Origin of the sequence: Mesorhizobium norvegicum (genome assembly GCF_004919685.1) — a bacterium.
Classification (GTDB): domain Bacteria; phylum Pseudomonadota; class Alphaproteobacteria; order Rhizobiales; family Rhizobiaceae; genus Mesorhizobium; species Mesorhizobium norvegicum.
The window spans coordinates 1-54,770 of sequence record NZ_SMYZ01000088.1 but is presented as its reverse complement, the minus strand read 5'-3'; the positions used below and the strand labels follow the sequence as shown (position 1 = coordinate 54,770).

The following is a 54,770-nucleotide window of genomic DNA, read 5'->3' as shown; positions in this document are numbered from 1 at the left end:
CAAGGAGGGCAAGATCGCGAAGGTCGTCGAAGCGGTCGAGCATGTATCCTTTTCGGGCAAGCGTGGCGTAGCGCAGGGCCAGGACGTCACCTACGTCACAGAGCGCTGCGTTATGAAACTTTCGCCCGAGGGTCTCGTCGTCACCGAAGTCGCGCCGGGGATCCACATTCGAGACGACATCCTTGCGCGGGCAGAGTTTCCCCTGACGATTGCTCCCGACGTCAAATCGATGGCGGAAGCGCTTTTCAGGCCGGAGAAGTTCGGGTTGAAGCTGGAGCAGGCCTAGTCGTTCGGCCTGCTGCCTATGCCCGCAACATCATGAGTTCGTTGGTGCCGGACTGAACCGTTTCGCCGTTTTGGTTCGTCACTTCGAATTGCAACCTCGCAATTCCGCGCCCAGGTTTGGCGGTCGGCCGCTTGTCGAGCACTGCAATGACAGCATGGATCGTGTCGCCGGCGAAGACAGGCTTGTCGAATGACCAAGTCCAGCCGAGCGAAGCAACGGCCTCAAGTCGTGACCCAGACTGGTTCTTCAGCCCGTCTGCTAACGAAAGAACCAGGAGGCCGTGCGCAACGCGCCGCGGAAAGCCTAGTTTTTGCGCCGCCGCGTCAGACATGTGGAGACCGAAGAAATCACCCGAGAGTTCAGCAAAGCGGTCGATGTGGCTTACTCCGACGACAAGTTCGGGCGTGGCGAACCAATCGCCCGGCACCAGATCGTCATAGGAATAGGAGCGGTTTTCCAATCTGCGTTTGCGTTCCATAGCACCGACTCCTGGTGTCATGCCGGGGTTGGCGCATCCTCGCGCAGCAGGCCTCTTTTCTTCAGGTCGGCCCAAAACTCCACAGGGATGGGGTGGGTGAACCAATCGAGGTTCTTGCGGAGCTGCTCCACCGTACGCGTTCCGGCAATAAAGGACGGGATTGCCGGATGCGCTACCACGAACTGCATGGCTGCAGCCGGCAGAGGCACATTATGGTCCCTGCAGACGGCCTCTATGCCGGCGACGCGCTTCATGATCTCGGCGGGCGCCGGAGAGTAATTGTACTTCGCGCCCTCGATTGCACCTGTCGCCAGAATGCCAGAGTTGAACCCGCCGCCGACAACGACGGCTGCGTTGCGCTCCTGGCAAAGCGGCAGGAAGACATCGAGCGCTTCTTGTTCGAGCAGCGTGTAGCGGCCAGCCAGGAGGAAACAGTCAAAGTCGCGCTGCTTCAGAGCTTCATGGCAGACCTGCCATTCATTGACGCCGACGCCGATCGCCTTGACCACGCCTTCGTCGCGCAGTTTTGCAAGCGCCTTCCAGCAGCCATCCATCGCCGTCTTGAAGACTTCAGGCTGATCCGCGCCGCGCGTGAAGACATCGATGTCGTGGATGAAGCAGATGTCCATGCGCTCGAGCGCCAGCCTTTGCAGGCTATCCTCGAAAGCTCTCATCGTGCCGTCGTAGCTGTAGTCGAAAGTCACTTCGTTCGCAGCGGCATTTACCCATGGTGCAAAATTGATCTCGGAGCGCTTCTTCGGTTTCAGGACGCGCCCGACCTTGGAAGACAGCACGAACTGGTCACGGTCTTTCCATCGAAGCGAATGACCCGTCCGCAACTCGGAAAGTCCATTGCCATAGTACGGCGCGGTGTCGAAATAGCGCACGCCGGCGTTCCAGGCGTGCTGGATCATGCCGTCCGACGTCATTTCATCGATTTCGCTGAAGATGTTGCCGATCGGCGCTGTGCCGAACGCAAATGCGGTCACGTCGATATCGATGCGCCCGAATTTTCTTGTCTCGCCCGCTTGCATCCATTCCTCCAGTTGGTAACGATCTGGTTAGTTATTTTATCGAAGGCGGTCCAAATGGCAATAGCGATAGGCCAGGGGCAGGGTCTCCGATAGCCGTTGACGATAGCTTGACGAGGGACGTACCTGGTGTTAGTTAGTAACTAAATAGTTACATAAACGCTGGATAGGTGATGCGATGTATCTGAGCGCAACGCACGAGCAGGTGCGAGACATGGCGAGGCAGTTCGCCGAGGATGTGATCCGCCCGCAAGCTGAGGCGCTCGATCGGGAGGAACGATTTCCCGCCGAACTGTACCTGCAGATGGGAGAGCTTGGACTTTTCGGAATCGGCGTGCCGGAAGAGGAGGGCGGACCCGGTTTCGATACGCTTGCCTACGCCCTTGTCATGGAGGAGCTTTCCAAGGGTTATGCATCGGTGGCCGATCAGTGCGGCTTGGTCGAACTGGTGAGCTCGCTCCTTGTGCGCCATGGCACCGCGTCGCAGAAGGCACAATGGCTAAAGCCGCTTCTGAGTGCAGAGAAAAAAGGCGCCTATTGCATCACCGAGCCTGAAGCCGGAACAGACGTGTCCGGGATCCGAACCACTGCGGATCGCGATGGCTCGGGCTGGCGACTGAATGGCGGCAAGATCTGGATTCACAACGCGCCGGTGGCAGATGTCGGATTCGTGCTTGCTCGCACCAACAAGGCCGCTGGCCACAAGGGCATGAGCATTTTCATTGTTGATCTGACGTCCAAGGGGGTGGAGCGTGGCCCCAAGGAACACAAGATGGGGCAGCGAGCCAGTCAGGTCGGTGCGCTCAATTTCACCGATGTGGCGCTGCCATCCGAGGCTCTTCTTGGCGAGGAGGGGCGGGGCTTCCACATGATGATGAGTGTTCTGGACAAAGGGCGCGTCGGAATAGCCGCGCTTGCAGTCGGACTTGGCCAGGCCGGTCTGGAAGCTGCGCTTGAGTACGCCCAGCAACGCAAGCAGTTCGGTTCGAAGATCAGCGAATTCCAGGGTGTACAATGGCTTCTGGCAGATATGGCTAAGGACATCGAAGCGGCCCGCCTCCTGGTCCACAGCGCCGCCGTCAAGATGGATCGCGGAGAGAATGCAACCAAAGCATGTTCCATGGCCAAGTGCTTCGCCAGCGATATGGCGGTAGCGCGCACCGCCGACGCGGTACAGGTTTTCGGGGGCAGCGGCTATATACGCGGCTTCGAGGTTGAACGCCTTTATCGTGACGCCAAGATTACGCAGATATACGAAGGCACAAACCAGATTCAGCGCATGATCATCGCGCGGGAACTGGTCAAGCACGGCGCGCGCGCATGAGCTCCGTTCGCCAAGCTGCTTTTATCACGGGCTCCAGTCGCGGCATCGGTCTGGCGACGGCGGTGGAACTCGCGCGCAATGGCTTCGACATCGCTCTGAATGGACCGATCGAGGATGCTGAGCTTGCAGCAGCAGAAAAAGCAGTGGCCGCCGAAGGCGCCAAAACCGTCAGAGTGCCGGGCGACGTCAGTGTGACCGCTTCTCACGCAGCGATGCTGCAGCAAGCCGAAGCCGCTATCGGACCGCTGTCGACACTGGTCAACAATGCCGGCGTGTCAGTGCTGAACCGCGGTGACCTCCTGGATGTGTCGGAAGACAGCTACGACCGCTGCATGGCGGTCAATGCGAAGGCGCAGTTCTTCATGTCGCAGGCTTTTGCGCGATTGCTTGTAAGTCGAACCCGGGATGACGGCCGCTTTTACAGTCTCATTAACGTATCTTCCTCCAACGCCGTTGCTGTAGCCGTGCAGCGCGGTGAATATTGCGCGTCGAAGGCCGCTGCGGCGATGATCGCCAAGGTGTTCGCAGTGCGTCTCGGCGGCGAGGGGATCGCTGTCTACGATATCCAGCCCGGCGTGATCGAGACCGACATGACCCGGGTAGTGCGGGATATGTATCAAAAACGGATCTCCGAACAAGGCCTAACGCTTTTTCCGCGGCTCGGCGACCCGTCCGAAATCGGTTGCATTATCGCAACGCTTGCAACAGGTGGTCTGCCCTATACGACCGGGCATGTGATCTCCGCTGATGCCGGCATGCTGGTGTCGCGTTTCTGAGGTCAAAATGAATATCCAGCTTCCCGACGATCGAGGCGTCCTTGCCCAGTACTCACTGATTGGAAGACCCATTGAAGCAACGCCGCTTGGCAAGGATTCTTGTCGCGTGGTGCTTTCAGCTGCGCACGTTGTGGCCAATTGTTTCACGGACCAGGATCCCTCCGGTCCGGCGGTTGTTGACTGGGAGGCCACCATGGCCTTCCGCCGTCATCTCGCAAGTCTCGGCCTTGGGATTGCGGAAGCCATGGATACTGCGCAACGCGGCATGGGCCTCGACTGGCCAGTCGCACTCGAATTGATACGCCGGACAAAGTCCGAACTTCCCGATGCGCTTGTATTTAACGGTGCAGGAACCGACCATCTCGAAGCCGACGGAGCGCGTTCGCTTGAAGATGTTCGTCGTGCCTACTTCGAGCAGGTCGAGGCGATCCAGACGATCGGCGGCCGGATTATTCTGATGGCGAGCCGGGCGCTTGCGAAGGTCGCAGCAAGGCCGACAGATTATGAAGCGGTTTATCGCGATGTGCTGGCGCAGTGCGAGGGCAAGGTCATCCTACATTGGTTGGGCGACATGTTTGATCCCGCGCTTGCCGGCTATTGGGGCGCGGACAAATTCGACGACGCACTGGAGACCTGCCTTGCCGTAATCGGCGAAAACCGGGACAAAGTCGACGGTATCAAGATCTCGCTGCTCGACAAGGACAAGGAGATCGCGATGCGGCGGCGGCTGCCGGCCGGCGTCAAAATGTATACGGGCGACGACTTCAATTATCCCGAACTCATTGAAGGTGACGATAGCGGCCACTCCCATGCACTGCTCGGCATATTCGATCCGTTGGCGCCCGCCGCCGCTTACGCCATATCGAGGCTTGGGGCCGGCGACGTAGCCGCCTTCCGACGGACCCTCGATCCAACAGTTCCGCTCGCCCGTCTGATCTTCCGCGCTCCGACCCGCTTCTACAAGACGGGTGTGGTATTCTTGGCCTGGTTGAACGGTTTCCAGGACCATTTCGTAATGCTGAATGGTGCGCAGGCGATGCGGCCACTTCCCTATTTCGTCGATATTTTCAAGCTCGCCGACGCAAATGGCCTCTTGCGCAATCCTGATCTGGCGGTAGCGCGTATGCGCAAACTGCTTGCGGTGTATGGCGTCTGAGGGGGCACGACATGCGTGATTTCGCAAAGGATCACTCGGCCCTTGCCCTGAATACCGCGACACTCGGCCATAACGTCGAAAGTCAAGGAGCGGGCTGGTCTCCGGAACGGGTAATCGATGCCTGTGCGGAACGCGGCTTTGGAGCTATCACCTTTTGGCGCCGCGAGATCGGGGGGAGAGCGGTCGAGATCGGGGAGCGCACGAGAGCCGCCGGGCTCTCCGTCAGTGGTCTGTGCCGCTCACCATTTCTGGTTGGTCCGCTCGCGCCACCGACCCGGCAAGCAGTTCTCGATGATTTCCACTCGTCGATTGACATGGCGGCCGGCCTGAAAGCAGCCAGTCTCACGATTTGCGTGGGCGGCGTTGTCGCAGGCACGCACAGTATGGCGGAGAGCCTGAAGCGGGTTGCGGAAATCATTGCGGAAGTCGCGCCTTACGCCGCGCAATCGAATGTGACGCTGGCTCTCGAGCCGCTGAACCCCGTCTATGGCGGAAACCGCTCCTGCCTGGTCACCGTGCGTGACGCGGTCCATCTCTGTGAAACGATCGGCCATTCGGCGATCGCCATCGCTGTCGATGTCTATCATGTCTGGTGGGATCTCTCGCTTGGCGTGGAGCTCAAGCGCGCCGGCGCGGTCCGGATCGCCGGATATCACCTTTGCGACTGGCTCGCCGACACGCGCGACGTGCTTCTGGATCGCGGCATGATGGGCGATGGTGTGGCAGACCTGAAGGCTTTGCGTCGGGCTGTCGAGGAAGCCGGCTACACCGGTCCTTGCGAGGTGGAAATTTTCTCCGTGAATAATTGGTGGAAGCGAGATCCCAACGATGTTTTGGACATCTGCGTCGAACGGTTCAAGGCAGTTTGTTGAGCAATCGAAAATGCGTCGGCCTTGAAAAAGAGCCCGATCGTAAGAGGGGCGAGCTGAATAGCGATGGCGTCGAATCTGACACACAGCACCAGGTCCGCGATGCAGCGATCGGTGTGCCGCCAGACGTCACCAGAGAAGAGTCGCCAAACACCTCCCCAGCTCACATTTTGGGTGAAAGTCCGAGGCGTGACCAGAGCGATGGTGTTTGAGGCCTCTTTGGTTCTTAATTCGGAATGGCTGGCCGAAGATGACCTGTTCTTGACTCGCTTGTCAGGACCATGCTGACGGCGCACGGTTCCGATGAACTAGCGACAGAGGTTTTTATGTATCAATCCTTCAACGGCTCGGCTCACCCGCTGGCACCCAAAGAAATCGCTATCGCTGCCGTCCCCGACGACGAGCGTGTCTGGGTGCCCCAGGCAGAGGGCGTGTGGTTCCGGCCGCTTATGCTCAACACATTGCAGGGGCAGTGGTGCAATCTGCTTCGCGTGCGTCGCGCCGGGATCCTGAGCCGCCACCTGCATCCGGCACCCGTGCACGGCTATGTGATCAAGGGCCGCTGGCACTATCTCGAGCACGACTGGGTGGCAGAGACGGGATCCTACGTGTTCGAGCCGCCCGGTGAAATACACACCCTCACAGTCCCCGACGACGTGCCCGAGATGATCACCTTCATCAACATCTCCGGCTGCATGGTTTACCTGGACAAGGACAACAAGCAGGTTGGATTCGAAGACGTTTTTACAAAGATCGACATGTGCAGAAAGCACTATGCAAACGTGGGTCTAGGTGAGGATTTCGTCGATCAATTCGTGCGATAGATTCCGGCCCAATTCCTCTTCTGCTGCGGTGCGCTCGCGCTGAGCCATCGAGAGGAGAGCCCGAGGAGAGTATTAAGTGACTGAGTCCACATGGTCCACGCGCTTTTTCGCGGGCAAGAATGTCGTCATAACCGGCGGCACCACGGGAATCGGAAATGGTATTGCTTCGGCGTTTGCCGAGGCTGGGGCAACTGTCCATGCGACGGGTGCTACGGCTGCCGAGGTGGAGACCGCTCGCGGATACGGGTCCGCCATCGCATACTCCGTCCTCGACGTGCGGGACACGGCGGCGGTCAATGACTATGCTGCTCGGTTCACATCCGTTGCAGCTCTCGTGAATTGCGCCGGGGTTAACCTACGCGCCGCCGAGTTCACTGCCCAAGGCTTCGAAACGGTTATCGACATCAATCTGATAGGGTCCATGCGCAGCGCTAGCGCATTCCGATCGGCCCTCTCCAACGGTGGTGCCATCCTCAACATCGCCTCGATGTTCGCGTTTTTCGGGGCGCCGCACGCGCCGGCCTACGCCGCATCCAAGGGTGCGATCGTGCAACTCACCAAATCGCTCGCCATCGCCTACGCCGAGGCGGGCATCCGCGTGAATGCGTTGGCGCCTGGCTGGATCGAGACCGCCATGACCGCGGTGCCCCGGGCTGATCCCACTCGCAACGCCGAACTGATGAAACGCACCCCGATGGGTCGGTGGGGGACGCCAGGCGACCTGACAGGCCCCGCGCTCTTCCTATGTTCGCCGCTCGCTGGCTTCGTCACCGGGGCGATTTTGCCTGTTGACGGCGGTTATCTCATTGCCTGATTTCCAACCGTACAAGTCGGGCGAAAACGGAACTGCCAGAATTGGCGTCGATCTGCGGAGACCGGGCGTTGCGGTCATGAAACACCACGCTGGACAATCGTAATTGTTTGTGTGGAACGTGATGCAGTGTGATCTCGACCGGAGCCAAGCGTGCGCAAGAGAACCAACATCAAGGATATCGCCAAAGCCGTACTTCAAGCGCGCAGAAAGGTGGAGCATGACATGACCAAGCCGCTGAACATCCTTGCTATCACGACCGCCGTCAAAGGCGCGGAGGAGCGCCTGCGTGCCGCGCAGGAAATTCTTGTTGCCGAAACTGTCACTGAGCCCGGTTGCCTGCGCTACGAGCTGAACCGGTCGCTCGACGACGGGCGTATCCTTGTCTTCGTGGAAAGCTGGGCCAGCGAGGACGCGTGGCGCGCCCATATGCAGGGTGCGGCGATCAGGCGTTTCCAGATGAGCGGAGCGCCCAACCTGATCGCGGATTTCCAGCTCCACAGGCTTGCGCCTGTTACAGACGGGCGAGCCGAACAGGCAGCCTGAAACCGCGCTGACTTCAGACCGACTTCATAGGAGACGAACGCCGTGGACCTGAACCTGATTAACCAGACAGCCCTTGTGACCGGTTCGACCGGCGGGATCGGCTTTGAGATTGCGCGCAGGCTTGCCGCCGAAGGCGCCGATGTGATCGTATCGGGGCGTGGCAAGGAAAAAGTCGATGCCGCAGTTGCCAGGATCAAGGATTCGGACGGCAGCTCAGTTCGCGGCGTCGTCGCCGACGTGACAACTGCAGATGGCGCGGCCGCTCTGCTGGACGCTGCCAGGCGGGTTGACATCCTCGTCAATAATCTTGGCATATATGAAAGCAAGGCGTTCAGCGAGATCACCGACGACGATTGGATGCGCTTCTTTGAGGTTAATGTCGTGAGCGGTGCGCGTCTTGCGCGTGCGGTTTTTCCGGGGATGCTTCAGCGTAATCAGGGGCGCAACATTTTCGTATCGAGCGAGTCGGCGCTTTCCGTGCCCCAGGACATGATTCACTACGCCGTCACCAAGACCGCGCAACTAACGATTTCGCGCGGCCTTGCGGAACTGACCAAGGGAACCAAGGTCACCGTCAACTCGGTCATGCCGGGGCCAACCCGCGCCGAAGGCATCGAGAGCTTTCTGCGCAGTCAGGCAAGCGACCCGTACGCTGCGATCGAGTCTATTGAGGCTGAATTCTTCGCAAAGGCGCGGGCATCGTCGCTTCTGCAGCGCATGATCGAGCCTGGGGAAATAGCGAGTCTTGTCGCCTACCTCGCCAGCCCTCTTGCTTCAGCAACGAATGGCGCCGCTTTGCGCGTGGAGGGCGGACTTATCACGACCATTGCCTAATCTGAAAAATCATATTGGGATAACAGTAAGATAGGAGTGCCCAGTTTCATCCTGTCCGGCGCGCGATAGCTGAAATCTAGCTTTTTTGCAATTAACTGGTTGCGACCACACTACACGACTCTGGTTTGTTGAAGCGTGTGGGATGCTTTCCCAGATCGTGTTCCATCTGGCGAGAGCGGCGTCGGGGTTGGTAAAGATCCAGTGCCGGAGGGTGTCTAAGCCGGTTCGGAACCAGGAGTTGCTCCGGTATCCGTGGTTGGCGCGAGCGATCTCGCCCTGTGGCCTGACGGCGGTGGCGCAGGCATGGGTCCAAGCGATGGCCAGTGCGACGATTGCGAGAAGCACGGCAAGCTTGGCGGGCTGGGTGAGGCGGGTGTCCTCCATGTTGAAGTCCCGCGTCTTGGTGTCGCCGAAGAGGCACTCGATTTGCTAGCGCTCCTAGTAGGCATTGAGCGCCTTGCGCGGAGCGTGGTCGGTGGCGACGATCAGCCAGCTTCCATCGCGCACGAAACGCATGGGGCAGGCCGAGTGCCAGCACGGGGTCGCCCTCGGCCGCTTTCCATACGAAGCCCGGATTACGGCAAGCGTGATCGCTAGATGTTGAGTCCCTTGGTTTTATGGGGTGGGTCGAGCCTGAATCGTTCGAGGCTCGTTTGTCTAAATTTTGCAAAATGTATTCAAAGGGTGTGAGGCTCTTGAGGGTCTCCAGCCTGCGACGAAATTGTAGGCTGAGCAGGAATGCTTGAGACTTGGGCCATTGTCAGTGTTGATCGGTGACGAGCGGCAGCTGTCCGCGAGAGTGCCCCTGATACGGCCAAGACGTATGTCCTCATCGGCGTCAGATAACGACGATGCCCACATCCACCTCAATGTCCGGTTTTGACGGTCCGCATTTTGAAGCTGCCAGTCCGCTTCCGGCCCCAAATGCTGCCGGGCAGCAATGCGCCTCATGTCGGCCATAGAGGCGATCTTTGCCTCCGTCCGGAAGCAGACATTGCAGATGACCTGCTGGAGATCGTGGTAGCGCCAGAACCGGACATAGGCTCCGCTGCGGAAAGCAGACATTCGCGATGCGATTTTGTCCGAACCTCCGTCGATCGACATTCAACCAGGGAACTGGTCGCCGAACATTGGCTTCCCGCTTTTCGATTCGGCCTCGGTCGCCTCGTCCTGCAGCACGTCCCAGTGCTCGGCCAGGCGGCCATCCTCCATCCTGACCACGTCTGCCGCTATCGATGCAGTTGGACGACCGTCGCCTGTGAAGCGGCCATAAACAATGATGTAGTGGCCTTCCGCCAGGATGAGCTGGTGTTCGTAGCGGAGAGTATCTGGCGCGCTGCGGATGAGGTTGAATAACCCGTCGCGGCCCGGCTCGATATGGGCGCTGTGCTGGATGTAGCTCTCTGACCAGAAGTGGGCAGCGGCTTCGTAGTCACGCTTATTGAACAGCGTATCGAACGCCTCAAGCACGAGTGCCTTGTTCTGTTCCGGGGTGGTCTTGGTCATATCATCCTCCATGTCGATGAGTTGGACGCCGTGCTACGCTGGCGATGCCGTAGCTGACAGCTGGCAGCCCCGAGATCGGGAGACCGACGTCTACGCGCTGGCGCTCGAACGTGCCGCCACCATCTCGAGAACTGTTCCTTCTCACCGAGGTTCACTGGCTGGAGCGCGATTGATATCCCTTTCTCTGCCACGAATATCCGGACCCGGCGAGAATTTGGAGACGACGTTGAATGGTAAAGCTTCATGATCGACTCCTATGGGTTCGATTGATGATCAGGCTGACAGGTCACTGTCGGCCGCGGACGATGCAGCGGAAAGTGGTTGCGGCACTGTTGAAGAAGTAGCCGGCGCATTCGCGCTCATCCTCACGATCAAGCCAATCGTGACGAGGCTGAGCAGGGTGATAATGCCGGCTCCGAGGTCGACTGCGAGACCAAGCCCTCGTTGCGTGGCGATAGCGCCGAGTACGACCGCTACGATGCCGAGCGACAAATAGGCGAACAGATAGACGGCCGAGAGCACACCACCGCGGCGCTCAGTGGCGACCGCGCCGTTGATCAACGTAAGGCCGCCAAGGAAAAGCAGGCTGTAGCCGACACCGCTCATTGCCGTCGCGGCGAGGAAAATCCACAACCCGTGCCATGCGACGGAAAGAGCGAGCAGCCCCATGCCGACGGCGGAGGCTATCGCCCCCAGCATCATCGCTGGCCGCGGACGAAGGTCTCGGGCGACGATCCCGAGAACGCCGGACGTGATCGCGAAGAGTGAGAGCGCAGCACCATTGACGAAAGCGTTGGGTGAACCGACCAGGTCACGCGCGACTTGCCCGCCGAGCGACAGGATCAGCACGCCGTGCGTATAGGCCGTCGTCACCGCGATCGACGCAAGCGCGAAGGCCGGCCGCAGTCCGGGCGGCAAGGAAGGAACCTTCGGACGCCACCGCCTGGACGCGTGGCCGCCGACATGGCGAGGCAGGAACCAGGTGGCGGCGAACAGCAGCCCGATCAGGGCGAACAGGACCCAGAAGCTGAGATGGGTGGGCCACGGCGCGTATTGCGTCAGCGCGCCGCCGAGGAGCAAAGCTCCGGTGAAACCAAAGGCTTGGGCGGCGGCTGTGACGGAAGCGGCTCGCTTCGCCTGGCCCTCGGCGCTGAACTCCACCATTGCCGCCGTCGAAGGCCCGGCGGTCAGGCCGACGCCAACGCCCATGAAGGCACGACCCGCGAAGAGCCACAATACGTCAGGCGCGACAGCGAACAGCAACGCGCCGATGAGCGATGCGCAAAGTCCAAGCAGCATCGTCGTTCGGCGGCCGATATGGTCGGAGATGTCCCCGAAGAGGATGAGGACGGCGACGACGACGATGGGGTAGATGGCGAATATGCCCGTCGTCACTGTATGGGTCAGCCGCCATTCGTCGGCATAGAGTTGGTAGGTCATGGCCGGTGCGGCGCTGCTCCAGAAGGTATGAACGACCACGCCTGCCGACACCCAGAAGCTCGCCTGTCGGCCAAGCGCCAAAGGTCCGGACCGCCTTACAGTACGGTTTGATGGCCTGTCTCTTTGGACGACTGACATCGGCACGCTCCTGGCGCTGGCGGAGAGACTTCAGAGCTTCGAGCCGCCGTCGACCCGGATGGTGTCGCCGCTGATCCAGTGCGCGTCGTCGGAGGCGAGGAAGGCGACGACACCGCCGATATCGTCCGGCTCGGCGGAACGTTTCAGAGCCTGGATGCTGAGCGCGTAGTCCCGCCCCGCGTCCGTCTTGGCGAAGGCCGACATGTCGGTTGCAACAACACCCGGCGCCACGGCGTTGACGCGGATTCCGCGCTCGCCGAGCGCCGCGGCGAAGTGCTTCACCAGCGTGTCGATCGCGCCCTTGGTCGCGGCATAGGCCGAAAGCGTCCCGACGGCGGCGTGGGCGCCCAGCGACGAGAGGAGCACTATGCTGCTGTCCTTGCACATGATCGGCAGCAACTGCTGGACGAGGAAGAACGGCGCGCGGACGTTGACTGCAAAGAGCCTGTCGAAATCCTCGACCGTGGTCTCCTCGATGGTCGCCGACTTCGAGGTTCCGGCGTTGGCGACGAGAATGTCCAGCCGGTCGCCGACCACAGCGCGGACCTGCTTGGCGAGCTTGTGTGCCCCGTCCGGCGCGGAAAGATCAGCGGCAACGGTGTCAGCACGTCCGCCGGCCTTGCGGATCTCGGCGACGACGGCTTCGGCCTCTTTCACGCCGTTGCTGTAGTGGACCAGAACCTGCGCGCCCATTCTGGCGAGGGCCAGCGCGCTGGCGCGGCCCAATCCACGCGAGGCGCCGGTGACGAGAGCCGTCTTTCCTGAAAGTTTGGTCATTGTCGAGTGTCCTTCTGATTGGTCGCAGGACGCCGCCTGCGTGCCACCTCAACTTCACGAGTTAGTTTGCGCTAACGGTCCGGTCTGAGCGATCGTTGATCGTCCATCTCATGTCCGGACCTCCACGTCCGTATAGTCGAGCACGAACGACGTGCGGCCTGACAAAAGCGGGCCGTCCGATGTTCGCCGAACCACGCGGCGCAATGTCGGAAAGACAATTCCGTCGACCGTCACCGGATCGTAGCAATAATGCGCAGCCACTCCGCCGAGCACGTCGGTTTCATAGTCCCAACGCTTGAGCATGAAGGTATCATCGAAATAGAGCAGTTGCGTCTTGGTGTGCGCTGGGATGTTGTCCGGGTAGGTCACTTCGAGCACGCGCCACGTCTCCCGGCCTTCGACATGCGGATCGAGCTCTTGGGAGTTGAAGCCCGGCCACGCGAACAGGAATGGCGCTGTCAGGTAGTTCCAGATCGCGTAGCCCAGGAAATATGTCAGATGCAGCCGGTCCCACGGCGTCTCCCGGACGTGCCCGGCAAAAGCAGCGCGGGGATCGGATCGTTCCTCTACGGTCCAGCCGTCGCGATGTTCGATCCACACGCGGTCCTTGGTGAAAATCCAACGATCGTCCGGGTCACCGTCAAGCCGCTGCATGACCACGCGGGGGTGTCGGACATCGACCGAGGCTGTGGGCCGGTGATGGCCGGGAAAGCCCTTCAGGTCGAGAAGTGCCCCGGAGAAGTTGAACGTCACGTCCACCGAACGCGCGCCGTTCCAGCGATCCAGGCCGCCATGGGCGGTGATCACGGCATCGAGCAGCTCGCTCATCTCAATGTCTCCTTGTTCGCCCGAGGACGCCCGTCGCAGCCGCCGTCGGTGTCTGCTAAGCAGCTGCACTCGGACGAGCCGAGACGGCGTCGTACCAGTGCTTGAGCGCGACGCTGTCGTCGGGAATGGGCATGGCGAAGGCTTTCGTCGCGAAGTCGACAGTGACCAGCGTGGTGATATCCGCAGCTGAGAACCGATCGCCCGCCACGAACTCGACGTCTTTCAGTCTCGCCTCAAAATCGGTGTAGAAATTAGCCACCCGCTGCTTGCTGCGCTCGATCAGCGCCGGAATCTGATCGTAGCCATGCGGACCGGAGAAGGCGCGGCCTTTCAAGCCTGCGGCGGCGTTTCGCACTCCCTCCATGACGGAGGCGAAGCCCTCAAGCTCTGCGCGGCGTTCCCACATGGTGATGAGTGCCTTCTCCTTTGGCGTTACGCCGAGTAGCGGGACCTTGGGATAGGCCTCGTCAAGGTAGCGCATGATCGCGGGCACCTCGCCGATCGCGGTGCCGTCATCGAGCACGAGGGTCGGGACAACCGCGCGGGCATTGATGGCTCGATAGGCATCCGAGAACTGTTCCTTCGCGCCCAGATCGACGGGCGCCAGTTCGATGTCGAGGCCCTTCTCGGCGATCAGGATTCGCACGCGGCGGGAATTGGGCGAGCCGTTGGAGTGATAGAGTTTCAAGGGTCTTCTCCAATCAGGTTTCGTATGAAGGATCCACGTCAGCGCCTAGTCGGTTGGCTGCCGGGCCTTAGGCTTGGCTTGCCCGCGCGGAAGCGGCTAGCCGCCCGGCCGTTCCTCGATGGCGTCCACACGGTCGGGATAGAAAGCGACGTAGCCCTTGATTTCAGCCATCGCTGGGAAGGGCGTCTCGTAGCCGGCGGGAATGCTGAAGTACGAGGCGTCGCCCTTGTAGGGACAATAGGTCGTGTGGTCGCTCCGCATGAGCGCCGCCATGTCGACGTCGCGGCGGGGGATGTATTGCACGGCCGGATAGGCCGCCTCCCGGAGCGTCAGCGCTGCGGCGGTGTCGGCTATCGTCTGGCCGCCCAGCGTAACCACGACACGAGCTGGATTGGCTTCGATCGTGATCGGATGATCAGGGCCGGGAATTTTGATGGACTTCTCGATCATGTTCAGGCCGCCTTCTGGTTGGGGAACGGCGTCGTTGCTACTCAGCGGTCTTGCCGTCGTCGTCACGCGTTCAAAAACAGAGTCGCGTGTTCAACGAAGAGCTCCGGGTACTGGTGGTGCGCACCGTGATTGGAGTCGGGGTAGATGATCAGCTCCGCATACGGCATGTTCTGCTGCATGATGAAAGAGTTCACCGTGGGTATGTTCACGTCGTTACTGCCGTTCACGATGAGAGTTGGCTGCTTGATCGTCTTCAGATAGTCGTCCGACCCCTCTTTCTGGACACCCCAATTGCGAATCGCTTCGACCTGGGCGGGCGACACCTTGTCGTTCACTTCGGGATCGCGTCCCTCTTGCCGAAGATGCGTGCGCTTCAGGTACTCCCGTCCCGCCGCCTGGCCCGCCGCGGACGGACTGAACTTAACCGCGAGCCAGACACTCTCGGGCGGATCGTGGGGGTGGGCGCCAAAGAGCCGCCCTGTAGCCTGGGCTATCAGCTCCATTCCCTGACCGCCGCGCGGACCTGCGCCATCGACGATCATCCTGCGAACGAGATCGGGCGCCTGCAAAGTGATTTCCTGCACGACCAGGCCGCCGATCGAGAAACCAAATATGTCGACTTGCTTCAGGCCCAGTGCCTTGATGAAGGCGATGGCGTTGGCGGCCATCTGTTCGAATGTGGTCGGGACCTCGCCGGAGCTGCTGGAGACGCCCGCGTTGTCGAACAAGATCACCTCGCGGCCGCGAGCAAAGCCATCGGTCACCGCCGGGTCCCAGTAATCCATGGTGCCGAGGTAGTGCTGATTGAAAACGAGCGGCACGCCGCCGGCCTTGCCGAACCGGCGATAGGCGAAGCGGATTCCGTTGGCCTCGACGAACTGTGTCGGTGCGGTCTGGTGTGTGTGTGCGGTCATGTCCATATCTCCTTTGGATGGGCGGCTAGCGCCGGGTGCGCTGCCGAGCTTCTCGAGCAGGGTCTGCGGCTCGAAATAGGCGACCCAGATCGAGGTGGCCTTGCCGTTCTTTACGGTCCAGTGCTCGGAGATCTTGATCATTGCGTCGCTGCCGGTGATGCCGAAATTCACGAGCGCCACCACGCGGCCGTTCTCCGCAATGAGGCTGTCGTAGCGGAACCGGCCGAAGTCGAGCACATCGGGGAGGTTGGCAAGGACTTCGTCGCGGAAGAACGCCGCCCCTGGATGAACTCCACCCCAGGGGAGATAGTTGGGCGCCGTTGTCGTAAAATCGGGATGCAGGTACTGGGCGAAGTCCGTTAGCCGGCCCTCCACGCCGGCCTGATAATAGGCATCCACCACGGCCTTGCTCTGTTCGCTATTTGATTGGTCGCCCATCAATGTCTCTGTCCTGCTGTCCGTTGGCCATCGCGGCGCGGTCTGGTGGTCAGGATTCATTATGGTCGCTCCCTTATTGTTCAGTCGGCACCGCATCGTGTACGAGCGCCAGGGCTGCTTTCGCGCAGTCGACATCATTCTGGACCGTGGGTGCCCCGCTCAGCCCGATCGCGCCGACAATCTCTCCGTTGATCTTGATGGGAAACCCGCCGCCCCACGCCGCCACACGCGCGAGCGTGGGGATACCGGCCAAAAGCGAGGGGTCGCCTTGGATAAAGTTGAAAAAGTCCTGAGTGGAAACACCGAACAGAGCGGTGTACGCCTTGTTCTGCGCCATCTCGATGGAGAGGATCGGGGCCCCATCCATCCGGCTGAAGGCCTTGAGATTGCCGCCGTCGTCGAGGATCGCGACGTTCTCGCTAACGCCGAGCGCGCTTGCTTTCGCTGTCGCCTCCGCCACCATTTTCTGTGCAAGCTCAGAAGAAATGCTGTGCTTCTTGATCACGTCAGCCATTGAAGTCCGTCCTTCCGCTTGATGCCCGCGCGTTGATCGGGCGTGGGTCGTAATAGTGGGTCCCTTGCGCAATCCCGGTCGCCCGAACAGGGTCAGTTAGCGCTGTGTCCGCCATCGACGTTGAGGACGTGACCGGTGATGAACCTAGCCTCGTCCGATCCGATGAAGACGATGCCGTCGGCAACCTCCTCGGAGAGTCCGAGTCGACCCAGCGGAACCTGTGCTACCAGGGCCGCCTTGTTCTCTGCCGTCTCGGTGAAGCGAGTAAGCATGCCGGTGTCCGTGGGGCCAGGCGAGACGGCATTCACCCGAATTCCCGACTTGGCGACTTCGAGCGCCACCGACTTGGTGATGCCTTCGACGGCATGCTTGGCGCCGACATAGAGCGAGGCGCCGGCCGCGCCCTCGTGCCCGTAGGTCGAGGAGATGTTGATGATGCTGCCACTCCCTTGGGCCTGCATGGCACGCACCTCGTGCTTCATGCTCAGGACCACGCCGAGAACATTCGTGTCGAAGGTCGCGGCAAAGCTTTCGGATGTCTGGTCTGTGATCAGACCGCGATCGCCTTCGGTCGCGGCGTTATTCACCGCGACATCAAGGCGCCCAAACTGCGCGACGGTCTTATCGACCATAGCGCGGACATCGTCCTCCTTGCGGACGTCGGCATTGATGAACTCTGCCTCCGAACCGAGCGAACGCAACTCCTTGACGAGCGTCTGGCCAGCCTCGTCACGCCGACCGGCGACGACCACCTTGGCGCCCTTCCTGGCAAAGGCGACGGCGGCAGCGCGCCCGATGCCGGTCAGTCCACCGGTGATCAAAACAACTTGAGTGCTCATTTTGTAATCCTCGCAGTTTGCTGCCCTACGGCAGAGTAAGGAAGTGGACCCTCTGGCCGCGGCTTTTAGAGACCGGGACCAATCGCAGGTACTTTCGTTGAAAGCGATGTAGTCTCCCCTGGCGCCCGCGAAAAAGACTTTGTAAGCAGCGGGGCATGCCTTGGAGATATGGAACGACTTAAGCCGGCGGCTCCAGTAGGCCGCGTGACAGCCCAAACTCTACTGCGCTCAACGGCAGCCCGAAGGTCGTAGATGCCACTCTTCAGGACATCGACGACCAATGCGCCCAGCAGAGTGCTCCCGCAGTCCGGACAGCAATACAAATCGCAGACCGGATGTCCGCTGAATTAGAGGAGCGGATCTCCCTGAGCACGTCGAGCCTCACCCAACACGAACCAACAGCTTGCCGAAGTTTCGGCCGGACAGCATTCCGATGAACGCCTTCGGCGCCGCTTCAAGGCCCTCGACAATATCTTCGCGATAGCGAACGCGCCCAGATGCGACGAGTGCACCGACTTCCTGCAAGAAGTTGGCATAGTGATCGGCCACGAACCCGGTGTTGATATAGCCTTGAACGAGAAGGCTGCGCCTCACGATCGTCATCATAGTGGAGGGCAGCATGTCCCGATTAGATCGTGGAACGCTGTTGTAAAAGGCCATGAGCCCGCAGACCGGCACCCGCGCGTAGCGGTTGAGCAGCGGGAGCACCGCTAGCCACACGGGTCCGCCCACGCTCTCGAAGTAAACGTCGATCCCGTCCGGGCAGGCCGCGCTCCGGCCAATTGGGCGAGCTGTCCCACCAGTGAACCGCGCAATCCTCGCAATTTAGTGCCCTACCGGCAAAGTACGGGAGCGGACCCTCTGGCCCCGAGGCTTAGAGACCCGAGACCAGACATGTGCTATCGTTGAAAGCCATGTGGCCTCCCCTGGCGCCCGCGAAAAAGACTTTGTAAGCTGGGGGGCATGCCTTGAAGATGGAAGGCGCTATGGAGCTACGGCACCTTCGCTATTTCGTCGCGGTCGCCGAGGAGGGCAGCCTGACGCTCGCGGCCGAGCAAAGGCTGCACACGGCGCAGCCTTCGCTGAGCCGCCAAATCCGCGATCTCGAATACGAGGTCGGCGTTCCGCTGATGAATCGAAGCGTGCACGGTATCGAATTAACCGCCGCCGGGCGCGCCTTCCTCGACCATGCACGGCTGGCGCTTACTCAGGCGGAGGCGGCCGCGGAGGCAGCGCGGCGAGCCGCGCAACCCATTAAACGGACTTTCGTCGTGATCAGCACGCCGCCAGGCTTCACCGCGAACTGGCTGGCGCCGCGGCTCTACCGCTTCGCAAGCGCTTACCCCGAGATCGACGTTCGCGTTTCCTCGTCCGGCAGCAATGCCAATTTCACGACCGACGGCGTCGACGTGGCGATACGCAACCTGCCGATCGACGCTGCGGCTGACTCGGCACTTGTGATCGAGAAGCTGATCGAGCTGTCCATCGTGCCGGTATGCAGCCCTGGGCTGATCCAGATGCACGGGCCTTTGGAGCGGCCGGAGGCGCTCAAGCGTGTGCCGCTGATCCATGACGACACGCTCGCCGGCCGCGCCCAGGTGCCAGACTGGGCCGACTGGTTCAAGGCGGCAGGCGTCGACGCCGTCGATGTCAGTCGCGGGCTGCGCTTCAACAGCGCCGATCACGCGCTCGATGCCGCAGGCGAAGGTGCCGGCGTGCTGCTTGCGCACGATGTGCTGGCCTATGACGACCTACGCACGGGGCGGCTCGTGATACCAGTCGAGCTCGCCCTGTGCTCGGGCCGAGCCTATCACTTCGTCTGCGCAAAAAGCCGGAGGGAGCACCCTCATGTGCAGGCCTTCTGTACTTGGGTCAAACAAGAGGTGGCCGCGCTTGACTGGACGCAAGTGCACCGGGCCGGCGGGTCGCACGTGCAGTCTTGAATGCAGCAACAGTGCGCCCCCGCCGAATGAGGTGAGGATTCTGAGAAGCCGTCGACGTTGATGCGATCCGCCTCCGAAAACGAGTCCAGTTGCAATGTCAGCCTGAAAACACCGTTCGACGTCTGACGACAGAAACGAAATCTTCATGTCCAGTTAGGGTCTTGTGTCACGAGCGCCGTCTGTACGACGGTGCGTAACTGTACGGGAGATGAAGGAAGGCCCTTCGGGTTCGGCGATCAGGTCGCTGATCCCAAGCCACCGCGAGCTGCTGCGGTCAAAAGCCGGGGTGGTGATGTGGCCTCCCCTAGCGCCCGCGAAAAAGGCTTTGTAAGCTGGGCGGCATGCCTTGGAAATATGGAAGGCGCTATGGAGCTACGGCACCTTCGTTACTTCGTCGCCGTCGCCGAGGAGGGCAGCCTGACGCTGGCGGCTGAAAAAAGGCTGCACACGGCGCAGCCTTCGCTGAGCCGCCAAATCCGCGATCTCGAATACGAGGTTGGCGTCCAGTTGATGACCCGCAGCGTTCATGGCATCGAATTGACTGCCGCGGGCAAGGCTCTTCTAGACCATGCCAGACTGGCGCTGGCGCAGGTCGATGCCGCGGTGGAAGCGGCGCGCAGGGCCGCACAGCCTGCACGAAAGACGTTTGCCATCGGCTTCCAAACCGGTCACGAGATGAACTGGCTGCCGCGGGCCATGAATGTGCTGCGCGACGAGCTGAAGGACATCCATGTCACGATCTTGAGCGACTATTCGCCGGATCTCGCCGAGGCGCTCGTCCGTGGCCGGCTCGACGTGGCCTTCCTGCGCGTCGAGCCGGCCTTCGACCTGTGCTACGAGGTGGTGGACCACGAGCCGCTGATCGTCCTGATGCCGAGCGACCATCGCCTCACCAGCCGCGAAGCGATTCACCCGCGGGAATTGGCCGGCGAGATCTTCATCGGCGGTTCGAACAAAGCCACCGTGCTGCGTGCCGTGACCGAGGACTATCTGCGCCGCTCCGGGCTCGATATCAAACCGGATCATGGGGTGGACAATTTGGCGATGGCCATGTCCCTGGTCGCGTCCACCCGCGGGTTGGCGCTTATGCCCGCCTATGCGAAGAATCTGCTGCCATGGTCCGTGGTCAGCCGTCCGCTAGAGGGTGAAGCGCCAACGATCGACCTGGCCGTGGGTTACAGCAAGTCAAACACCTCGCCGATTCTCAAGCTGTTCGTTTCAAGAGTGGACGAACTGATCGTTCGCGTATCGAAAAAGCCAGGCGAACCTATCGATGAGAGCGAGGGAAATGCTGAAGGACGCAGAGGCTCCGAATGACCCTGTTAGCGTCATGATTACCAATTCGAAGGTCCGCTATCCGGCGTGGGACTCGGCTACAGAAAGTCGGCTTCGGGTCAGCTCCAGTCGATGCACGTAGGGTATGAAGGTCCGCTTCTGACCTTCAGAACCTCGAAGCCGCCATTCCGCTTTCGGCCAAAAGACGAAATGTGATCACTTTCCTCGATTAACATTATCCTTCTTCGAATGATCAGGATTGTCCCGCGCATATTCCCGGCCGTTAATTTTCACGACGTGTGCGCCTTGGTGTTCGCCACGCTTGATCTCGGCCACGACGCTTCTTCGAGGAACATCTTTTCGATTGCCGATGTCGTAGTGCTCGTTCCGGCCCCCAGGGCCATCATTTTTGCCTTTGATCTTGGTCATATTTCGTCTCCACATGTCACCTGCAGTATCAGAGGTTCCCAGACAGAAAATTCGAGCCGCTAGTTGAGCGCTCATGTCTGTATACCACTCACCCCGGCGTATTGCAGACGTTCTGCTGCCGGCCCCCCAAAGCGGTCGAGTTAGAAACCGTATGAATGTCCTTCGGGCGAGCGGGCATTGCAATCTCGCGAAGGCGACGGTTTGTTCCCTTTTTTGTTCCGGTGAAGTCAGCGGACAAATTCACAAAATTGCAACGCCCGTCACAGCAAATTTAAATGACAGACTTCACTGGCAGGGGTATTTTCCGCCCTTGATCATTGCTGGCAACTGGGAGGCAGAGGCATGATTGACCGCATGAACATCGACCCCGCTCTCTATCCGTCGGACCTCGAAGCCCTGAAACGCATTTTCATTCAGGTGTGCCAGGAAGGTCATGTGGTGGCGGGCTCGCCGCAGGCTGAAAGGCTTGCTGCCGATCTTGTCCGGCTTTTCCAGAGCGGCATGAACGACGAGACGATGCTGCTTATCGCTGCGCGGGCACGTCATCAGGATCTGAAACGGACAGGTTGACCTGACAGAGTTATTGGCTCTTCGGCTGGTCGACCTGCTGGAGGCCGAACCAACGCAGGCGATATGCATCGTCTGGGGGATATATCCTTTAAGCGAGCGGCGATTGCGGATATCTCCGGCATTCAGCAGGTTCGTCAAAAGGTGCTGAGGCGCGAAATCGACGCTGCATTGTGGGCAGGGAAGGGCGCAGGTCTTGCCCTCAACAACGCCGTCGCAGGACAATTCGCTAATCTCCTTTCTACCACCCGTCGCACAGCGATAGAGCCGCCGGCAGGGGAAATTCGTAAATCATTGATTTTGGAGAGAATTTAGTTCGACGCGTCGAACGTTGTGATCCAGCATGCCCGTGGGGTATCGAGCGGGATTGTTATGCATCAAACCACTCTTCCGAGAATCTTTATATATATCAAATGGTTGTGCGATTGTTCTGGAAAGCTGGGGCTGCTAGTTGGGGTATGTAGAAAGTGTCTACTCGTGATTTCCTCCGCTTGGGCATGGTCGCATTTGCCCAGTAATCTGACGTCCCGATCAATCACGGGTTCCGAAGCCTTTTAACTTTGAATGGGCATTGACAGCCTCGATTATGAAGATCCACACGTCGGGATCGGCGAGGATTCCGCCATCGTCATCTACCTGAAATATCGGTTCGCCGTTGGCGTCCACGAGCGAGGAGTAATCGCCTTCTCTATCTAGGCGCCACGGACGCGGGGCTTTGTTCGTCATCGTCGTCACCTGTAAAGCTTCGACCTAGCCGTTGGCTATCCCGTCTCTCCCTCGGAGAAACATGCCATCTAGGCTCGTAATCGATTGCCGTCACGTTTTCAAATTCGTGTCCACCGCCAATGAACCTCAGATACTCGAAGAGGCATAGGCACCTTCCTGCCGTGGCCCTTGGCAATCCTGATGGCCACCTCAATTCGTTGCGCCAGTGCTTTTGTCATGTGGAGCATAGAAGCATCCGGCAACTTGGGCCGTCTGGAGAAATTCAATTTCACCAAATGAAACAAACCTGGCTTCATCGATCGCGCAACCTCGTCTGGATTGAATGAACCAGCATTCCATGGAGTGAACATGCGCGAAGCGTTGGCGATGCTGAGAGATCGTCGGGAGCAGGCATGGCCGCTCCGCGCCGGCGACCGTCGGCGCTCTAAAGGAAAAACGGGGTATAAGCCGCAATCCCGGGCGCGTCCGCAACAGCGGACGATTGTCGCGCGTAGGACGGAGGAAATTCGCCCCGGCCGCGGGCGGTGAACGGGACAGCCGTAGGAGCCTCAACATAGCGCCGGCCGCAGGACGGGACGCGGGACCGACTGTCCCCGTCCGCGGTGGTCCGAATGCTGTATCAGGGATGGAAGCCGAACGGACGAGCCAGCGCGGGCTCGGTTCTACGACAGCGCGGCCGCTGATCGGCGGCGATGCTCGCTAGTTGCGACCCTTCGCGCATCTTCGGCATGACTCCCGCATCGGCGAGCATGTAGGCAATTTAGCTAAACTCGTCCACGCGCCCCAAACTGAGCCGCTCGGCACCTAATCCTCGTAACGGAGGGGTCGGTAATTTGGAAAGACGAATGATCGCAGCCGCTAAGCGCTTCCGTCCGTTTTACTCTCTTCATCGATCAACGGCACTGGCAGATACGCGTTGGTTTCCAACCACTCGCGCAGTACGATCCGAATGAGGTCCGACCTGCCTATTTCCATTTCAGTTGCGATTGAGTTGAGCGCGTCCTCAATCGCCGGTTCCAGCGGCACGCCGGCGATGTTTCGGAGCATTAGTGCAGCGCGACGCAAAATGATTTGCAGATCCGCGCGCGACATGTCTGCGATACGATTTGCGGCGCTTTCAAGCTCTTCCGCAACCGATAGGCGCGTCATTTCAACAACTCATTTGAGCCAATCAGCATTTCCGAATTCTAATGCTCATCAGTGACTTTCACTCCTCGTCCCGCGAGCCCTCGGCGAGTCGATTTGGCGCACGACAAGCCACCGTATTCCTTTGATCCCAGGCTTCAAGGTGTTCGACGGGATAGAGGACGGCTTTGCCAATCTTGATGAAGGTCGGTCCGATCTTCATCGCTCGCCAGTTTCGCAGTGTTCCAACCGAGACGCCCCCACGATAACGATCAGAGACTTCCTCGGCAGTTAGGTATTTCCTCTCGTCCATTGAGTTCTCCATCCATATCGCCACCTGTCGCCACCGTGCGTGCCTCGGAGTGCAGCGCTCTGGGGGTGGATCCGCTTGGCGATGCGATCAAGCGATCCAATCATGCATGACAACGCTCCCGAATTCTCAATCACGCGGCCATACGGAAATGAATGGGATCAGTTGCCCGATGATGGAAGGGGTCAAACATAGTGAGTAGTGTTTGAGGATATGGCCGGATAGAAATCGGAGGGTCCGCCAACCAAGATCGCAGGTTAACCGAGGCTCGGACAAGTCGGTCCAGTCTAACACAGCTTAACTGCGTCCATAGATGAATGGGAAAGATAGATCAATAAGATCAATTAGTTACTGGGGCTTGTGTGCAAAAACCGCACACGAAAGTTCTGCTTCTCTTCCATTTTCGTTCCTGCGATAGGGCGACCGTTCGACGCCGCTGAGGGCATTTTTGCCGCTGGATGCCGCCAATGCCGGCCGCCTGAGCTCTTGCGTATCCGTCTTCAGAAGAACGCCGCTTGGCAACGTTCCCAGAGATGCTGTTTCGAAGTCGATGACCCAGTGCGCAGGTCGCTCAGTCGCTAGGGTGAAAGGTCAACTCATTCGACTGTTCAGCGCGCCGATGGAACTCGTGCGATTGAGGGTTTTGGGAACATTAGAAATCCGAACATAGTTTCGGAACACAAACCGGCCTTCTAAGTGCAGGCGGGATGTCAAGTCGGTCGCACGTATCGAAAACGGTCGTTTTTCGTACAATTGGCGGTGCACCATCCGCTGATATGGATTCTTGCTTGCCGCTCGTGCGGCCTACCGTCGGTGAGATAGCTCCGGCTTCTAGGCAGGCTGTCTGATTTAGATCAATGCAGGAGGTGGAGTTAACTGCGACAGGTCTGGTTGTTGAAAGAAGCCTCAAGGCCACTGGAACAGTTCGTAGCGGCCTCCGTTGAGACATTCAGGGGCACGTGCGCGGCGACGCCAGATTAAAAACCAAGGCGCAGCCGCCGGCCGCGTTGGGTACGGATCGGAGACCCACATCATGACAACCAGCAACCTCGAAGTCGGCGATCTATTCTCGATCCTTGGCGCCAAAGGGATCGAGAAGCAATTGATGCGCAACGCAGGTGTTCACGGTGCGTCGGTCAATCCTGTTTCGGGGACAACGACGGTCGATTTCGATCCGGCGAAAACTGATTTGCTAACCATCCAGGCAGTAATCAACGACTGCGGCTATCATTGTGCTGGGCAAGCCGTCCCTAATCACCTTTGCGAGAATCGTCCGGCCTCGGAAAAGGCTATCGAGGGCAAGGCAAAGCCCGTCGATGCGCACGCCGGAATGGACATGCCAGTTACGACGCCCGTTAGCAAAGCGGACGCAAAATCCGGACACAAGGATCATAGCGGCGCTCAGACCGATGCCATGGCAAACGAAATGGGCCACGGCTCTGGTATGGACATGCAGGCAATGGTCCGCGACATGCGCAACCGGTTCTGGATCGCTCTGGTTTTCAGCCTGCCTATTTTTGTCTTTTCGCCGATGGGGCTCGACTACATCAAGGTGCCGCCTCCCTTCGGCTTGCGCCTTGACCTGGTACTTTTCGTCTTCGCCAGCCTGGCGATCCTTTATCCGGTCTGGCCCTTCGTCGTTGCCGCGTATCGATCGATCAGGAGCGGTGTCGCCAATATGGCGGTGCTCATCGTCCTCAGTGTCGGCACGGGATATTTCTTCAGCGTGGGATCGACGTTTTTCTATGGCGGAGAACAGTTTTACGAAGCCTCGGCAATCCTCCTCGTTTTTATCCTGCTCGGGCACTGGCTCGAAATGCGCGCTAGGGCGGGTGCGTCCGAAGCCATACGCGCGCTGATGGATTTGGCGCCGCCAACGGCCAAAGTGCTGCGAGGCGGAAAGGAAATCGAGGTCTCAACCGCCGAGGTTGTAGAGAACGACACGGTCGTGATCAGGCCTGGCAACAAGATCCCAGTCGACGGCAGGATCCTCGAAGGCTCATCGCAGGTCGACGAATCGATGCTTACTGGTGAATCCATGCCGGTTGGCAAGAAAGTTGGCGACAGCGTCATCGGCGCGACAATCAACAAGAGCGGCACGTTCAAATATACGGCAACAAAGGTTGGCGCGGACACGGCACTGGCCCAGATCGTCAAACTGGTTCAGGAGGCCCAGAACTCCAAGGCGCCGTCGCAACTGCTAGCGGACCGCGCCGCACAATGGCTGGTCTTTGCCGCGGTCTTCGTCGGCCTGCTGACATTTGCGGTCTGGTATTGGGTGGTCGGACAAACCTTGCTGTTCGCTCTGACGCTGACAATCACCGTTTTTGTCATCGCTTGTCCTGACGCACTCGGCCTTGCTACGCCAATGGCGATCATGGTTGGCACTGGACTGGGTGCGATGAACGGTATCCTGTTCAAGAACGCGGCGGCACTTGAGGAGGCAACCAAGCTCGACATCATCATCTTCGACAAGACCGGCACATTGACCATGGGCAAGCCTGAGGTTGTGGATCTGGTAATGGCCGCTGGTACGTCGGAGGAGCAATTGCTGTCGGCTGCGGCGGCCGTCGAGGCAGGATCAGAACATCCGCTGGCGCAGGCCATCCTCCACCGTGCCGAGAAGATTACAGCACCCAAGGCAAGCGATTTCAAAAACATCGAGGGCAAAGGCGCGCAGGCGAAGATCAATGGCAAGCTCGCGCTGCTCGGCAACAAGCTGCTCATGAGTGACAACAAGATCGATCTCGGTGTGCTCGCAGCGAAGTCCGAAGAACTGCAGGGTGCCGGGCGGACGGTTGTTCATCTTGCTTTGGACGGCAAGCTTGCGGGTCTGATCGCCATAGCTGACGCGGTGCGGCCCACGGCGATCGACGCGATCAAGGCAATTCGCGCTCGTGGCGTCGAGGTTGCCATGCTCACCGGAGACAACAAGGGCACTGCTGAACGCATCGCCAAGGGACTGGGAATTGGCGTTGTCTTCGCCGACGTGCTGCCGGGCGACAAGGCAAGCAAGGTCAAGGAGCTTCAGGCTCAGGGCAAAAAGGTCGGTATGGTCGGGGATGGTGTGAATGACGCGCCGGCACTCGTCCAGGCTGACGTCGGTTTTGCGATCGGAGCTGGTACCGATGTCGCAATGGAAAGTGCTGACATTGTCCTCATGAAAAGCGACCCATTCGATGTGGTGGGCGCGATCGAACTGTCCCGCGCCACCTTGCGCAAGATGCACCAAAACCTTTGGTGGGCGGTGGGCTATAATGTGATTGCCTTCCCGCTGGCCGCCGGTGTCCTATTTCCGTTCCTGCTCGGCCCCAGCATAGCCGCGATTGCAATGTCGGGCAGCTCGGCTCTTGTCGCAATCAACGCGCTCATGTTGAAGCGCACTAAGCTGACCGGCATTCGCCGCCAAAGCGCTACAGCTGCGCTGGTTCCCACTGCGCTCCCGATCCTTCCGGTTCCTGCCGTATGAGCAAGGCGGCGAATCCTTCCGGAGTCCCGCTCGCCACGATGGCGGTACTGATGCTGGCAGTCTTTACCGTCTCCATGGGATTCGGGATCGTGCTGCCGCTTTTGCCGTTCTTGATCGAACGCCTGCTCGGGGCAGGTGGCGACGCGGCGCAGGTATCGCGAGCAACCGGGCTTTTGACGGCAATCTACACGTTGGCCCTGTTTCTGTTTGCGCCCGTTTGGGGGCGCATGTCCGATCTGTTCGGCCGCCGCGTCATTCTGTTGTCGGGTCTTGTCGGGTTCGGCGCCACCATGTTGGTATTTTCAGGCATAGAGAACCTCCTGGGTCTCTATGCCGAGCGGTTTTTGAGCGGTCTGTTTGCCACAGCGGTCACGCCCGTTGCTCTTGCGGTGATCGCCGACCTGGCGGTGGATAAGGAAGCCCGGGCGCACCGCCTTACCTTTGTCAGCCTGGCAGGGATCAGCGGTTTCCTTTCCGGCCCCATGATTGGGGTGTTCATGGCCGGGGAAACAATCAGTTCTCCGATAAATTCCAGCAGCGACGGATCGCTTGCGATTCCGCTCGTGGCGACAGCGGTTCTGGCTCTTCTAGCAGCCGCAGCCGCAGCCGCAGCGCTCATAGTTCCGGGTCCGAAGGCTGGAGCAGCCATTCAACAGCACGAGCATCACCTTGGACACAGACACCAGTGGCTTGTGGTGAGGCTGCTTGCTTTGGCGTTTGTGGTTTCTGCCGGTGTCGGGGTGTTCGAAGTGGGACTGGCGCTGCGTGGCAAGCAGGAACTCGGGCTCACACGAACCCAGATTGCCATGATGTTTACGGAATGCAGTCTGGTCATGATCATTGTCCAGGCGATCGTGTTCTCGCGGATTAAACCTGAGACCACGCGCTGGCTCATCGCACCTGCCCTGGCAGTTCTTTCTGCTGCGCTGTTCCTCATGCCCTTTGCCTATAATTTCCCGTTGATGCTGGCGGGCGTAGGTGCGGTTGCTGCCAGCGCCGGCATTCTTTCGCCGATCCTGACCTTCTGGATTTCCAGCAAGGCCGGCACGGCACAGGGAGCGGCGTTCGGTACGCAGACGGCGGCTGCAAGTCTCGGCGGTGCCGTAGGGGCGGCAGCCGGCGGGCTCCTGTTCGACGTTGCCTTTCTGCCGAACGCATCGTTCATGCTCACGGCTGTATTGATCGCGCTTGGGTTTCTCCTGAGCCTCGGTCTGCCGAACCTGCTTGCACGCGGCAAACCTGATCGACCCGTCCCTGTCGCAACTCTCGCGTCATCCGCCGGCAGCCAGCCGAAGGCAACACCGTGAATCCTCTCGCTAGTCATGAAGATTTAGCGATGTTGCAGCGAGAGACGTTCGATTATTTCGTTCATGAAGCGAACCACGCCAACGGCCTCGTTCTTGATAAGACAGAAGAAAACTGGCCCGCAAGCATTGCCGCCACCGGCCTTGCGCTGGCCTGCTATCCAGTTGGCGTCGAGAGTGGGTTCATGAGCCGGAGCGCGGCTGTGGAACGCACCTTGGCCACGCTGCGCTTCTTCTGGAATAGCCCTCAGGGGCCGGAGCCGGACGCAACAGGGTATCGCGGCTTCTACTATCACTTCCTGGATATGCAAACCGGCCGGCGCGCCTGGCTTTGCGAGCTATCGACTGTTGATAGCGCCTTCCTATTTGCGGGCGCCTTGGCGGCAGCGGCCTATTTCGTTGCGGACGTAGCCGACGAGCGGGAAATCCGCGTGCTTGCCGACGCACTCTATCGCCGCGCGGACTGGCAGTGGGCGCAGAACCAGGGAGAGACGGTGACGCACGGCTGGAAACCGGAGAGCGGGTTTCTCGAGTACCGGTGGGAGGGCTACGATGAGGCTCTGCTCCTCTATATCCTGGGTCTTGGCTCTCCCACTTACCCGCTTCCGGAAAGTAGCTACGCCGCCTGGACGTCCAGCTATCGCTGGGAGAGCTGTTACGGCTATGAGTTCCTCTACGCCGGCCCGTTGTTTACGCACCAGCTGTCCCATGTCTGGATCGACTTCCGCAGCCTTCAGGACCAGTTCATGCGCAACAAGGCAAGCGACTACTTCGAGAACAGTCGGCGCGCCACCCATGTTCAGCGGCGATACGCCATTGAAAATCCGCGTGGGTTCGACGGCTATGGCGAACACTGCTGGGGGATTACCGCAAGTGAGGGGCCTGGCCCCGCTTCTCTCAAGCTCAACGGCATTCAGCGAGAGTTCGAAGACTATGTGGGACGCGGCGTGCCCTACGGGCCTGATGACGGCACCCTCGCGCCTTGGGCAGTCGTCGCCTCCTTGCCGTTCGCTCCCGAAATCGTCCTTCCTGCGATCGACTTCTGCATCCACCAAGCCAAGTTGAAGGTCGGCAAATACGGCTTCAACGCGGCCTTCAATCCAACCCATCCGGGCGAGCCTGGCAATCCCTACGGCTGGTGGGTGTCGCCATTTCACTTTGGACTAAACCAGGGACCCATCGTGTTGATGATCGAGAACCATCGCAGCGGCTTGTTGTGGCAATTGATGCGCTCATCTCCACCCATCCGCAGTGGCTTACAACGGGCAGGGTTCGAAGGGGGCTGGCTCGGATAGTTCTCCTGGGATGCCCGCAAACCGAGCGCCCGGGCCTGCTCCAGGTCGCATGCTCCGACGTGGGAACCGGCAATCAAGCATTTGCAGAAGTGGCCTCCGTTTTGCCTTCAGGCGCGCGGACCTCTCCTTCCGTCACAATGGATCAGGCCACTATCTTTCGAGCTCAAATGGCCGCGATCATCTTTTCCAGCATGCCACGAACCTGGCCAGCCAACGCCTTCAGTTGGTCGTTCGGAATCGCCTGCATTGAGGCCACCGGATTAATGGCACTGACCATCACCAAGCCCGCACCAGTGGATCGAACAATCACATTGCAGGGGAGCATGGCGCCTACTTGCGGTTCGATCTTGATGGCTTCGTAGGCCATTTTGGGATTGCAAGCGCCAAGGATGAGGTAGTCCGCGACCACCGCGTCGATCTTCTTTTTGAGTGTCGCTTTGACATCAATCTCCGTCAGAACGCCAAAACCTTGGGCGGCCAGCGCGGCACGGGTCCTTTCGACAACCTTGCTGAATTCCTTGTCGGTAAATGTCCGGTCGATCGTATAGCTCATCTCAAATACTCCGGCTTAAAGTAGGCATCCCGCTATTTCATAAGATATTTGGCAAGCGCGGCGACGGCGAGGACTGCCAACAAGCCAATCAGCAGCATCCATGTGCCGCCAAACCACATCCCGCTTCCGTCCATCATTGCATTTCCCCTTGAGGTTTGATTTTGCATGGCTGGCTCAGGGTTTCCGCCCGGGCGTGCAAACGGCGGCCTTCGCTTCACCTCGATCGTGATATTACTATTCTGACCTAGGACCGCTTTGATCTTGATCAAGGGAAAACAATTGAAGCATTTTGGAATAGACATCTCGCCAAGCTTCTTGGTGCGGATGCGGAGTAGCTATAGTCCGTTTTCCACCTGTGTTTCGCTGACATGTGTCAGGACGCTGCGGGCTACGGCCGCGATCACAGCCAAAGCGTCGGCGGTGCCGTCCGCTTCGCCCTTCTCAAAATCACCTTCGGTCTGACCCATCTGGTTTGTTACGTGGGCGAAGCAGATAACATGCTTGTGACGCGCCTCCGCAAAGGCGTAGAGCGCGGCCGCTTCCATCTCAACGGCCGCAATTCCTTGTGCCCGGCGCGCTTTAATCGCGCGTTCCGTCTCACGAAACGGGGCGTCGGTTGTCCACGTCGCCCCCACGTGAATCGGTTCCGGCAGATTCGACAGATTAGGGCGAACCAATTCAATCAGGTCCGCGTTGCCCTCGGCAAATTCAGCGGGTGGCATATAGTGGTGGCTGGTTCCTTCATCGCGAAGGGCACGGTCGATCAGCACAAAGTAGGGTGGCGGCCCGAGGGACGTAATCTGTCCGGCAGAGGTAATGCTGATAAGCAAGCGGCAACCCGAGGCAAAAAGCTGTTCGGCGACCAATACGGCGAATGAGGAGCCGACCGCACAGCCGACTATGCCGAGCCGCTGGCCGTCGAGCTCAAACTCGTCAAGAGCGGTGTGATAGCAGGCCCAACCCGTCGATGGGCGCGCGCGGCCTTCTTTCCGTAGACGGCGCACAATGTCGCCGTCGGGGTCAAGCACGCACACGGATGGCACCGGTTCTAATGAGAGCCCTTTCTGCCGCCGCGCCTCGCGCAGCATGTTTTCAACCTGAAACACAGATTCGGCTGAATAGTCCTTCAGCTCAAACAGCGGGGACAGCGGGATTGGCACCGTCATGTGCTGCGCTCGAACACAACGCCGTAGTGATAAGGCGGAAGGTCGACCAAGCGACTGAAACCAAATCCTACGGGCTCGACGACGACTTCTACGGCTTCGGGTGGCATGCGCATATCTGTTTTAGGCCCTCGCGGCCGACCGAGCACGGTCGTCTGTTCTCGCGGCAGCTGGTGCCAGTTGACGACAGCAAACAGCCCGAGCGGCTTGAGTGTCTTGGCAACCGCCCGGACAAGGCCAGCCTGGTCAGGCACTCCATGAAAGGTATTGGCAATCAACACAAAATCGACCTGCTCGGGAATCAGCTGCTCAATGTCGCGGGCATCTGCGGTGATCCACTTCAGCACCGACACGCCTTGGCGCGACGCTTCTAACCGGGCCAGTTCAATCATCTCCGGGTCGAGATCCAGCGCGTAAACACGCCCGTCGACGATTTTTGCAAGTGGCGCGGTGAAATAGCCGTCCCCGCAGCAAAGATCGAGCACCGTCATACCCGGACTAACACCCAAGGACAGCAAAAGGCTTGCGGGGTCGGGCCATAAAGCCGCCCACCAGTCGCGGTCCGGCATCGATGTCGCGGGAAAAATTGCGCTCATGAAAGCAGACTAAAACGCCGGCACACAGAAGGCCACGCCAGCGGTCACCCATCAAGTAATCTTTATCGTTACCTCCGTGGTCGTGGCTGCGGTCGTCAGGTCGGCCAACCCTTCGGTCACCTCGCATTCCAACTCGGTCCTGAGCTTCGACAGGCCGCTGATTGGCTCGCCGCATCCACCAGACGAGCTTGGCGCGCAAATAGAGTGCCCGCTCGCAGTTTCGCGACGAGGGCTATTGCGTCGCTATCATTATACATTATATGCAATTGTATATTGATAACGCAGGTGACCGATATGAGAATGATCCGTGTGAACGACAGGCTGTCTGTGGGGCCTCAGCCCTCGACATCCGAAATCCTATCGCTGCCCGACCAGGGGTTCGCAGTCCTGATCAACGCACGTCCTGATAGGGAAGAACCCATCCAGCCTGGAAACGAAGCGGAGCGAGATGCTGCCGATCGTGCGGGTATTTCCTACGGCTTTATACCCGTCACGATGCCGACCATCACCGAGGCGGACGTTCGGGCCTTCCAGGCGGCTATGGCCGATGCCGACGGCGCGGTTTTTGCTCATTGCAAGACCGGCACGCGCGCCCTGATCCTGTATGTGCTGGGTGAGGCACTCGATGGCCGTATGTCGTCACTGGAAATCGCAGATCTCGGCCAAAAGCTGGGAATCGACCTGTCGGCAGCGTCCCGGTGGCTCGAAGCGCACAGGCAACTCCGACCGGAAGTGAAGGGCTTCTTCGACCCCCGGACATGGAGCGTGCAGTACGTCGTTTCGGATCCCCAGAGTGGCAAGTGCGCGATTATCGATCCAGTTCTCGATTTCGATGAGAGGTCCGGAGCGACTGCAACGCGCAATGCCGACACGCTGCTTTCCTATGTTGCCGAGAAGGGGCTGACCGTTGAATGGATTCTCGACACCCATCCTCATGCCGACCACTTTTCGGCCGCGCAGTACCTCAAGGAGAAGACAGGTGCCCCGACCGCGATTGGAGCGCGGGTGGTCGATGTCCAGCACTTGTGGCAAGGCATCTATAACTGGCCTGAACTTCGCGTGGACGGTTCGCAGTGGGACAGGCTGTTCTCGGATGGCGACACTTTCAAGGTCGGTTCCATCGAAGCCCGCGTGATGTTTTCGCCTGGTCACACCCTGGCGTCGATTACCTACCTGATCGGCGATGCGGCTTTTGTTCATGATACCATCTTCATGCCCGACAGCGGCACGGCTCGTGCTGATTTTCCTGGTGGTGACGCTCGCATCTTGTGGAAATCGATCCAGAACATTCTGGGTCTTCCAGACCAAACCCGGCTGTTTACTGGCCACGACTACCAGCCGGGCGGACGCGAACCGAAGTGGGAAAGCACGGTCGGCGAGCAGAAGCGCACCAATGAGCATCTGGCCGGCATGACCGAAGAGGCTTTTGCCAAACTGCGTGTAGCGCGTGACCGTACGCTGCCGATGCCGAAACTGATTTTGCATGCCTTGCAGGTCAACATTCAGGCGGGGCGTCTTCCAGAGCCGGAAGCAAACGGTAAGCGCTATCTGAAATTCCCCCTGGATGCACTGGAAGGAGCAGCGTGGTGAGCGAGATCCAGCTTGATGCAATGACGATGAGGATGTCGCCTGCCGCCATGGAGGCCCGCGCCGGCGAAGTTGCGGCTCTATTGAAGACTCTGGCACATCCAATGCGGCTCATGCTCGTCTGCACCCTTGTGGAAGGGGAGCTTTCGGTTAGCCAACTGGAAGAAGTGCTCGACATCCACCAACCGAACCTTTCCCAGCAACTGACAGTGTTGCGCGATGCCAAGATTGTGGAAACGCGGCGTGACGGGAAACAGATCTTCTATCGGTTGACCGCCGAGAAGGCTGCTCAATTGGTTTCAGCGCTTTACACGATCTTCTGTTCGGAAGGTCGGTCATGACCTCTTACCTCGTTTCCCTTCTGGGCGGGGCTCTGATCGGCCTTTCATCGACGATGCTCCTGATCCTGAACGGCAGAATCGCCGGCATAAGCGGTGTCGTTGGCAGGCTGGCCCAAGGCATCAATACCGGGACGAACGCAGCGTTCGTCGTCGGATTGCTGCTTGGCCCGGTCGTGTACTTCGCAGCTTTTCATCATTGGCCGGCCGTGACGATAACGGCGTCGCTGCCGTTGATCATGCTTGCAGGATTGCTGGTCGGCTTCGGATCCCGGATGGGCTCGGGTTGCACCAGCGGTCATGGCGTCATCGGCTTGGCGCGGTCATCGCCACGTTCAATCGTCGCGGTTTTGACATTCCTTGCGAGCGGCATCCTGGCTGTCGCCCTTCTTCACGGAGCTCTCTCGTGAAACACACCCAATTACAGGTTTTGGCCGCTTTGGCCGCGGGCACCATTTTCGGGTTTGGTTTGGCGTTGTCGGGCATGCTCGACCCTGTCCGGGTTCAGGGCTTTCTCGACGTTTTTGGCGCATGGGATCCGAGCCTGGCATTCGTGCTGGGCGGTGCCGTTGCAGTTGCAATGGGAGGCATGGCCTTTATCCGGCGGATGTCGCGACCGCTGCTGGCGGATAGCTTCCATTGGCCCATGGACTCGCGGATTGACGCCCCTCTGGTCATCGGCTCGGCGATCTTCGGCCTTGGATGGGGTCTGGGCGGGTTTTGCCCTGGCCCGGCGATGGCTTCTCTGTCGCTTGGGCTAACGCCGACGCTGGTCTTCGTAGCCTTTATGCTGGCGGGGATGATTGCCCATGATCGCTTCTTCGGGAGAACATCATGACCAATGCCTTGTTTGCCGCCGTCGGCTCCGGCGGTCTGGTCGGTTTCACTCTTGGTCTGGTCGGCGGCGGTGGATCGATCCTTGCCACGCCGCTCTTGCTCTATGTTGTCGGCGTCGCCCAACCGCACCTCGCCATCGGCACAGGCGCGCTTGCAGTGGCCGCCAACGCATTTGCGAACTTCGCAGGCCACGCCTTGAAGGGTCACGTCTGGTGGCGTTGTGCGCTTGTCTTCGCGGCGCTGGGCTCCGTGGGTGCCCTGGCGGGTTCGAGCCTCGGAAAGTCGATCGACGGGACGCGTCTGCTCTTCTTCTTTGGGCTGCTTATGCTGGTGGTCGGCGGACTGATGGTTCGACCACGCCGTAGCACTTCGACGGCAGCCCGGCCTGTCGATGCCAAAATGTGCGCGATGACAGCGGCAGTCGCCGTTGCCGCCGGCGCGGCCTCTGGCTTCTTTGGCATTGGCGGCGGCTTCCTCATTGTCCCCGGATTGATCCTGGCCACCGGAATGCCAACGATCAATGCGATTGGTACATCCTTGCTTGCTGTCGCAGCCTTCGGCCTCGCGACCGCCTTCAACTACGCCTTGTCGGGAATGGTTGACTGGCAGCTGGCAGCTGAATTTATCGGTGGCGGCTTTGGCGGCGGCTTGATCGGCATGTTGGCGGCGACACGCCTGGCGTCCTACAAGAACGTGCTCAATAGGATCTTCGCCGCACTCATCTTTGTCGTCGCGAGCTACGTTCTCTACCGGAGTATCGGCGAACTCGCTCGGTCATAGGCTGCCATGCCAGTTGGTAGGCGGTTTCCAGGCCCAGAGGCCGTAGGCGGAAGATTGCTCGACCATTGTCATGCTCCTTTGTGGTGAGTGGTGCCATCTCGCGCGCCCGGCACGGGTTCCTTATGCCTGCTGGCATGGCCGCCGTGACCGCCATGCCCGCGGTGGCCGCCATGCTTGCGGTGAAACATGTGAAGCAGAGGGCAGGTGAGCAGCAGCAGAAAGGGAAGGACACCGAAGGTATGAGCTCGGTGCTCAGTGAGAAGGAAAAACGCAGCGATCAGCAGGAAAGCGATCGTGACCAGGCCGGTCTTGGAAGTCCAAAATCCGCCTGCCTCGGCCTCCGGTTCTGGTTCGGACACGGTCGGGGGAGCGGACATGCGGTGCACGTTGTTGGTATTCATGGGATGGGTTCCTTGTTTGTCAGCGTTTGTCATTGCCGGAGCTTTCGAGCCCATACGCGATGAGGCTCACGGCCCAGACCAGCGCGCAGGCGAACAGTGGCCACCTGAAGTCGGAGCCAATCGTGAAGTTGACCACCGACATCAAGCCGATGGACGACGCTCCTCCGACCAGGGCGCCGGCCACCGCGACCGCATGGCGCGCGCGAAACGCGGTGACTGCCAGCGCAATCAGGAGAACGCCGGTGGCGAGTGCGTAGCCGCCGAGCACCCTAAAAACCTGCGTCAGCCACACCGCGAGACGTGGACCGATCGCTTCGAGCTCGGCGGCCGAGAGATTCATATAGCGGACATCCTCGGGCAGCAGTGGTGGCCTGAGTGCGATGAAATACAGTCCGATCCCGGCGATGATGGTTCCGGCCAGAGCAAGAGTTGCGGACGACGTCGTCCATGGATTGACTGCAGGTTTCATGAGTGGAACCTCGCCAATCGAAGCTGGGTTTTCATGATTGGTTCCTCGTCGTTGGTGTGAATTGCGGTCGACTCTGGACGGTGCCCAAGGCCAGGCCAGATCGCCGCTGCTGGTTATGACTTCGGGAATCGGTCGCGCGATTTGGGGCCTTAACGGGCACTGTTGGATTCAACAGTCCCTTGGGCTGCGACGGCGCGATATCAGGCCAAGGTCTGGGGAGGTTGCAGGAGTGCCTCGGGGTCGACGCCCGTTGGCAGGAATGCCTTGCCCGCCATGAACCGGGCGGCAACCGGCGCATCATGAAGAACGTCGCATTCGCCGGCGAAAATGCCTCCAGCACAACAGCCGGAGCCGGTCGAGTGCACGCAATCCAGGCAGTTGTCACATGGCGCGCGATGGTCGTCTTGGTCTGTGAACGCGATATTACCTATCGCGTTGTCCGACGTGCTCGTCGAGATTGTCGCAACGTCGGCAGAGACGCCGGCTCCGAAAGCCTGCCCGGCAAGACCAGCAATGGCACCGCCCGCGATCAGGAAGATCACGGACAGCAGTAATCGAAGCTGAGCCAACGCGCTTTTCATGTGTTTAGTATAGCCCAATTGCATAGCGCCCCTTTGACGCAAATCAATGCCGGCACGCCCAAGAGAGCGCTCAGTTCAGCGGTTCTCATCCGACACTGATCGGATGTTTACCCAATTCTCCCTGGAGACACGGGGATGAAACCCTGAGGTGAGATCATTGCTGGCAATGTCGCGTTCCACCGAGACCACCGTCAGGATAGAATCCGCAGCCGAGACCGTGTTTGCCTATCTCGACGACCACAGACATCTCGGGGCTCACATGAGCGCCTCATCATGGATGATGCTCGGTTCGAAGATGGATTACGAGTTCGATACACATGAAGCCCGTTCGGTCGGCTCCAAGTTCGGATTCCGTGGAAAAATACTCGGAGTTGCGCTGTCGGCGGAACAAGTGGTTGCGATCCGGATGGCGCCCAGATTGAAGGTCTGGGAAACCATCGGGGTCCCAAATCTCTGGGTGATCGGCCGTTATCGCATGGGCTTCAAGATCGTCCCAGAGGCGGGAGCCTGCCGGCTTCGGGTCTTCATCGACTATGACCTGCCGGAAACGGCGCCAGCCCGATTGCTCGGCATGATCTTTGCGAATGCCTATGCACGTTGGTGCACGGGTCAGATGGCGAAAGGCGCAGCCCGTTATTTCGAGAAGCTCGGGGCGCGGGCAGTCCCGAGCATTCAAGCATCTAGAAAGTCAGCCGAACAATGACGGACCGAATGGCGCGCGAATGCGTTGGTGTCCATTCACTACGACTCGACAAGCAGAGGCGCGTCGCCATCCGGCGGCATTTGCAAACAACGCAACGGAGCTGACATGACCGAGCACGCGAGAGTAGCAGTCCCCGGTGGGCGGCTGTCCGAAAGCCAGTTGCGCGATATTGATGCCTATTGGCGCGCCGCCAACTATCTGACGATCGGCCAGATCTACCTGCTCGACAATCCGCTGCTGCGCGAGCCCTTGCGGCTGGAGCACGTCAAGCCGCGCTTGCTCGGCCACTGGGGAACTTCGCCGGGCCTGAGCTTTATCTACGCCCATCTCAATCGCGCGATCCGGCTTCGGGATGCCGATGTGATCTATGTCTGCGGCCCCGGCCACGGCGGCCCGGCAATGGTGGCGAACACCTACCTGGAGGGCACCTACACCGAGATCAATCCGGATATAACAATGGATGAGCAGGGAATGCGAAAGCTGTTCCGGCAGTTCTCGTTTCCAGGCGGAATCCCGAGCCATGCCGCGCCCGACGTGCCGGGTTCGATCAATGAGGGCGGCGAACTGGGCTACGCGCTTTCTAATGCCTACGGCGCGGCCTTCGACAACCCAGACCTTGTCGTCGCTTGCGTTGTCGGCGATGGCGAGGCCGAAACCGGACCACTGGCTGCGGCGTGGCACTCCAACAAATTCCTCAATCCGGCGCGCGACGGCGCGGTTCTACCGATCCTGCATTTGAACGGCTACAAGATCGCCAATCCGACGATTCTGGGCCGCATTCCCGAAGATGAATTGCGGGCGCTGTTTATCGGCTACGGGTATGAACCGCTGTTCGTCGAGGGGCACGAGCCGGCACTGATGCATCAACGAATGGCGGCCGTTCTGGACGATGCGCTCGACCGCATCCGGGACATCCAGCACGCCGCGCGCGCTGGTTCGGCGCCGACGACGTCGCGACCAAAATGGCCGATGATCGTGCTGCGTAGCCCCAAGGGCTGGACTGGTCCGAAGGAGGTCGACGGGCTGAAGACCGAGGGCTTCTGGCGCTCTCATCAGGTCCCGTTGTCGGGACTTGCGGAAAATCCCGAACATCTCAAGCTGCTCGAGGAGTGGTTGAAAAGCTACCGACCCGAGGAACTGTTCGACGCCGTGGGTGCTCCGGTGGTCTCGATCCGCGCTACTGCACCCCAGACCATGCGGCGCATGGGCGCCAACCCGCATGCCAATGGCGGGCTGCTGCGCAAATCGCTCAACATGCCCGGATTGAATGACCATGCCGTGGCCGTCCCTCAACCCGGCGCTGTCAAGGCCGAGGCAACGCGAGTAATGGGCACCTTCCTGCGTGACGTAATGGAGTTGAACCGGGCCGCGAAGAATTTCCGCATCGTTGGCCCGGACGAGACCGCCTCGAACCGGCTTCAAGACGTGTTCGAAGTCACCGAGCGTGCCTGGATGGAGAAGATCCTGCCCGAGGACGTTCATCTCGGGCGTGACGGCCGGGTCATGGAAATCCTTTCCGAGCATACCTGCCAGGGCTGGCTCGAAGGCTACCTGCTGACGGGACGGCACGGTCTGTTCTCTTGCTACGAGGCATTCATCCACATCGTCGATTCCATGTTCAACCAGCATGCGAAATGGTTGGATGCCTGCCGCGACATTCCATGGCGTCGGCCCATTGCTTCGCTGAACTACCTGTTGTCGAGCCATGTTTGGCATCAGGAACACAATGGCTTCAGCCATCAGGATCCCGGCTTTATCGACGTCGCCCTCAACAAGAAGGCCGACATCGTGCGCGTCTATCTGCCGCCGGATGCCAACACCTTGCTCTGCGTGGCCGACCATGTGTTGCAGACCTGGAACCGCATCAACGTCATCGTCGCCGGCAAACCGCCATCATGGCAGTGGCTGTCGATGGACAAGGCGATCGTTCACTGCAGGGCGGGCGTCGGCATCTGGGACTGGGCGTCGACGGATGCTGGTGCCGAGCCGGACGTCGTCATGGCATGCGCCGGCGATGTTCCGACGCTCGAAACACTGGCGGCTGTCCAGATCCTCAGGCACCATGTTCCAGAGCTCAGGATCAGGGTGGTCAACATCGTGGACCTGATGACGCTTCAGCCGAAGGAGCATCACCCGCACGGCCTGTCGGATCGAGATTTCGACGCGCTGTTCACCACCGGCAAACCCGTCATTTTCGCCTATCATGGCTATCCCTGGACCGTCCATCGCCTCACCTATCGGCGGACCAACCACGACAACATCCATGTGCGAGGCTTTAACGAGGAAGGCACGACCACCACGCCCTTCGACATGACGGTTTTGAACGGCCTCGACCGGTTCCACCTCGTCCAAAGCGTGCTTGATCGGGTTCCGGAGCTCAAGAGCGTACGGGTCGGGTTGAAGCAGGCGATGGACAGCAAGCTGCTTGACCATCGAGCCTATATACGCGCCCATGGCCAGGACATGCCGGAAATACTCGACTGGAAGTGGGGGCAGGATCCAGATGCGGCGACGACTCGTTCAGGTTGAGCCGATGCCCTTATTCCGGAAATCGCCGCGACAGCATATCGGACGCCCCTATGACTGACGCCATCCTCGTTCTGAACGGCGGTTCCTCGAGCCTGAAGTTCGCCGTCTTTGAGGGATGCGACGAACTTCCCCCGCTGCTGCGCGGCAATGTCGCCTCCCTCGGGCAGCATCCGCGGCTGCGTGTGGAGGCCGCGGCGGGATGGCTTGAAATAGACAGGAGCCTGGGCGGCGGACCAATCGATATCGGGGAGGCATTTGCGGCGGTTGCCTCTGTGCTCGCCGATCGCGATCTTCTGAACCGCATCGGCAGGGTAGGGCACAGGATCGTTCATGGCGGTCGTGATTTTACGGAAGCCACGCGGCTTGACGCGCGCGCGATCGAGGCGCTGCGCCTGCTCGAACCGCTGGCTCCGATCCATCAGCGGATCAATCTCGAGATTGTCGCACTGGCAGCCGACCTCCTGCCACAGGCGATTCAGGTTGGATGCTTCGACACCGCGTTTCATTCTGCCCGGCCGGAACTCGCCAAGATCTATGGCCTTCCGCGCGCGATGACCGAGGCGGGCCTCGTCTCCTATGGCTTTCACGGACTGTCCTATAGCCACATTGTTTCGAAGCTGCGTGACCGCTACGGCGCCGGCGCCGGCGGCCGGGCGATCGTCGCCCATCTCGGCAGCGGTGCGAGCCTGTGTGCCATGAACGCTGGAATAAGCGTCGCCACGACGATGGGGTTTTCAACGCTCGACGGCCTTGTCATGAGCACGCGTTGCGGTGCGCTCGATCCGGGGATCGTCCTCCACCTTCTACAGGACAAGAAGCTTTCGACCGACGAATTGGGCGTCCTTCTCTACGAGCAATCAGGCCTGCTAGGGGTGTCGGGAATATCCGGGGACATGCAGACGCTGATCGGCTCTGGCGATCCTGCTGCCGCCCAAGCCGTCGATCTTTTCATCTATCGCGTTGGGCGCGAGATCGGGTCTCTGGCTGCTGCTCTGGGAGGGCTGGATACACTGGTGTTCACTGCCGGTATCGGCGAAAACGCTCCGTCGATCCGGGAGAGGATCGGTGCCGCGGCCCGCTGGCTCGCCGTCAGCATCGACCATGACCGGAACCTAAAAGGCGAGGAAATGATCAGCCTCGCCAGTTCCGGCGTCGACGTGCTTGTCATTCGCACGGATGAGGAGAGAGCCGTCGGCAGCCAATTGCTCGCGTCGTCCTCGTCGACAAGGGCAAGACCCCGCTCTATGCTGCCATCGGCGAGGAGACGCTGACATGCTCACAGTCCCCGGCGCAGCGGAAGCCAACACGTCCCTGTCGGCACGACTAAACCGCAAATGCTTCTGCATCACACTAGACCGGACAGCACTTTGGGCGGCGCTGAACCATGAGGCCGGCGACTCTGGATTCTCCGAAACCTTCATGGCGTCGCGGCCGCATCTGTTTTCGAATGTTACGGTCTTCCTCGCTGCGTCCGCCCTCGATGAGATGCAAGGTGTTGTGGTTGCCGTCGAGGCGACAGCCAGGCTGCAAGGTTACCGCGATGCCGTCCTCTCCTGGGCTCCTGAAATCGCGCAACGGGATTTTGGACCCGCCGGCGCCATGATGGGCTACGATTTTCACCTCGACGACGACGGTCCCAAGCTGATCGAGGTGAACACCAACGCGGGCGGCGCTTTCCTCAATGCGTTGCTGGCCAGAGCACAGAAGGCGTGCTGCTCCGAAGTCGACCGGGCGTTGATCGGCGCCAGGGACGATCACTTCGAAACCAGCGTCGTTGCGATGTTCGCGGACGAATGGCGCCGCCAGCGCGGAGCCGGTTCGCCGCGAAGGATCGCGATCGTCGATGATCGGCCCGAGGAGCAGTATCTCTATCCTGAATTCGTGCTTGCCCGGCAGTTGTTGCTGAAGCACGGGTTCGAGGCGACGACCGGCGATGCGAGCGACCTGAAATATGATGGCGGCAAGCTTCGGCTCGACGGACAGGAGATTGACCTTGTTTACAACCGCTTGGTCGATTTCGCGCTTGATCGCCCGGAGCATGCGTCACTGAGGGCTGCCTACCAGGACGGTGCCGTGGTGGTCACGCCCAATCCGCACAACCATGCGCTTTTTGCAAGCAAGCGCAATCTGACATTGTTGTCCGATCCGGCGGCGCTCGAAGCATTCGGCCTTTCTCCAGAGATGCGCTCGCGGCTTGCAGGCGTCCCGCAGACCACGCTGGTCACGCCCGACAATTCGGATGCCGCATGGCAATCCCGTAAGGGGATGTTCTTCAAGCCGCACTCAGGGCACGGCAGCAAGGCGGTCTACCGGGGCGACAAGGTGACGAAAGGGGTGTGGGCCGAGATCGCCCGTGGCGGCTATGTGGCCCAGGCGTTTGCCTCACCCGGACAGCGTATGATCGAGATCGATGGTGCGCCCACGCCGCGCAAGATGGACGTGCGGCTTTATACGTACGATGGACGGATCCTGCTCGCTGCCGCGCGCTTGTACCAGGGCCAGACGACCAATTTCCGGACACCCGGCGGCGGGTTTGCCCCGGTGCTAGTGATCTAAGGATGCAGAGATCGGGAAGCCCACCATTGCGCATCATCGTTGTGACGGCCGCGATCTTTCCTGATCGGTGCTCCAAATTCGGTCAAGCAGTGTAGGATGGGGCTATGGCCAGTGCTGCAGGGCTTCACAACCCTTGTGATGCCGTCAATCGGCGATCGTAACCCTTATCACGGCTGCAGCAGCGGCCGTAATACATTCCAACTGTTTGTTTATAAGCAGACCGACGCGATTGAAGGAGTGCCAACATGATACCCCAGTTCTCGAGTATGAGCAGATACGTTGCGGTTCTCTGCGGCCTCGTCTTTACGCTTAGTGCAGGGGAGGCGCGATCTGACGTAAAACTCGACGTCACCTATTCGTCCTATCAATTGCGAGGCCTTAGCCGGCAAGCGATCCATGACGACCTGCACCGTGTGGCCAAGAGGGACGGAGACGGTATTATTGAAGGCGAGGTCGCAGATCACTGGGATTGGAATTTCAGGTTTGCGGCGACCGGAAATTCCTGCCGGGTCACGTCGGATGAAATCGTACTCAAGCTCAGAATTCTACTTCCGACCTGGGTAGACGATGCGCGCGCCGATCCAGCCACGCGCACGGCCTGGAACAATTACTTTCAGGAGCTGAAGGCCCATGAGGATGGCCACAAAACGATTGCCCTGGAGGCAGCTAATCAGGTTAGCAAGTTGACCCACGGCGCCACGGCCCCGGGAGCATGTACAGCTCTGGAGCGGTCACTAAATCGCGCTGCCAAACAGATTGTCGAGAATTCAGAAAAGGCGCAGGATCAGCATGAGGCCAACCTCCCGTCGTATACGCTCGAATAAATCGACGTTCGATTTCCAAGGAAGGGTCGTCTAGTAGGGAAAGATAACTGCGGACACCTTGGCGGCCATCGAGACACCCCCCATCGCTGTGGTTCTTGGCTGCAGGATCCCTTGCTTGCAATTTTTCGCGTTTCTGCCTCTATCTCAATCTCGACACAACCGGTCTGGCTTACAAGGGATACGCATATGGCTACTGGCACCGTGAAGTGGTTCAACAGCACCAAGGGCTTTGGATTCATTCAGCCCGACAACGGCGGTCAAGATGTGTTCGTTCATATTTCCGCAGTCGAACGCGCGGGCCTCTCAACCCTGGTTGATGGCCAGAAGATCAACTATGAGGTCGAGCAGGATCGCCGTACCGGTAAATCTTCTGCTGGCAGTCTCAGCAAAGCAGGCTGATCTTCTGTCTGGGCAGAAGCCTGAGCCCCGCGAAGAGCGTCGGTAGCTGGGTTCGGTCGACATTGATTGGGGTTCGTTTCCTCCGCTAGATCGGTTGACTGCCTGAGGCGGCGATACATCGTGCTGAGCCAAATGGCCTCGATGTGATGTAAGCTCACACACGGAAGGTCTGATGCAGGATGCAACGGCGCAACCGCTACTGATTCCACGCGTGGCCAGCTTCTTTCACCCGGCGCACCCGTGATAGTCGTCCTGGCCGAGCTGAACCAGATCGCGAGACCATGAGCATCCTTACGCCGACCGCATCCGTTCGAGATCAATCGAAGCGAATCGTCGCCATCGACGTCCTGCGCGGCATCGCGTTCATCGCCATGGCGAGCTACCATTTCACCTGGGATCTGGAATTCTTCGGCTACACTGATCCGGGCCTGACCGCCTTCGGCTGGTGGAAGATCTACGCGCGCTGCATCGCCTCGACCTTCCTGTTCCTGGTCGGCGTCAGCCTGTACCTCGCCCATGGCAGGCAGATCCGCTGGAGCGGCTTCTGGAAGCGTTTCGCCATGGTTGCCGGAGCCGCGATCGCCATCTCGGTCGTCACCCGCATCGCCATGCCGGACGGCTTCATCTTCTTTGGCATACTGCATGAGATCGCGCTCGCCAGCCTGCTGGGTCTCGCCTTCCTACGCCTTCCGGCGCTGCTGACGCTTGCCGTTGCCGCGCTTGTCGTCGCGGCGCCCGTCTATCTGCGCTTCGAGGCTTTCGACCGTCCCTGGCTATGGTGGGTCGGCCTTTCCGCCATCAATCCGCGTTCCAACGACTACGTTCCGCTGTTCCCGTGGTTCGGCGCGGTGCTGTCGGGGATCGCCACCGCGAAGTTTGCCTCCACTTCCGGCGTACGGGCGCGCCTGGCAAGCCTCGCACCCGGCCGCTGGGCCAACCCGCTGGTCTTCGTCAGCCGCCACAGCCTGACCTTCTATCTGATCCACCAGCCGCTGCTGATCGGCTGTGTCTGGCTGTTTTCGCAAGTGATGCCGGCCAAGGTTGAAACCCCACAGGTCAACTTCCTGAAAACCTGCCAGCTATCGTGCGAACAGTCGCGCGGCAGCAAATTCTGCTCCAGCTATTGTGGCTGCATGCTCGATACGCTGGAGGGCGAGGCCTCACTTGATCGGCTCTATAACAACAACGATCAGACTGCGGAATGGAGGGCGCATTTGGGTGACCTCGTCCGCATGTGCACCGCCAGCACAGACATCAAAATGGAGGAAGGTGCCAAATGACCGACAGGCCACTGACCCGGGCTCTTACGTTGGCCCGCGCCTTGCCCTGCATGATCTCGCGGATGAGATGCCGGTCCGAGGCGAAAGAGACGGGTAAGGTGGGCTCACCGCTGCACGACGTCGTCATCCTCGTCGGAGGGCAGCATCTCCGTCGTGGCCCACAATTACGTCATTGAAACATCATCGGTGTGACTCATATGTGCAGCGTGTCGGATATCTCCTCCCATTCGTTCCGGCGCGTTCCCCACTGGAGGTTCCAACCGTCACAGTTGGCCGGACTCTCACAGTTCGACCTTTTTATTGGCAAACGAGCCTGTGACCACATCGGACTGATGCGACGCGTCGGCGCATTCTCATGTCAAGCACATGAGCGCCTTCGGAGTTGGCTATTCGCGGCTATGTCTGGTTGCACTGCAACAAATTGACGGCAATTGGTCTTGACAAACCAAGCGAACAATTGTCCCAAGGGCTCCCATGAAATGCCTTGGCCGAATCTCGATCGCACGAATTGCGCCGCTCCGCGCGATGCTGGCTGTCGTGTTTCTGGTTATGTCTTCTCTCCAGCCGGGCCTCTTCGCAAGCGCTAACACCGCAGGTGTTCACAGCGACTCCGGAGCGACGCTTCAGGTCGAGAAATCTCATCACGATAGTGGCAGCGATGTTGGCGATCACAACATCGCTGATGAAAGCGATGTGGATGAGAAACATCCTGATGGCGAAAAATCGGCGAATGACGACTGCGAGGTCCATTGCGCGCCGGCACATGCTGTACCCGTGGACTGCCCCGGTATCAACCGCACGGTAAGCCGCTGCTTCGCAGTGATCGTGGCCACTGTGCTGCCGCTCGGTGCATATTCCACCCTGATCAGACCCCCCAAACACATCTGAACTGACGCGCCCTCTCCGGAGGGCGTTCGCGCGCAACGTCGGGAATTCGTTCCCGCGCGGCCAAACGCATATGTCAAGCTTCAGGTCTACAATGAAAATCGCAAGCTCCGCGATGCTCGCATCGCTATTGGTTGCCGGATGCGCGGTAACCACACCACCGACCGTGCTTCCATCGTTTAACCCGGCCGATCCTTTGCTGGGCGTCCGTGATGTGCAGTATCACCCGGCCGTCGCCGACTATAGCCACAGGGAACCGGTGGATCCGCAGAATTGGCGGCGTCTTAATCAAGAACGTTCCCCTGCAAAAACGGGAGCCGGATCATGAAGCGCCGGTTCCTGAACATGGGTGCGGCCATAGCCATCTCGCTGGTGGCTGCAGGATGTACGACCACCGCTGGCCCTGACAGCGTTTCCGACCCCATCGCGGGCTTCACGACAGTCGCGGCACGCGCCGGAGCTGTGACCGGCAAAAGTACGGCTTGGGTGCAGTCCAGCGAGGACGCGCAGGCTCTCTCCGCGCAGGTAAAGAGCCTGGTTCAGAAGAAGACCATTGGTCCGGACGTCGCGGTGCAGGTCGCACTGATCAACAACAAGGGCCTGCAGGCCGCCTACGCCGAGATCGGCCTGTCGGCTGCTGATGTCTGGCAGGAATCGATGCTCGTCAATCCGACGATCTCCGTCGGCATGATCGGCCTCGATCCGGTGCGGACGATTGAGGGAGCTGTGGTCGGCAACATCCTTGCGCTGATGACCCGTCAGCGGCGCGTCGCGGTCGCGGAAACACGCTTCCGCCAGGCCCAACTCCGCGCCGCCGAAGAAACGCTACAGCTCGCCGCTGAAACGCGACGGGCTTGGATCAATGCTGTATCGGCTCGGGAAAGCGTCTCTTATCTCAACAAGGCCCAGGCCGCCGCCGACGCTGCGTCCGAACTCGCTCAAAAACTTGGGGAGACGGGCGCGTTCACAAAAACCGGCCAGGCTCGCGAACATGTCTTCTATGCCGAGATCACTGGTCAGGCGGCGGAGGCGCGGCTCGCCGCCCGGACCGCCAAGGAAGAGCTCACCCGGCTGATGGGTCTATGGGGACCGGACGTCGATTACTCAGTCCCCAACACGCTTCCAGCCCTGCCGAAGGGTGCTAAGGCCAAACGCGCGATCGAGGCGGACGCGCTAAGAAATCGCGTCGACCTCGAGATCGCGAAACTTGAGCTTGAGGCGCTGGCAAAATCCTACGGCCTGACCGAGGCGACCCGCTACGTCAGCGACCTGGAACTTCTATCCGGCGTGGAGGTGGAACGCGAGGAGTCCGAGGAGGGTGGGACGGAGACGAGTGTGGCACCCACCCTGGAGCTGGAGTTCGTCATCCCGATCTTCGATACCGGCAAGGCCCGCATGCGCAAGGCCGAGCTTGCCTATATGCAAGCCGCCAACCGGATGGCGGAAAAGGCGGTCAACATTCGGTCCGAGGCCAGGTCCGCCTATGACGCCTACCGCTCGACCTATGACATTGCTCGGCACTATCGCAACAGTGTCGTGCCGCTGCGAACAAAGATCGAGGCGGAGTCGGTCCTCACCTACAACAGCATGATCACCAACACGTTCGAGCTTCTGGCGGACACCCGCGCGAAGATCAGCTCGATCATGCTTTCCCTCAACGCCAAGCGCAATTTCTGGCTGGCCGACGTCAATCTCGGAACCGCCATCCACGGCGGCGGCGCAAGCCCGCCCGGGGGTGGCGACGCGCCTGCCGCAGCCGAAGCGGGCGCCCAAGGCCACTGAACTCAAGGAGAAGAAAATGCTTTCAAGACGTCAGTTACTCGGCGCGGGAGCTCTGCTCGCCGGTGCCACGGCATGGACCAAGACCTCGGCGATGGGCTTGCCGGATGCCGCTGTCATGGAATCGCCGGACATGCAGCCACCGATATTTCCGACGAGCGGACCGGACTACCAGCCGGTGGTGACGCTCAACGGTTGGACGCTGCCCCACCGCATGAACAATGGTGTGAAGGAATTCCACCTCGTCGCCGAGGCGGTCGAGCGGGAGCTGGCGCCCGGCATGACCGCCTATCTCTGGGGCTACAACGGCCAGTCTCCCGGTCCGACCATCGAGGCGGTCGAGGGCGATCGGGTCCGTATCTTCGTGACCAATAAGCTGCCGGAGCACACAACCGTGCACTGGCACGGCATGATCCTGCCCTCGGGCATGGACGGCGTGACCGGCCTTACCCAACCGGGAATCCCACCCGGCAAGACCTTCGTCTACGAGTTCGATCTCGTGAAGAGCGGCACCTTCATGTACCACCCGCACGCCGACGAGATGGTCCAGATGGCGATGGGCATGATGGGCTTCTTCGTCATCCACCCCAAGGATCCGAAGTTCATGCGGGTGGACCGCGACTTCGTGTTCCTGCTGAACGCCTACGACATCGAGCCTGGATCGTACGTTCCGAAAATCATGACCATGACCGATTTCAACCTGTGGTGTTGGAACAGTCGCCTGTTCCCCGGCATCAGCCACCTTGTCGTGTCCAAGAACGACAAAGTGCGGGTTCGGGTCGGCAACCTGACCATGACCAATCATCCGATCCACATGCATGGCTACGATTTCGAGGTGACCTGCACCGACGGGGGTTGGACCCGCCCTGAGGCTCGCTGGCCGGAAGTATCGATCGACATTCCCGTCGGTGCCATGCGGGCTTACGAGTTCGATGCCAAGTACGAGGGCGACTGGGCGATCCACTGCCACAAGTCGCATCACACGATGAACGCCATGGGTCACGATGTGCCTACGCTTATCGGCGTGGACAACTCGAAGGTCACCGAAAAGATCCGCCGCGTCCAGCCGGACTATATGGCCATGGGAGAAAAAGGCATGGCTGACATGGGCGAGATGGAAATGCCGCTTCCCGACAACACTATTCCAATGATGACGGGATGGGGTCAGTTCGGCGCTATCGAAATGGGAAGCATGTTCTCGGTCGTGAAGGTGCGCGAGGGCCTGTCCGCGAACGATTACGCCGATCCCGGATGGTACAAACATCCGGCAGGAACCGTGGCCTACGAATGGACCGGCGATGTTCCAGCCCCCACAAAGTCAGGCGACGCAAAAACGATGGCCCCGGCAGAGCACGGCGGTCACGGCAAACAGGGATGAGAAACCGAACCCCTCAACCTCAACAATGAGAGAGTGTGCAGCATGAAACGTATAATCGCAGCGGCCGTTTTGATGGCAGTCAGTTCCGGAGCAGCTCTTGCCAGTGGAACCCACGCCGGAGGCCATGGAGACAAAGCCGCCACGATGCCGATCGGCAACCCTGGTGAAGCTGGCAAGGCAAAGCGGACTGTCAACATCTCCATGTCGGAGAAGGACGACGGGACGATGTTGTTCCAACCGGCCGTGCTCAAGGTGAAGAAGGGCGAAACCGTTCGCCTGAAGTTCGTCAACAAAGGCAAAATCGACCACGAATTCGTCATGGACGTCCATGAGGGGATCATGGAGCACAAGGCGCTGATGGAGAAATTCCCCGAGATGGAGCACGCCGATCCCAACGCGATCCGGCTGGCGCCCGGCTCCAGAGGCGAGATCATCTGGACGTTCGCCAATGCCGGCGAATTCGGTTTCGCCTGCCTGGTCCCGGGTCACTACGATTCCGGCATGAAGGGCGACATCACCGTCGCCAACTGAGTTCGAAAAACGCAAAGGAAGCAACCATGACACTATTGGTAAAAGCACTCTCGACGCTCGCGCTCGTACTCGCCATTAGCGGGAGCGCGCTTGCGCAGGAATACGTGAAGGGCGAAGTCATCAAGGTCGACGCCAAACAGAAAAAGCTGACGATCAAACATGAGCCGCTGACGAATCTCGACATGCCCGCGATGACGATGGTGTTCGTCGTCGCGGAGCCGAGCTTGCTCGAGAAGGTTAAAACGGGTCAGGCGATCGAGTTCACAGCCGATCGCGTCAACGGACGCATCACGGTCACCAGTATCAAGTGACCCGGAACCAGCGCCGCGGGTCGAAAGTCAACCCGCGGCCGCTGTCCGATCCGGCAGTGCCGGTGAGTGCGGGTGTCACGACGAGGGAGCCGCGCAAAATGTTATCCAGAGATTTTCTTTCCAATCATCATGCGCGGAGCGGCTCAGAGGCATCCCTATAGGATATTTTCGCGCGCCCACGCTCACATAGGCAGGATAATTACAGCGAACGCGTGCACGATGCCTTCCAGTATCTTCATACTTGATAGTGCCGCTCGCGTCCGTCTCGACCAGGCCAATAGCGACATCAAAGTCATAGTCGCCATGTTGCGAGACGCTGTTGTTCAGGACGCTGAGCTGGACCGATGTGGCATCTTGAAAAATGGCGGTGTAGAAGACCAGTTGCTCCGCCGCTATCGAGGGCGTAGCCACCAAAACGCCGGCAAGAAATGCAATTGCGCGCATCTCGTCCTCCCGAGGATCGACACGACACTATCATTTATCGGATCGCTGTTCGAATCGGATCTCTTTGCCGGCAGTGGGGCGCGCCAATGGCGACGCTACGCTGATTGCTTGCGCGCGCCATATGCTATCGGGCGCCTCGCCGTCCTTTCCACGCGACCGACTATGCCAAGCAGCGCAGGTCCAGGCGACTGACCGCATCACCTGACGGAAACGTGAGCGCTCAACGCTCTTTTCTTGCACTGCACCATATGCCATAGAGCCTGTGTGAAGTTCTGGACCTTACTGCCCCGTCTGCTTACGATTCTGGCTGTTTTGAGCCTTCTGGCCGCGCCGATGGTGACACCGTCTGCTGCGGCAATGATGGTTGTCGATCCTATGGCGACGACAATGGCCGATATGGCATCCATGCCGGACGGCATGCCGTGTCCTTCGGACCAGAGGCAGCAACTACCTGATTGCCAGAAGTCGTGTCCCCTCGCGACCTTGTGCATTGCCAAGTGCTTTCCGAGCGCGTCGACGACTGCTGCCATCACGCTGATCCGGTTGTCTGCGGCTGACGTGATCGTGCCTGGCCAAAGCGTCGGACGGGATCTCCTGCCTAATCCGCCGCCTCCCAGACCTCCACGAACCTGAGTTCATCGATGGCTCCATCAGGGCCGTTTGTCGCTGCGGGGCTGACGCCCTTGTGGCGAAAGCCTGTGGCTTTGGCATGAGCCTGGCCACCGACCTGCCGTGCATTCAGCACGGACGAATGATGAACTTTGGGAAAATCTGACAATGAACTTTTGCAATATGAAGCACGTCGCAGCCGCGGCGCTGATCGGTCTTGCTCTCGGCGGTGCCAATTCGAAGGCCTGGGCTGGGATCGACGATTACGAGTTTCAGCTCGTTCAAAGCGCGATCAAGAAAGGCGATGCCGCGATTGTCGCGGTCCGCCTCGTCGACAAGCGCTCCGGTAAGGTGGTGCCTGATGCGGTGATTTTTGCCCAGCGCGTCGACATGGCACCGGACGGCATGGAGATGATGACGTCGCCGATCGAGCCGTTACCGTCGACGGAGCCCGGCGTCTATCGGTTCAAGGCCAATCTGATGATGCCAGGTGGCTACCGCCTGTCACTCGGCGCCAAAGTACAGGGCGAAACCGGCTCTCTCGAAAACAAGCTCGAATTCAAGGCCACGCCATGAGTCGCTCAGGCCGCACCGGCCTCACCCTCGCCGCCATTTTGGCGGCGGGGGCTGGAGGCTATTGGGCGGGGCACCGCAATCTTGCGCTGCCTGCCACTCCGTGGCTGCAAGCTGTCGCCTGGGTCGAAGGCACTGCAGCGGCCCCAGCGAGTGCCAATCCTGCGCCCACCGGACCCGTGATCTACTACCGAGATCCGGACGGCCTCCCGGCCTATGCTGCAACTCAGAGGAAGACCGCCGATGGGCGGGACTTCCTGCCGGTTCTCGCCGGCGAAGACGTGAGCTTCGAAGACAAGCCGCTGGTCGCCGCCGCGACCGTTGTCGCTGCTCCTACGAACGGCGAACCGAAACGGATCTTGTACTACCGCAATCCAATGGGCCTTCCAGACACCTCACCGACGCCGAAGAAGGATTCGATGGGGATGGACTATATCCCTGTCTACGCGGGCGAGGATGACGATGGTTCGACGGTCAAAGTCGCGACAGGCAAACTGCAGCGCACCGGCGTCCGCTCGGAGATCGCCACCGAGCAGGTGATCGTTCGTCCGGTACGAGTGCCCGGCACCGTGCAACTCGATGAGCGGCGCATCACAGTGGTCGCGACACGCTCCGATGCCTTCATCGACAAGGTAGCGGACGTCACCACCGGCGATCGGGTCAAAAAGGGCGAACCGCTGATGCGGCTCTATTCGGCCGAGATCGCCACTGCAAGCGCTCAATACCTTACCGATCTGAGCGGAAGTGGCCGCGCCTCGGCCGGGGCACGCCAGCGCCTCGAGAATCTCGCGGTCCCACCCGATGTGATCGCGGCAATCGACAGATCCCGCCAGGTTCAGACCTCCATCATTTGGACCGCCCCGCGCGATGGCGTGATCCTCGAGCGCAATGCGGTCGAGGGCATGAAGGCGGCACCAGGCGATGTGCTCTTCCGCCTCGCCGATGTCTCGACCGTCTGGATCGTCGCCGACGTACCCGAATATGAGCTGGGAGCGGTGAAGGTCGGCGCCACCGCCACTGTGCGGGTTCGAAGCCTGCCCGGCCAGACCTTCAGCGGGCGCCTTGCCCTGATCTATCCGCAGGTCAGCAAGGAAACCCGCACGACCAAGGTGCGGATCGAGATCCCCAATCCGGATGGTCTCTTGCTGCCGGACATGTATGCCGATGTTGAGATCGCCAGCGGCAGCAATACGCCTGTCGTCGCCGTCCCCGATAGCGCGGTGATCGACACCGGAACGAGGCAGGTCGTGATCCTGGACAAGGGCGAGGGCCGCTTCGAGCCGCGGGAGGTCAAGGTCGGCCTTCAAGGTGGCGGCTTTACCGAAATCCGCGATGGCGTTGCCGCCGGCGATCGGGTCGTGGTCGCCGCGAATTTCCTGATCGACGCCGAGAGCAATCTGAAGGCTGCGCTGAGCGGCATGACCAACGCGGAGACTCCGCCATGATTGCGCGGCTCATCGCGTGGTCCGCACGCAATCTGGTCCTGATCTTCGTCGCCACGGCCTTCGCGGTGGCCGCCGGAGCCTACGCGCTGAAAACGCTTCCGCTCGACGCTATTCCGGACCTCTCGGACGTCCAGGTCATCGTCTACACCGAGTACCCCGGCCAGGCTCCGCAAGTGGTCGAGGACCAGGTCACGTATCCCCTGACGACGGCAATGCTGACTGTGCCGAAGTCCAAGGTGGTGCGCGGGTTCTCCTTCTTCGGCGTTTCCTTCGTCTATGTCATCTTCGAAGACGGCACTGACCCCTATTGGGCGCGCAGCCGCGTGCTCGAATATCTCAACGCCGCCGCTCAGCGCCTGCCGGCTGGCGTTACGCCGGGCCTGGGCCCCGACGCGACCGGCGTCGGTTGGGTCTACCAGTACGCCGTGGTTGCCAAGGACATGACGCTGGCCGAGTTGCGGTCACTACAGGACTGGGTTGTGCGATACGCCGCCTCCAAGGCCGAGGGGGTCGCGGAAGTCGCAAGCGTCGGCGGCTTCGTCAAACAGTACAACATCGTCGTCGATCCGCTGCGGCTGCGCGCCCAGGGCATATCGCTGTCGATGGTCCGCGACGCCGTGCGCGCCAGCAATCGGGATGTCGGCGGACGCACGCTGGAGCTTTCCGAGTTCGAGTTTATGGTGCGTGGCCGCGGCTACATCAAGTCGATTGCCGATATCGAAGACATCGCCCTGAAGACGGACCAGGGCGTGCCTCTGCGCCTCAAGGACGTCGCCAAAGTCGAGATCGGTCCCGACGAGCGGCGCGGCATCACCGAACTCAATGGCGAAGGCGAGGTCGCCAGCGGCATCGTCCTGCAGAGGTTCGGAGCCAATGCCCTGACCGTGATCGAGAACGTCAAGCAACGCTTGAGCGACATTGCCGGGAGCCTTCCCAAGGGTGTTGAGATCGTGCCTGTTTACGACCGTTCGCATCTCATCGAAGCGGCGATCGAAACTTTGAAGCACACGCTGGCCGAGGAGAGCGTCATCGTCGCCCTGGTCTGCGTGGTGTTCCTCCTTCACTTGCGCAGCGCGCTCGTCGCCATCTTGATGCTGCCGGTCGGTATCCTGATGGCGTTCGGCGCCATGAAGGCGATCGGGCTCGGCTCCAACATCATGAGCCTCGGCGGCATCGCCATCGCCGTCGGCGCGATGATCGACGCCGCGATCGTCATGATCGAGAACGCCCACAAGCATCTGGAGCGCGCTCCGCCGGGCAAGCCGCGAGTACAGATCCTGATCGATGCGGCGAGCGAGGTCGGCCCGGC

General features: G+C 60.1%; 62 protein-coding genes (1 of these 62 running past the window's edge). 36 read left to right on the top strand and 26 right to left on the bottom strand.

What is annotated here, in order from left to right:
• Positions 1-286, top strand: partial view of an acyl CoA:acetate/3-ketoacid CoA transferase gene (locus FCU66_RS33030; RefSeq protein WP_136618641.1) — the 3' end only. It extends 1,295 nt beyond the left edge of the window; the window shows 286 of its 1,581 coding nt (coding positions 1,296-1,581); the start codon falls outside the window, past its left edge; its stop codon occupies positions 284-286.
• 16 nt (positions 287-302) lie between these two features.
• Here FCU66_RS33030 and FCU66_RS33025 read toward each other — a convergent pair whose 3' ends face one another.
• Together FCU66_RS33025 and FCU66_RS33020 are read right to left on the bottom strand one after the other, a co-directional pair.
• Entirely contained in the window at positions 303-764 is a 462-nt protein-coding gene (locus tag FCU66_RS33025; RefSeq protein ID WP_136618640.1) for a MaoC family dehydratase, read from the bottom strand.
• Between the two features lie 17 nt (positions 765-781).
• Entirely contained in the window at positions 782-1,798 is a 1,017-nt protein-coding gene (locus FCU66_RS33020; protein WP_136618639.1) for an aldo/keto reductase, read from the bottom strand.
• Positions 1,799-1,973: 175 nt separating this feature from the next.
• Here FCU66_RS33020 and FCU66_RS33015 point away from each other — a divergent pair, with 175 nt between their 5' ends.
• The 8 genes from FCU66_RS33015 to FCU66_RS32980 all read left to right on the top strand — a co-directional run bounded on the left by FCU66_RS33015 (position 1,974) and on the right by FCU66_RS32980 (position 8,935).
• The gene (locus tag FCU66_RS33015; RefSeq protein ID WP_136618638.1) at positions 1,974-3,119 is read left to right on the top strand and encodes an acyl-CoA dehydrogenase family protein; all 1,146 of its coding nucleotides are present in this window, start codon (positions 1,974-1,976) and stop codon (positions 3,117-3,119) included.
• Positions 3,116-3,895, top strand: a complete 780-nt coding sequence (locus FCU66_RS33010; RefSeq protein WP_136618637.1) for a 3-ketoacyl-ACP reductase — start codon at positions 3,116-3,118, stop codon at positions 3,893-3,895. The genes FCU66_RS33015 and FCU66_RS33010 overlap by 4 nt, the downstream gene beginning before the upstream one ends.
• A 7-nt stretch (positions 3,896-3,902) precedes the next feature.
• Complete coding sequence (locus FCU66_RS33005; RefSeq protein ID WP_136618636.1) at positions 3,903-5,051, top strand: dihydrodipicolinate synthase family protein; 1,149 nt, start codon at positions 3,903-3,905, stop codon at positions 5,049-5,051.
• Positions 5,052-5,062: 11 nt separating this feature from the next.
• The gene (locus FCU66_RS33000) at positions 5,063-5,923 is read left to right on the top strand and encodes a sugar phosphate isomerase/epimerase family protein (RefSeq protein WP_136618635.1); all 861 of its coding nucleotides are present in this window, start codon (positions 5,063-5,065) and stop codon (positions 5,921-5,923) included.
• 323 nt (positions 5,924-6,246) lie between these two features.
• A complete protein-coding gene (locus FCU66_RS32995) occupies positions 6,247-6,744 on the top strand; it encodes a 2,4'-dihydroxyacetophenone dioxygenase family protein (RefSeq protein ID WP_136618711.1) in 498 nt (165 codons plus the stop codon).
• Positions 6,745-6,820: 76 nt separating this feature from the next.
• Positions 6,821-7,558 (top strand): SDR family NAD(P)-dependent oxidoreductase, encoded by a 738-nt coding sequence (locus FCU66_RS32990; RefSeq protein WP_136618634.1) that lies wholly within the window; start codon positions 6,821-6,823, stop codon positions 7,556-7,558.
• 222 nt (positions 7,559-7,780) lie between these two features.
• Positions 7,781-8,101, top strand: a complete 321-nt coding sequence (locus FCU66_RS32985) for a putative quinol monooxygenase (protein WP_136618633.1) — start codon at positions 7,781-7,783, stop codon at positions 8,099-8,101.
• Between the two features lie 42 nt (positions 8,102-8,143).
• Positions 8,144-8,935: an SDR family NAD(P)-dependent oxidoreductase gene (locus FCU66_RS32980; protein WP_136618632.1), complete on the top strand. Its 792-nt coding sequence runs from the start codon at positions 8,144-8,146 to the stop codon at positions 8,933-8,935.
• A 1,104-nt stretch (positions 8,936-10,039) separates the two neighbouring features.
• Here the strand turns inward: FCU66_RS32980 and FCU66_RS32975 are convergent.
• The 11 genes from FCU66_RS32975 to FCU66_RS32925 all read right to left on the bottom strand — a co-directional run bounded on the left by FCU66_RS32975 (position 10,040) and on the right by FCU66_RS32925 (position 18,250).
• Entirely contained in the window at positions 10,040-10,441 is a 402-nt protein-coding gene (locus FCU66_RS32975) for a nuclear transport factor 2 family protein (RefSeq protein WP_136618631.1), read from the bottom strand.
• Positions 10,438-10,686, bottom strand: a complete 249-nt coding sequence (locus FCU66_RS32970) for a glutathione S-transferase N-terminal domain-containing protein (RefSeq protein WP_136618630.1) — start codon at positions 10,684-10,686, stop codon at positions 10,438-10,440. The genes FCU66_RS32975 and FCU66_RS32970 overlap by 4 nt, the downstream gene beginning before the upstream one ends.
• A 28-nt stretch (positions 10,687-10,714) precedes the next feature.
• Positions 10,715-12,019 (bottom strand): MFS transporter, encoded by a 1,305-nt coding sequence (locus FCU66_RS32965; RefSeq protein WP_136618629.1) that lies wholly within the window; start codon positions 12,017-12,019, stop codon positions 10,715-10,717.
• A gap of 30 nt (positions 12,020-12,049) precedes the next feature.
• On the bottom strand, positions 12,050-12,796 hold the full coding sequence (locus FCU66_RS32960; RefSeq protein ID WP_136618628.1) for an SDR family NAD(P)-dependent oxidoreductase: 747 nt from the start codon (positions 12,794-12,796) through the stop codon (positions 12,050-12,052).
• Positions 12,797-12,904: 108 nt separating this feature from the next.
• The gene (locus FCU66_RS32955) at positions 12,905-13,624 is read right to left on the bottom strand and encodes a hypothetical protein (protein WP_136618627.1); all 720 of its coding nucleotides are present in this window, start codon (positions 13,622-13,624) and stop codon (positions 12,905-12,907) included.
• 55 nt (positions 13,625-13,679) lie between these two features.
• On the bottom strand, positions 13,680-14,312 hold the full coding sequence (locus FCU66_RS32950; protein ID WP_136618626.1) for a glutathione S-transferase family protein: 633 nt from the start codon (positions 14,310-14,312) through the stop codon (positions 13,680-13,682).
• A 96-nt stretch (positions 14,313-14,408) separates the two neighbouring features.
• Positions 14,409-14,762, bottom strand: a complete 354-nt coding sequence (locus FCU66_RS32945) for a DUF427 domain-containing protein (RefSeq protein ID WP_136618625.1) — start codon at positions 14,760-14,762, stop codon at positions 14,409-14,411.
• A gap of 62 nt (positions 14,763-14,824) precedes the next feature.
• Positions 14,825-16,114: an alpha/beta fold hydrolase gene (locus tag FCU66_RS32940; RefSeq protein ID WP_168991908.1), complete on the bottom strand. Its 1,290-nt coding sequence runs from the start codon at positions 16,112-16,114 to the stop codon at positions 14,825-14,827.
• A gap of 73 nt (positions 16,115-16,187) precedes the next feature.
• The gene (locus FCU66_RS32935; RefSeq protein ID WP_136618623.1) at positions 16,188-16,628 is read right to left on the bottom strand and encodes a GlcG/HbpS family heme-binding protein; all 441 of its coding nucleotides are present in this window, start codon (positions 16,626-16,628) and stop codon (positions 16,188-16,190) included.
• Positions 16,629-16,720: 92 nt separating this feature from the next.
• Entirely contained in the window at positions 16,721-17,467 is a 747-nt protein-coding gene (locus FCU66_RS32930) for an SDR family NAD(P)-dependent oxidoreductase (RefSeq protein ID WP_136618622.1), read from the bottom strand.
• 381 nt (positions 17,468-17,848) lie between these two features.
• A complete protein-coding gene (locus tag FCU66_RS32925) occupies positions 17,849-18,250 on the bottom strand; it encodes a zinc-binding dehydrogenase (RefSeq protein ID WP_281285572.1) in 402 nt (133 codons plus the stop codon).
• A 191-nt stretch (positions 18,251-18,441) separates the two neighbouring features.
• Between FCU66_RS32925 and FCU66_RS32920 the strand changes: the two genes are divergently transcribed.
• Positions 18,442-19,410 carry a LysR substrate-binding domain-containing protein gene (locus FCU66_RS32920; RefSeq protein ID WP_246094147.1) on the top strand — a complete coding sequence of 323 codons (969 nt, stop codon included), beginning with the start codon at positions 18,442-18,444 and terminating at the stop codon, positions 19,408-19,410.
• Positions 19,411-19,776: 366 nt separating this feature from the next.
• Positions 19,777-20,727, top strand: a complete 951-nt coding sequence (locus tag FCU66_RS32915; RefSeq protein WP_136618619.1) for a LysR family transcriptional regulator — start codon at positions 19,777-19,779, stop codon at positions 20,725-20,727.
• A 174-nt stretch (positions 20,728-20,901) separates the two neighbouring features.
• Here the strand turns inward: FCU66_RS32915 and FCU66_RS32910 are convergent, their stop codons facing one another.
• Positions 20,902-21,114: a DUF3892 domain-containing protein gene (locus FCU66_RS32910; RefSeq protein ID WP_136618618.1), complete on the bottom strand. Its 213-nt coding sequence runs from the start codon at positions 21,112-21,114 to the stop codon at positions 20,902-20,904.
• A 342-nt stretch (positions 21,115-21,456) separates the two neighbouring features.
• On the opposite strand from FCU66_RS32910, the gene FCU66_RS32905 reads away from it, so the two are divergent.
• Together FCU66_RS32905 and FCU66_RS32900 are read left to right on the top strand one after the other, a co-directional pair.
• Positions 21,457-21,684, top strand: a complete 228-nt coding sequence (locus FCU66_RS32905) for a hypothetical protein (protein WP_136618617.1) — start codon at positions 21,457-21,459, stop codon at positions 21,682-21,684.
• A gap of 63 nt (positions 21,685-21,747) precedes the next feature.
• The gene (locus tag FCU66_RS32900; protein WP_136618616.1) at positions 21,748-21,996 is read left to right on the top strand and encodes a hypothetical protein; all 249 of its coding nucleotides are present in this window, start codon (positions 21,748-21,750) and stop codon (positions 21,994-21,996) included.
• Positions 21,997-22,212: 216 nt separating this feature from the next.
• Here FCU66_RS32900 and FCU66_RS32895 read toward each other — a convergent pair whose 3' ends face one another.
• The 3 genes from FCU66_RS32895 to FCU66_RS32885 form a co-directional block, all read right to left on the bottom strand.
• Positions 22,213-22,407: a hypothetical protein gene (locus tag FCU66_RS32895; RefSeq protein ID WP_136618615.1), complete on the bottom strand. Its 195-nt coding sequence runs from the start codon at positions 22,405-22,407 to the stop codon at positions 22,213-22,215.
• A gap of 858 nt (positions 22,408-23,265) precedes the next feature.
• Positions 23,266-23,556, bottom strand: coding sequence for a hypothetical protein (locus FCU66_RS32890; protein ID WP_136618614.1), 291 nt, complete (start codon positions 23,554-23,556; stop codon positions 23,266-23,268).
• A 58-nt stretch (positions 23,557-23,614) separates the two neighbouring features.
• Complete coding sequence (locus FCU66_RS32885; protein WP_136618613.1) at positions 23,615-23,845, bottom strand: helix-turn-helix transcriptional regulator; 231 nt, start codon at positions 23,843-23,845, stop codon at positions 23,615-23,617.
• A gap of 1,030 nt (positions 23,846-24,875) precedes the next feature.
• Between FCU66_RS32885 and FCU66_RS32880 the strand changes: the two genes are divergently transcribed.
• Genes FCU66_RS32880 through FCU66_RS32870 form a run of 3 tightly spaced genes read left to right on the top strand, consistent with a single transcriptional unit; the run spans position 24,876 to position 29,910 of the window.
• Complete coding sequence (locus tag FCU66_RS32880; protein WP_181956580.1) at positions 24,876-27,311, top strand: heavy metal translocating P-type ATPase; 2,436 nt, start codon at positions 24,876-24,878, stop codon at positions 27,309-27,311.
• Complete coding sequence (locus FCU66_RS32875; RefSeq protein WP_246094140.1) at positions 27,308-28,618, top strand: MFS transporter; 1,311 nt, start codon at positions 27,308-27,310, stop codon at positions 28,616-28,618. The genes FCU66_RS32880 and FCU66_RS32875 overlap by 4 nt, the downstream gene beginning before the upstream one ends.
• Before the next feature lie 29 nt (positions 28,619-28,647).
• A complete protein-coding gene (locus FCU66_RS32870; protein ID WP_136618612.1) occupies positions 28,648-29,910 on the top strand; it encodes a glucoamylase family protein in 1,263 nt (420 codons plus the stop codon).
• A gap of 163 nt (positions 29,911-30,073) precedes the next feature.
• On the opposite strand, the gene FCU66_RS32865 is transcribed toward FCU66_RS32870, so the two are convergent.
• Genes FCU66_RS32865 through FCU66_RS32850 form a run of 4 tightly spaced genes read right to left on the bottom strand, consistent with a single transcriptional unit; the run spans position 30,074 to position 32,222 of the window.
• The gene (locus tag FCU66_RS32865) at positions 30,074-30,463 is read right to left on the bottom strand and encodes a DUF302 domain-containing protein (protein WP_127385655.1); all 390 of its coding nucleotides are present in this window, start codon (positions 30,461-30,463) and stop codon (positions 30,074-30,076) included.
• Positions 30,464-30,495: 32 nt separating this feature from the next.
• Positions 30,496-30,765, bottom strand: a complete 270-nt coding sequence (locus FCU66_RS32860; RefSeq protein WP_127385654.1) for a hypothetical protein — start codon at positions 30,763-30,765, stop codon at positions 30,496-30,498.
• A 33-nt stretch (positions 30,766-30,798) separates the two neighbouring features.
• Positions 30,799-31,629, bottom strand: a complete 831-nt coding sequence (locus FCU66_RS32855; protein WP_136618611.1) for a nucleoside phosphorylase — start codon at positions 31,627-31,629, stop codon at positions 30,799-30,801.
• The gene (locus FCU66_RS32850; protein ID WP_127385652.1) at positions 31,626-32,222 is read right to left on the bottom strand and encodes a class I SAM-dependent methyltransferase; all 597 of its coding nucleotides are present in this window, start codon (positions 32,220-32,222) and stop codon (positions 31,626-31,628) included. The genes FCU66_RS32855 and FCU66_RS32850 overlap by 4 nt, the downstream gene beginning before the upstream one ends.
• 294 nt (positions 32,223-32,516) lie before the next feature.
• Between FCU66_RS32850 and blh the strand changes: the two genes are divergently transcribed.
• The 5 genes from blh to FCU66_RS32825 are packed head-to-tail and all read left to right on the top strand — an operon-like array spanning position 32,517 to position 35,764.
• Entirely contained in the window at positions 32,517-33,812 is a 1,296-nt protein-coding gene (gene blh, locus FCU66_RS32845) for a bifunctional sulfur transferase/dioxygenase Blh (protein ID WP_136618610.1), read from the top strand.
• A gap of 20 nt (positions 33,813-33,832) precedes the next feature.
• On the top strand, positions 33,833-34,150 hold the full coding sequence (bigR, locus tag FCU66_RS32840) for a sulfite-sensing transcriptional repressor BigR (protein ID WP_127385929.1): 318 nt from the start codon (positions 33,833-33,835) through the stop codon (positions 34,148-34,150).
• Entirely contained in the window at positions 34,147-34,557 is a 411-nt protein-coding gene (locus FCU66_RS32835) for a YeeE/YedE family protein (protein ID WP_127385927.1), read from the top strand. Before bigR ends, FCU66_RS32835 begins: the two co-directional genes overlap by 4 nt.
• The gene (locus FCU66_RS32830) at positions 34,554-34,985 is read left to right on the top strand and encodes a YeeE/YedE family protein (RefSeq protein ID WP_127388914.1); all 432 of its coding nucleotides are present in this window, start codon (positions 34,554-34,556) and stop codon (positions 34,983-34,985) included. The genes FCU66_RS32835 and FCU66_RS32830 overlap by 4 nt, the downstream gene beginning before the upstream one ends.
• Positions 34,982-35,764, top strand: coding sequence for a sulfite exporter TauE/SafE family protein (locus FCU66_RS32825; protein WP_136618609.1), 783 nt, complete (start codon positions 34,982-34,984; stop codon positions 35,762-35,764). Before FCU66_RS32830 ends, FCU66_RS32825 begins: the two co-directional genes overlap by 4 nt.
• A 68-nt stretch (positions 35,765-35,832) precedes the next feature.
• Here FCU66_RS32825 and FCU66_RS32820 read toward each other — a convergent pair whose 3' ends face one another.
• From FCU66_RS32820 to FCU66_RS32810, 3 genes are all read right to left on the bottom strand, one after another.
• Positions 35,833-36,165 carry a DUF2933 domain-containing protein gene (locus FCU66_RS32820; protein WP_127385758.1) on the bottom strand — a complete coding sequence of 111 codons (333 nt, stop codon included), beginning with the start codon at positions 36,163-36,165 and terminating at the stop codon, positions 35,833-35,835.
• A gap of 19 nt (positions 36,166-36,184) precedes the next feature.
• Positions 36,185-36,634: a hypothetical protein gene (locus tag FCU66_RS32815; RefSeq protein ID WP_127385757.1), complete on the bottom strand. Its 450-nt coding sequence runs from the start codon at positions 36,632-36,634 to the stop codon at positions 36,185-36,187.
• A 200-nt stretch (positions 36,635-36,834) separates the two neighbouring features.
• On the bottom strand, positions 36,835-37,215 hold the full coding sequence (locus FCU66_RS32810) for a hypothetical protein (protein ID WP_127385756.1): 381 nt from the start codon (positions 37,213-37,215) through the stop codon (positions 36,835-36,837).
• A gap of 259 nt (positions 37,216-37,474) precedes the next feature.
• On the opposite strand from FCU66_RS32810, the gene FCU66_RS32805 reads away from it, so the two are divergent.
• The 12 genes from FCU66_RS32805 to FCU66_RS32745 all read left to right on the top strand — a co-directional run bounded on the left by FCU66_RS32805 (position 37,475) and on the right by FCU66_RS32745 (position 50,390).
• Positions 37,475-37,918: a polyketide cyclase gene (locus FCU66_RS32805; RefSeq protein WP_342778234.1), complete on the top strand. Its 444-nt coding sequence runs from the start codon at positions 37,475-37,477 to the stop codon at positions 37,916-37,918.
• Between the two features lie 105 nt (positions 37,919-38,023).
• Positions 38,024-40,447, top strand: a complete 2,424-nt coding sequence (locus FCU66_RS32800; RefSeq protein WP_136618608.1) for a phosphoketolase family protein — start codon at positions 38,024-38,026, stop codon at positions 40,445-40,447.
• Positions 40,448-40,497: 50 nt separating this feature from the next.
• The gene (locus tag FCU66_RS32795) at positions 40,498-41,718 is read left to right on the top strand and encodes an acetate/propionate family kinase (protein WP_127388871.1); all 1,221 of its coding nucleotides are present in this window, start codon (positions 40,498-40,500) and stop codon (positions 41,716-41,718) included.
• Positions 41,719-41,944: 226 nt separating this feature from the next.
• The gene (locus FCU66_RS32790) at positions 41,945-43,003 is read left to right on the top strand and encodes an ATP-grasp domain-containing protein (protein ID WP_342778233.1); all 1,059 of its coding nucleotides are present in this window, start codon (positions 41,945-41,947) and stop codon (positions 43,001-43,003) included.
• A 245-nt stretch (positions 43,004-43,248) separates the two neighbouring features.
• Positions 43,249-43,827: a DUF922 domain-containing protein gene (locus tag FCU66_RS32785; protein WP_136618606.1), complete on the top strand. Its 579-nt coding sequence runs from the start codon at positions 43,249-43,251 to the stop codon at positions 43,825-43,827.
• 186 nt (positions 43,828-44,013) lie between these two features.
• Complete coding sequence (locus FCU66_RS32780; protein ID WP_136618605.1) at positions 44,014-44,226, top strand: cold-shock protein; 213 nt, start codon at positions 44,014-44,016, stop codon at positions 44,224-44,226.
• Positions 44,227-44,507: 281 nt separating this feature from the next.
• Positions 44,508-45,506 carry a heparan-alpha-glucosaminide N-acetyltransferase gene (locus tag FCU66_RS32775; protein ID WP_136618604.1) on the top strand — a complete coding sequence of 333 codons (999 nt, stop codon included), beginning with the start codon at positions 44,508-44,510 and terminating at the stop codon, positions 45,504-45,506.
• Between the two features lie 474 nt (positions 45,507-45,980).
• Positions 45,981-46,394, top strand: a complete 414-nt coding sequence (locus FCU66_RS32770; RefSeq protein ID WP_127385865.1) for a hypothetical protein — start codon at positions 45,981-45,983, stop codon at positions 46,392-46,394.
• 321 nt (positions 46,395-46,715) lie between these two features.
• Positions 46,716-48,173 (top strand): TolC family protein, encoded by a 1,458-nt coding sequence (locus FCU66_RS32760; RefSeq protein WP_136618603.1) that lies wholly within the window; start codon positions 46,716-46,718, stop codon positions 48,171-48,173.
• Between the two features lie 16 nt (positions 48,174-48,189).
• The gene (locus tag FCU66_RS32755; RefSeq protein ID WP_136618708.1) at positions 48,190-49,548 is read left to right on the top strand and encodes a multicopper oxidase family protein; all 1,359 of its coding nucleotides are present in this window, start codon (positions 48,190-48,192) and stop codon (positions 49,546-49,548) included.
• Between the two features lie 42 nt (positions 49,549-49,590).
• Positions 49,591-50,079, top strand: a complete 489-nt coding sequence (locus FCU66_RS32750; protein ID WP_136618602.1) for a cupredoxin domain-containing protein — start codon at positions 49,591-49,593, stop codon at positions 50,077-50,079.
• A gap of 26 nt (positions 50,080-50,105) precedes the next feature.
• On the top strand, positions 50,106-50,390 hold the full coding sequence (locus FCU66_RS32745) for a copper-binding protein (protein WP_127385723.1): 285 nt from the start codon (positions 50,106-50,108) through the stop codon (positions 50,388-50,390).
• 75 nt (positions 50,391-50,465) lie between these two features.
• Here the strand turns inward: FCU66_RS32745 and FCU66_RS32740 are convergent, their stop codons facing one another.
• Positions 50,466-50,834 carry a hypothetical protein gene (locus tag FCU66_RS32740; RefSeq protein ID WP_136618601.1) on the bottom strand — a complete coding sequence of 123 codons (369 nt, stop codon included), beginning with the start codon at positions 50,832-50,834 and terminating at the stop codon, positions 50,466-50,468.
• Between the two features lie 197 nt (positions 50,835-51,031).
• Positions 51,032-51,364: a hypothetical protein gene (locus tag FCU66_RS41420; protein WP_164753935.1), complete on the bottom strand. Its 333-nt coding sequence runs from the start codon at positions 51,362-51,364 to the stop codon at positions 51,032-51,034.
• Between the two features lie 247 nt (positions 51,365-51,611).
• Here FCU66_RS41420 and FCU66_RS32730 point away from each other — a divergent pair, with 247 nt between their 5' ends.
• From FCU66_RS32730 to FCU66_RS32720, 3 genes are all read left to right on the top strand, one after another.
• The gene (locus tag FCU66_RS32730) at positions 51,612-52,019 is read left to right on the top strand and encodes a FixH family protein (RefSeq protein WP_136618600.1); all 408 of its coding nucleotides are present in this window, start codon (positions 51,612-51,614) and stop codon (positions 52,017-52,019) included.
• Positions 52,016-53,461: an efflux RND transporter periplasmic adaptor subunit gene (locus FCU66_RS32725; protein ID WP_136618599.1), complete on the top strand. Its 1,446-nt coding sequence runs from the start codon at positions 52,016-52,018 to the stop codon at positions 53,459-53,461. Before FCU66_RS32730 ends, FCU66_RS32725 begins: the two co-directional genes overlap by 4 nt.
• A partial coding sequence (locus FCU66_RS32720; protein ID WP_136618598.1) for an efflux RND transporter permease subunit occupies positions 53,458-54,770 on the top strand: 1,313 nt, incomplete at its 3' end. The genes FCU66_RS32725 and FCU66_RS32720, both read left to right, overlap by 4 nt.

Excerpts from the sequence above, each read along its gene's own strand:
- FCU66_RS32880 (WP_181956580.1), top strand. The coding sequence starts at position 24,876 with ATGACAACCAGCAACCTCGAAGTCGGCGATCTATTCTCGATCCTTGGC.
- FCU66_RS32955 (WP_136618627.1), bottom strand. The coding sequence starts at position 13,624 with ATGAGCGAGCTGCTCGATGCCGTGATCACCGCCCATGGCGGCCTGGAT.
- FCU66_RS32740 (WP_136618601.1), bottom strand. The coding sequence starts at position 50,834 with ATGCGCGCAATTGCATTTCTTGCCGGCGTTTTGGTGGCTACGCCCTCG.
- FCU66_RS32890 (WP_136618614.1), bottom strand. The coding sequence starts at position 23,556 with ATGACGCGCCTATCGGTTGCGGAAGAGCTTGAAAGCGCCGCAAATCGT.
- FCU66_RS32730 (WP_136618600.1), top strand. The coding sequence starts at position 51,612 with ATGAACTTTTGCAATATGAAGCACGTCGCAGCCGCGGCGCTGATCGGT.
- FCU66_RS32835 (WP_127385927.1), top strand. The coding sequence starts at position 34,147 with ATGACCTCTTACCTCGTTTCCCTTCTGGGCGGGGCTCTGATCGGCCTT.
- FCU66_RS32970 (WP_136618630.1), bottom strand. The coding sequence starts at position 10,686 with ATGAAGCTTTACCATTCAACGTCGTCTCCAAATTCTCGCCGGGTCCGG.
- FCU66_RS33020 (WP_136618639.1), bottom strand. The coding sequence starts at position 1,798 with ATGCAAGCGGGCGAGACAAGAAAATTCGGGCGCATCGATATCGACGTG.
- FCU66_RS32875 (WP_246094140.1), top strand. The coding sequence starts at position 27,308 with ATGAGCAAGGCGGCGAATCCTTCCGGAGTCCCGCTCGCCACGATGGCG.
- FCU66_RS32985 (WP_136618633.1), top strand. The coding sequence starts at position 7,781 with ATGACCAAGCCGCTGAACATCCTTGCTATCACGACCGCCGTCAAAGGC.
- FCU66_RS32780 (WP_136618605.1), top strand. The coding sequence starts at position 44,014 with ATGGCTACTGGCACCGTGAAGTGGTTCAACAGCACCAAGGGCTTTGGA.
- FCU66_RS32945 (WP_136618625.1), bottom strand. The coding sequence starts at position 14,762 with ATGATCGAGAAGTCCATCAAAATTCCCGGCCCTGATCATCCGATCACG.
- FCU66_RS32975 (WP_136618631.1), bottom strand. The coding sequence starts at position 10,441 with ATGACCAAGACCACCCCGGAACAGAACAAGGCACTCGTGCTTGAGGCG.
- FCU66_RS32870 (WP_136618612.1), top strand. The coding sequence starts at position 28,648 with ATGTTGCAGCGAGAGACGTTCGATTATTTCGTTCATGAAGCGAACCAC.
- FCU66_RS33010 (WP_136618637.1), top strand. The coding sequence starts at position 3,116 with ATGAGCTCCGTTCGCCAAGCTGCTTTTATCACGGGCTCCAGTCGCGGC.
- FCU66_RS32855 (WP_136618611.1), bottom strand. The coding sequence starts at position 31,629 with ATGACGGTGCCAATCCCGCTGTCCCCGCTGTTTGAGCTGAAGGACTAT.
- FCU66_RS32885 (WP_136618613.1), bottom strand. The coding sequence starts at position 23,845 with ATGGACGAGAGGAAATACCTAACTGCCGAGGAAGTCTCTGATCGTTAT.
- bigR (WP_127385929.1), top strand. The coding sequence starts at position 33,833 with ATGACGATGAGGATGTCGCCTGCCGCCATGGAGGCCCGCGCCGGCGAA.
- FCU66_RS32770 (WP_127385865.1), top strand. The coding sequence starts at position 45,981 with ATGAAATGCCTTGGCCGAATCTCGATCGCACGAATTGCGCCGCTCCGC.
- FCU66_RS32910 (WP_136618618.1), bottom strand. The coding sequence starts at position 21,114 with ATGACCAAGATCAAAGGCAAAAATGATGGCCCTGGGGGCCGGAACGAG.
- FCU66_RS32850 (WP_127385652.1), bottom strand. The coding sequence starts at position 32,222 with ATGAGCGCAATTTTTCCCGCGACATCGATGCCGGACCGCGACTGGTGG.
- FCU66_RS32725 (WP_136618599.1), top strand. The coding sequence starts at position 52,016 with ATGAGTCGCTCAGGCCGCACCGGCCTCACCCTCGCCGCCATTTTGGCG.
- FCU66_RS32940 (WP_168991908.1), bottom strand. The coding sequence starts at position 16,114 with ATGGGCGACCAATCAAATAGCGAACAGAGCAAGGCCGTGGTGGATGCC.
- FCU66_RS32865 (WP_127385655.1), bottom strand. The coding sequence starts at position 30,463 with ATGAGCTATACGATCGACCGGACATTTACCGACAAGGAATTCAGCAAG.
- FCU66_RS32995 (WP_136618711.1), top strand. The coding sequence starts at position 6,247 with ATGTATCAATCCTTCAACGGCTCGGCTCACCCGCTGGCACCCAAAGAA.
- FCU66_RS32905 (WP_136618617.1), top strand. The coding sequence starts at position 21,457 with ATGATTGACCGCATGAACATCGACCCCGCTCTCTATCCGTCGGACCTC.
- FCU66_RS32815 (WP_127385757.1), bottom strand. The coding sequence starts at position 36,634 with ATGAAACCTGCAGTCAATCCATGGACGACGTCGTCCGCAACTCTTGCT.
- FCU66_RS32820 (WP_127385758.1), bottom strand. The coding sequence starts at position 36,165 with ATGAATACCAACAACGTGCACCGCATGTCCGCTCCCCCGACCGTGTCC.
- FCU66_RS32785 (WP_136618606.1), top strand. The coding sequence starts at position 43,249 with ATGATACCCCAGTTCTCGAGTATGAGCAGATACGTTGCGGTTCTCTGC.
- FCU66_RS32965 (WP_136618629.1), bottom strand. The coding sequence starts at position 12,019 with ATGTCAGTCGTCCAAAGAGACAGGCCATCAAACCGTACTGTAAGGCGG.
- FCU66_RS32755 (WP_136618708.1), top strand. The coding sequence starts at position 48,190 with ATGCTTTCAAGACGTCAGTTACTCGGCGCGGGAGCTCTGCTCGCCGGT.
- FCU66_RS33025 (WP_136618640.1), bottom strand. The coding sequence starts at position 764 with ATGGAACGCAAACGCAGATTGGAAAACCGCTCCTATTCCTATGACGAT.
- FCU66_RS32750 (WP_136618602.1), top strand. The coding sequence starts at position 49,591 with ATGAAACGTATAATCGCAGCGGCCGTTTTGATGGCAGTCAGTTCCGGA.
- FCU66_RS33000 (WP_136618635.1), top strand. The coding sequence starts at position 5,063 with ATGCGTGATTTCGCAAAGGATCACTCGGCCCTTGCCCTGAATACCGCG.
- FCU66_RS32960 (WP_136618628.1), bottom strand. The coding sequence starts at position 12,796 with ATGACCAAACTTTCAGGAAAGACGGCTCTCGTCACCGGCGCCTCGCGT.
- FCU66_RS32935 (WP_136618623.1), bottom strand. The coding sequence starts at position 16,628 with ATGGCTGACGTGATCAAGAAGCACAGCATTTCTTCTGAGCTTGCACAG.
- FCU66_RS33005 (WP_136618636.1), top strand. The coding sequence starts at position 3,903 with ATGAATATCCAGCTTCCCGACGATCGAGGCGTCCTTGCCCAGTACTCA.
- FCU66_RS32895 (WP_136618615.1), bottom strand. The coding sequence starts at position 22,407 with ATGACGAACAAAGCCCCGCGTCCGTGGCGCCTAGATAGAGAAGGCGAT.
- FCU66_RS32745 (WP_127385723.1), top strand. The coding sequence starts at position 50,106 with ATGACACTATTGGTAAAAGCACTCTCGACGCTCGCGCTCGTACTCGCC.
- FCU66_RS32760 (WP_136618603.1), top strand. The coding sequence starts at position 46,716 with ATGAAGCGCCGGTTCCTGAACATGGGTGCGGCCATAGCCATCTCGCTG.
- FCU66_RS32775 (WP_136618604.1), top strand. The coding sequence starts at position 44,508 with ATGAGCATCCTTACGCCGACCGCATCCGTTCGAGATCAATCGAAGCGA.
- FCU66_RS32920 (WP_246094147.1), top strand. The coding sequence starts at position 18,442 with ATGGAAGGCGCTATGGAGCTACGGCACCTTCGCTATTTCGTCGCGGTC.
- FCU66_RS32800 (WP_136618608.1), top strand. The coding sequence starts at position 38,024 with ATGACCGAGCACGCGAGAGTAGCAGTCCCCGGTGGGCGGCTGTCCGAA.
- FCU66_RS32915 (WP_136618619.1), top strand. The coding sequence starts at position 19,777 with ATGGAGCTACGGCACCTTCGTTACTTCGTCGCCGTCGCCGAGGAGGGC.
- FCU66_RS32825 (WP_136618609.1), top strand. The coding sequence starts at position 34,982 with ATGACCAATGCCTTGTTTGCCGCCGTCGGCTCCGGCGGTCTGGTCGGT.
- FCU66_RS32810 (WP_127385756.1), bottom strand. The coding sequence starts at position 37,215 with ATGAAAAGCGCGTTGGCTCAGCTTCGATTACTGCTGTCCGTGATCTTC.
- FCU66_RS32900 (WP_136618616.1), top strand. The coding sequence starts at position 21,748 with ATGCATCGTCTGGGGGATATATCCTTTAAGCGAGCGGCGATTGCGGAT.
- FCU66_RS33015 (WP_136618638.1), top strand. The coding sequence starts at position 1,974 with ATGTATCTGAGCGCAACGCACGAGCAGGTGCGAGACATGGCGAGGCAG.
- FCU66_RS32805 (WP_342778234.1), top strand. The coding sequence starts at position 37,475 with ATGAGCGCCTCATCATGGATGATGCTCGGTTCGAAGATGGATTACGAG.
- blh (WP_136618610.1), top strand. The coding sequence starts at position 32,517 with ATGAGAATGATCCGTGTGAACGACAGGCTGTCTGTGGGGCCTCAGCCC.
- FCU66_RS32860 (WP_127385654.1), bottom strand. The coding sequence starts at position 30,765 with ATGTCTATTCCAAAATGCTTCAATTGTTTTCCCTTGATCAAGATCAAA.
- FCU66_RS32795 (WP_127388871.1), top strand. The coding sequence starts at position 40,498 with ATGACTGACGCCATCCTCGTTCTGAACGGCGGTTCCTCGAGCCTGAAG.
- FCU66_RS32930 (WP_136618622.1), bottom strand. The coding sequence starts at position 17,467 with ATGAGCACTCAAGTTGTTTTGATCACCGGTGGACTGACCGGCATCGGG.
- FCU66_RS41420 (WP_164753935.1), bottom strand. The coding sequence starts at position 51,364 with ATGGCAGCAGTCGTCGACGCGCTCGGAAAGCACTTGGCAATGCACAAG.